Genomic DNA, 52,069 nt, shown 5'->3' on the forward strand with positions numbered 1-52,069 from the left:
AGACACTTCGTCCATGAAGTGCTTCGCTTTCCAAAACGTCCTGTTTTTCCAACCCGAATTTTCTGCATTACGCTTCGGGAAATTCTTAGTCTTCGTTCATATTATTTTTCTACTTTCTTTTACATAATCAGGCACTCTGCGAGCCTTCACTCGCTTTTATTTTTTCCAACTGTTTAATACCTGCTTCTAAAACCTTTTACCTTCGCTCATATTATTATATCTATTTTCTTATTATATTTTATTATATAAGTAGAATAAAAAGAAAACTGAATAAAAAGATGAACGAATGCTCGAAGATTGCCTGAAAAAAACTGCGAATGAAGAGGGACAAAAAAACAGGATGTTTTTTTGAGCGAAGCTTCCCCAGGGAAGGGGAATCTGAGCGACCCCGCGTATATGAGTAGTTTTTGAGGATTAGCAATCGAGTCGCATGAGAGAATCTTTTTATGAAGTTTTCTAAATAGATAGTTTTAAAGAATTTTTGTTTTTTTCAATGTTTTTCTGGTAGCAGTATGGTATAATAAAAGAAAAGTTATCTTTTATTATTCAGGGGGTGAGTAAATGGAGGAAAGTATTATTGCTACAATAACAAACATGGCTCCAGAAGCATTGAATTCATTATATACATATGCCGATTCATGGTATATAATTCTGGGAGTTTCTCTGCTTTCTATTTTATTTTATAAAAAGGTTTCAAAGTTGATTTTCTTTATTATTGGATTTTTGAGCAGTTATTTATTTATAATACCATTTATTATTGATTGGGAATATTCAAAACAATTTCTCGGATATATTAAGGGAAATGAAGGAATAGCTTATTTAATTTTTTCTATAATTATTGGATTATTAACATATGGTTTTTTTAAGTCTTCTGTTCAAATTGCCGGTTTTGTTTTGGGTGGAATGATAGGTTATGGATTATATGATTTTATCAGTACTTCTTTTCCCGGACTAATGGATAAATTGGATTTTTTAAAATCTGTAAAACCTGAATATATTCCTTGGGGATTTTCAATCATTTTTGGATTAATTGTTTCCATTTTATTATTTAAGAGTTTTGATAAAATAATTTCTTATTTAACCTTGATTATTTTTTCAGGTATAGCATCGTTTTTTAGTGTTTATTTTTTTGAAGAAATTCTAACTTTGAAAATAGGAACCAATGAAATATTAAAAAGAAATTCTAATTTAAGCCTTCAGGAAAGTTATTGGATTATAGGATTATTTGTGGTATATATTTTAATTGGAATTAAGTTCAATTCAAAAAAGATGAAGGAGTGAATTAAATGTATATTATTGGTATAGCAGGAGGGACCGGTTCAGGAAAGACAACAGTAGCATATAAAATGAGGGAAATTCTTGGAACCGAAAATTGCGAGATATTGCCTATGGATAATTATTATAGGGATTTAAGCCATGAGACTTTGGAGGAAAGAAAAAAGCATAATTATGATCATCCAAGTATGATAGAAAATGAATTAATGTTTGAACATTTAAATATGCTGAAAGAAAATAAAGTTATCGATTTACCTGAATATGATTTTTCTCAATTTACCCGTGTGGGATCTGTGAAGTTTGAACCAAAACCAATAATAATAGTTGAAGGTATTTTTGCCCTGTATTACGAAGAATTAAGAAAAATGTATGATCTTGCTATATATGTTGATACAGAAAACGATATAAGGTTTATTAGAAGGCTTGAAAGGGATATAAAAGAAAGAGGAAGAGATTTGGATTCTGTAATTAAGCAATATACAAATACAGTTAAACCAATGCATGATGCATATGTAGAACCCACTAAAAAGTATGCAGATATTATAATTCCCGAAGGTGGATTTAATGAAAAAGCAATTCAGGTTGTTGTAAATTATATATTTAGAAAAATGTTATAACTGTAAAAATAGCCCGAATTTTTTCGGGCTATTTTTTCTTTTTGGTAAGTGCAATACTTAGAGCTGTTGTTAGCTTTAAGATATTTTCGTTTAATCCTTCAATTCTATGTGATAAAACAGCTGCAATTTCTTTCATGATTTTGTATCCAATATCTGGATTCTCTTCTGCTAATTTTTCAAAATCTTCTTTTGACATCTCATATAACTCGCATTCTGTTAATGCCTTTATTGTTGCAGAACGTGGAGAACCAGTTACAAGAGACATTTCGCCAAAGAAATTAATTTTTTCGGCATCTAAAATGGCCATTGATTTTTCTCCCTCTTCCCAATGATTGGAACCGGTTCGAAGGGTTAATTGATGGGTTATTTGAACTTTTCCTTTTTTGAAAATATACATTGTATCTCCTTTTTCTCCTTCGGCGATTATAATTTCATCGGCTTTAAATTTTATAGGTTTTAGAATTTTTGCTACTTTTTTTATTTGGGAGTGGTTTAAATTTTTAAACAATTGTATTTTGCTTAAAAATTCTATATCAGCCATAATATCACCTACTTTATCACAAATACATGTGAATCATTTTCAGAAATAATATAATCGTCATTTGGATTGAGATTTAATTCATAATTTTCTTTCTTTTCTTCTTCTTCAAAGAAGTCTTCTTCTGCTTCTTCGAATTTCTGTCTTATGAAATTGTCAATAGAACTATCGGAATTTAAAAGATCATTAATGGTAAATTCTTTTTTGGTTGTTAATGTACCAATTACAAGCGCGTTTTCTTTCTGTTTGAAGTGTTCAAAAAGCTCTTTGAAAGTTTTTCCTATAAAAGAGCGTGGAATTGGCATTAATTTTACTCTCATATTTTCCAAAGAAACAATTTCCCTCATTAGCATATGATATGCTGGAGATATTAGTGCAGAAGATAATAGTACCGAATTAAATTCATTACTTAAAATTATATCATCTGCTCCTGCTCTTAGTATGTATTTTGCTTTTTCTTCTTTTATAACTTCAGCGAATATTTTAGCCTCACTATTTATAGTTCGTATAAGAAGGATGCTTATTAATGTCCTTTCATCACATTCTTCCAGGCTTCGTCCGCCATATGTGTCAGAAAGTATTATAATATATTTTGCATGGGCAATATTTGCTCTGTTTAAAACGTTTTCTTTTGTAAAATCTCCATGAATAAACTTTATATTTAAATCTGGAAATTTTGAACGAAAATCTTCATAATCCTCTTCTTCCGCCTGGTTTACCAATACAAGATTATAATCAGAGGCATTTATAAATTTTTTCATGGCTTCTACTGTTTTTTCAAGATGATTATTCCATCCCAATATTGCTATGTGATTCTTAAATTTCACGTAACCCAACCCCTTCCTTTCTCGAATACGTAGTTCAACAAGAATTGAAGCAATACTACCTGAAATAAGAGAGAATAAAGTTACACCGGTAATTATTGTAATCATTCCTATTGTTTTTCCTAAAGTAGTAGAAGGCACAATATCACCATATCCAACAGTGGCGATAGTAACAATTAACCACCAGAAAGCATCAAAAAGGCTATTAATTTCCGGGTTTTTACCAACTTCTGCAAAATATAAAACAAAACCTATAAGGATTATAAAAACAAATATTATACTTAATAATCTATTTCCAGGGTCTTTCCAGAGATTTCTAAAAAAGAATTTTACTTTTTTTAACATTAAAGCCACCTTCAATTATTATATTATTATATTTTGCCTATAGATATTATATCACACAATTATTTGAAGAAAGAATTTATATTTTCCAAAAAAAGAACAAAGATGCTATTTGAAAATTAATGTATCAGATGATATAATAATAAATTGTAAATTATTTAAACGAGGGGGTAAAACATGAAAATACAGGGAAAGATTATGGCATTTTTTGTAATATCGCTTTTGGTGGTATTATTGGCATTTTCGGGGATTAGTATTTTAAATTCACAAAAATCTTTAAAAGCGAGTTTTACAGATAAATTAATTATGGCGAGAAATTTAAAAATGGAATTTATAGGAAATTTACTTGAAGAAACAACTTCTGATCTTGAATATGTAAGAAATTTTGAAAAAATAAAGGATGGTTTCTTTAATGCTTCAAATCTTTTTGAAGATTTTATGAACGTAATGACATTGGATACAATAATGAAGACATTAAGAGAAATTTATATAGAAAAAAATCCATACAAAGACAAATCGCAATTATATGACTATTATTATGACGAAAAATTTGATAAAACAGGTTTTTCTGATGAAGTTATGAGCACTTTTTATGATTATAGTGTAATGCATTCAGATTTACAGAAGGATTTTAGAGATTTTATTAATATAAAAGGGTATAGCGATTTATTATTAATTTCTCCAAAAGGGTTAGTTTTGTATTCGGTAAGTAAAAATGAAGATTTTGCAACAGATTTAAATAAGGCAAATACGATTTTATCTGAATTATACAGGACTTTAAAAGAAAAGAATGACAATGAAGTGCATTTTTCAAAAATAGGAAATTATTTTGGTAAACCGGGATTTTTTGCAGGTATAAAGGTTGAAGATGAAGATTTTGGATTATATGGTTATTTAGTATTAAGAATTAATATTGAAAAAATAGATAAAATTTTACAGGATAATAGCGGTATGGGGGAAACAGGTGTAACTTATATTGTAGGAAACGATTATTTAATGAGAAATAATATTGCAGGGTTAAATACAATTCTCAGTCAAAAAGTTGAAACAGAACCTGTAAAAAAAGCATTAAATGGTGAATCTGGAGTTTTAATAACCAAAAATTTTGAAGGTAAAACAGTATTAAGTGCATATGCACCTTTTAAATTTAAAAATATTCATTGGGCTTTTGTATCTGAAGTTTCTGTATTGGAAGCATTAAGATCTGCTAATAACGTAAAAAATATTCTTATAATCACATCTTTTGTTATTTTGATTTTATCTATTGTTTTATCTGTAATATTTGCAAGGAGAATATCAAATCCATTGATGGAATTAAGTAAAAAAGTTGATAAATTTGCAGAGGGTGATTTTACAGTTAAGTTTGAAGCTAAAGGTAAAGATGAGGTTGCAATGATTACCAATTCTTTGAAGAACATGACGGAAAATCTTAGAAATACATTTATCTGGTTAAGAGAAGCAGGAGATAGAATTGAAAAATCATCAAATCATCTTGCAGATATTTCAGAAAAAACCAGTGCAGCAAATGAAGATATTTTAGATAAAGCAAGAACAATAGAAAATAATGCTGAAAATGCTGCTGCTACCACAGAAGAATTAACCTCTGGGGTTAATGAAGTATCAACAGCAGCACAGAATGTTTCTGAAACAGCGGTTGAAATTTCTCAAGAGGTAAATATAACAACTGAACTAACCCAAAATGGTGAAAAATCGATAATTGAAATTACAGAAATTATCAGTGAAGCAGTTGATAAATCTAAACAGACGGAAAAAACTGTTGCAGTATTAGCTCAAAAAGCGAAGAATATTGGAGAGATTGTAGATACCATAACCAATATAACAGAACAAACTAATTTATTGGCATTAAATGCAGCAATAGAGGCAGCAAGAGCAGGAGAAGCAGGAAAAGGTTTTGCTGTAGTTGCCGATGAAATTAGAAAACTTGCAGAAGAAAGTAAAAAAGCTACAGAACAAATAGCGGTGATATTAAATGAAATAAGAAACGGTGCAGCTGAGGCAAATAAGGCAACAGACGAAACAGTAAATGTAATTTTAAATGTTGAAAAGAGTGCAGAAGAGGTCAAAGAGAAGTTTGAAGAGATTCTCGAAAGAGTTGAAAGCATAAATATGAGAGTTGAAGGATTAACTGCCAGTGCAGAAGAACAAAGCGCTTCAACAGAAGAAATGGCAGCAGCAAGCGATAAAACTGCTCAGATGATTCTTGAAATTTCAAATGAAATTACTGAAATTACAAGAGAAATAGAATTAGAAAGCGAAGATATGGAAAGTGTAAGTGAAAAATCGGTGGAATTATCGAAATTAGTGGATGAATTAAATGAAAAATTAAATCAATTTAAGATATAAAAACAATCCCGGGCTTTCACGGTCCGGGATTGTTTTTATTGTAAAGAAAAATAAAAATATTTGAATATTTTAGCAAACTTTTTTGATTTATAATATGTTAAATATTGGATAAATCTACTATTTATGTTATAATTTAATAAAAGGGGTGATATAAATGAAGGTATGGGAAACAGAATTATTTGGAAGGAAGCTTGTAATCGAACATGGAAAGATGGCGAAACAGGCTCATGGATCTGTTTTGTTAAGATATGGGAAATCAGCGATACTTATTACAGCAACTGCCTCAAAAGAAGCAAAAGAAGGCGTTGATTTCTTGCCATTAACAGTAGAGTTCCAGGAAAAATTTTATGCAATAGGTAGAATTCCTGGCGGATTTGTAAAAAGAGAAGGAAGGCCAAGTGAAGAGGCTATATTGTCTTCAAGGCTTATAGATAGGCCTATAAGACCATTATTCCCAAAGGATTTTCATAATGATATTCAGGTAATTGTAACTGCATTATCAATGGATAATGATGATAGTATAGAAACATGGGGTATAACAGGCGCATCATTTGCATTAAATGTTTCACCAATTCCATTTGAAGGTATGGTTGCAGGTGTTAGACTTGGATATGTAGATGGTGAATTTATTGTATTCCCAACTCAGGAGGAGTTAAAAAGAAGCAGGATGGATATTGTTGTTGCAGGAACTAAAGAAGCAATAACAATGGTTGAAGGTGAAGCCTTAGAAGTATCAGAAGAAGAAATGGTAAAGGCTTTAATGTTTGCTCATGATGCAATAAAGCAAATTGTGGAATTTCAGGAAAAAGTAATTTCTGAATTTAATATAGAAAAATGGGAAGTTGTTCCACCGGAAATTCCAGAAGGTTTTGTTGAAGATTTTGAAAAATTAATAGATAATGAAGAATTAAAGAAAAGAATTCTTGTAAAAGGTAAAAAGGATAGAGATGAAGCTCTTGGAAGTTATGAAAAAGAATTGCTTGAAAGATTCCAGAGTGAATATGTTGAAAAATGGGACAATGAAACATATGAAGCAAATAAAAAATTCTTAAAAGAAGCATTTGATGATGCTATTAAAAAGTTAATGAGAAAGATGATTATAGAAGAAAATACCAGAGCCGATGGAAGGAAAATAGATGAAATCAGACCTATAACCTGTGAAGTTGGATTATTTGAAAAAACACATGGTTCAGCATTATTTACAAGAGGAGAAACACAGAGTTTAGGTGTTGTAACTCTTGGTCAGCCATTTGACGTTCAAATAATAGATACAGTTTTCGAAGAAGGCGAAAAAAGATTTATGCTTCACTATAATTTCCCACCTTATTCCACAGGTGAAGTAAAGGGTTTAAGGTTAAGCAGAAGGGAAATTGGACATGGACATCTTGCTGAAAGAGCTTTAAAGAATTTATTGCCTTCAGAAGAAGAATTCCCATATATTATACGTGTGGTTTCTGAAATTTTAGAATCAAACGGTTCTTCATCAATGGCTACAGTATGTTCAGGTTCATTGGCATTAATGGATGCAGGTGTTCCAATGCCAAAACATATTGCCGGTGTTGCAATGGGGCTTATCTTTGAAGACGATAAATTTGTTGTTTTAACAGATATTCTCGGAATGGAAGACCATCTTGGAGATATGGACTTTAAAGTTACAGGTACAAGAGATGGAATAACTGCGTTCCAGATGGATGTTAAGGTTGCAGGAGTTAATGAAGAAGTATTAACAGAAGCTTTAAATAGAGCTAAGAAAGCAAGATTGCATATTCTTGACATTATGTATAATACAATTCCTGAACCAAGAAAAGAGTTATCACCATATGCACCGCTTATTAAAACAACGACAATTCCACTTGATAAAATCTCAGAAGTAATAGGACCAGGTGGAAGAGTAATTAAAGGTATTGGAAAAGATTATGATGTAGAGGTTTCAATAGATGATGAAACAGGTCTTACAAAGGTTAGTGGTACTGATTTAAAGAAAATAGAAGAAGCAATTAATTATATCCAGAATATAATAAAAGAAGTAAAAGCCGGTGAAGCTTTTGATGGGAAAGTTGTAAGAATTGAAAATTACGGATTATTTGTTGAGATATTGCCGGGAAAACAGGGATTATTGCATATCTCAAACCTTGGAAAAGACGCCAAAGAAGCTATAAAAGGGTTTAAAATAGGTGATGTAATAAAGGTTGAAGTAATCAGTATAGATGACAGTGGAAAGATTCAGTTAAAAAAATTTGGAGAACCAACAGCTCCAAGAAGAAATAATAATAATCGAAGACATTATGAAAAAAAGCCGGAGGAAAAGAATGATTGAAAAAGTTGTTATAGATAATAGATTAGAAGTTTTGTTACTTCCCAGAGACACCATCAGGAGTGTCTCTGTTATTGCTGCAGTAAGAAATGGTTCATCACATGAAAGAGAAGAAGTAATGGGAATCTCTCATTTAATTGAACACTCCGTTTTTAGAGGTACAGAAAACCGAAATATGGTTGAAATAAAAAGGCCTATAGAAGAATTTGGTGGTTCAATAAATGCATTTACCGGAAAGAATCTTACAGCATATTATGCAAAAGTTCCATTAACAGCTTCTGAAATAGGACTGGAAATAATAATGGATATTATCTTTAATGCAAAATTTGATGAAAATGAGATAGAAAAAGAGAAAAGAATAGTTTTAGATGAAATTGCAATGTATGAAGACGAACCAGTTGATAATGTTTTTGAACAATTAAATAAAATAATGTTTTCAAATACATTTGCCAATCCGATATTGGGAACCAAAGAAAGCGTTTCAAAATTAAATGCTGAAATTTTAAAAGATTATTATAGTCGTGAATATACACCTGAAAATACAGTTTTAATGCTTGTTGGACCTGGGAAAGAACTTGAAAAGCTTGTTTTAAAAATAGGTTCATTATTACCTGAAAGAAAAGGAAAGAAAAACAAATTTAACAGTCCGGTTTTTAAGGAATCTGTGCAAAGAAAAGAAAAGGAAAAAGAAGAATTATCTCAAATATATGTTTCATATGCATTTAAAGCTCCATCAAAAATGTCAAAGGACTTTTATCCTTCTATGGTATTAAAAACATTTTTAGGAAGCGGAATGAGCTCGTTGTTATTTACCAGAATACGCGAAGAAGCAGGTCTTGCATACGAAATATCTGCAGATTATTCTGGTTATAATGAAACAGGTGTATTTAATATATTTGCAGCCACAGTACCGGAAAACTTTGAACGTTTAAACGGTATAATCTTTGATACTATCAATAATTTAAAAAATATGGAAGATATAGAAAAATGGATTGAATATGGTAAAAAAAGATTATCAGGAAGATATATGCTTGAAACAGAAAATAGCCTTAATTTTGGATTTTTGGCTCTGGATTATTATCTTGCATTTGATAAGATAATAGATATTGATAATATTGTTAATATAATTAATGCCCAAAGCAAAAAAGATATACTGGACAACGCAATAAAAATTTTTGAAAATGAACCGTATATATCGGTTGTTAAACCTAAAGGTTAAGATCTAAAACCTAAATTATTGGGGTTGAAAACTTGAGCAAAGTAAAAATTACGGATTTAAAACCCGGCATGATTGTAGGAGAAGATATATATAACTTAAAAAATAGATTAAGTTTAAAAAAGGGTCAGGAATTAGATGAAAAGACCATAAAGATGCTCATTTCCTCAGATATCACAGAAATAGAGATTTTATCCTCTGAATCGATTGGGACGGGATTTGTAGAAAAGGAATTTGAAGAGTTACCACCTATAATAGATGAAGAGGTTTATAATAGATGGATTGAATCCGTTGGGCATGTTTTTAGTCATTTTTCTAAAGAAGAGTTGTATATATCCTTAAACAATTTAACAGAAGAGATATATAAAAAATTTGATATAAAAAAAGAAAATATAGTATTGAATTTTCTAAATTCAATAGGAAATGAAAGTTTACTATATCATTCAATGAATACAGCAATTTTAGTATCATTAATTGCCAAAAAAGTGGAATTACCATATATTATGTATAAACAAACGGTGAAATTTGCACTAATTCATGATATTGGTTATGCAATGCTCGGCGATAGGGTAATTAACGATTTTGAAAGTGAAGAAACCAATGCCACATTACATACAATTGTTGCATTTAAAAAATTACAGGGTTTAAAAAACGTATTAAATCATGAAATATTGGATAGTATTTTATATCATCATGAACGCTTTGATGGTAAAGGAAAATTTCAGATGAAAGGTGAAAAAATTCCACCGCTTGTTAGAATTACCCAGGTTGCAGACGCATATACCTCATTAACAGAAATAGGATATACGCCATATGAAGCTTTATCATGGATTTTAAAAAGATCAGGTTTTTTATTCGATCCGTATTATGTTGGACAATTATACGAAGTTACGGGATATTATCCAACAGGAACACGTGTAAAATTGAATAATGGACAGGTAGGGATTGTGCTAAAACGAAATGAAATAGAAATTTTTCCATTGGTTCTTGTGGATAATGAAAAAATACAAACAGGTCCCGATACAAATCTCTACATCCAGGAGGTTATAAAATGAAAGTAATTTCTTTGAATAAAGCACAATTTGGAATGGTATTAGCTATGGATGTTAGAGATACAACGGGAAAAGTAATATTTAAGAAAAATACACCGCTTGACGAAAAGGTTATTGCTGTTTTAAAGAAAAGCGGTATATTTACCATTCCTGTGAAAAATCAAAAAAATACGATAACAGGTCTTCAAAAAGAAACCCAAAAATATGGAGTGGTAAGCAAAGAGCATCTTGATTTAGGATTTAAAAAGATAAAAAGTGTATTTAAAGTTCTGGAAGATTCTGGAAATATAGATATTGATACCGTAGTGGATATTGCCTCAACAATAAAAGAAGATATAGAAAAAAACTTTTCAGATAAACTATTTGTTCCATTAAAAAAATTGCAAACATTTGACGAATATTTATATTCGCACTCCTTGAATGTTATGATTATAAGTACATTGCTGGGTGTAGAAGCGGGTATTATAGGCGATGAATTGTTAAGCTTATCAATTTCAGCATTACTTCATGATATAGGAAAAACAAAGGTGCCTATTGAAATTATGAATGCTCCGAGAAAATTAACTCAGGAAGAAATGCAAATAATGAGAAATCATGTAAAGTTTGGTAAAGAATTATGTATTCAGAATAATATTAAAGATATAGGGATTGTTGCCGGGGTATATGAACACCATGAGCGTTTTGATGGTAAAGGATATTTAGAAGGAAAAACAAATGAAATGATAAGTGATTTTGGAAAGCTTATTTCCATAGCAGATGTATATGATGCGCTTACCAGCACAAGAAGTTATAAGGGGCCATGGACACCATATAAAACAATATCCTTTATATTAAGTAATGTTGAAAAACAATTTGATGGAAGATTTGCTCAGGGATTAATAAATGCTTTTGGAGTTTATCCTGTTGGAACGAGAGTAAAATTAAGTAACGGACAATTTGGTACTATAGTAGCTTCAAATCGTTCCAATAAAATCAGACCTTTAATAAAAATCGATAGAGGCGATACAATAGATCTTTCCGAAGAAAAAACTATAAGAATAGTTGAAGTTTTAGACTATATCTATATAGAATAAGGGGGATTTTAATGAAATTTTTACCGTTAAATAAAATAAAAAGCGGTATGATATTGGCAATGGATGTAAAAGACATTGATGGCAATATCATATTTAAAAAAGGTAAGGTTATAGATTCCAATGTTTTGAACACACTTCAAAAAAATAATATATTAAAAGTTCCAATAAACGAATTAAAAAGAAAATCTGCACAGTCAGTGCAGAATATAAAAGAAATGGCATATACCCATAGTTTTTTAAGTAAAGAGGTATTGGAAAGAAGTTTTTCACAGGTAAAAGATCTTTTTGCTGAACTGGAAAAAGGCGGAGATGTTGACATAGACAAGGCAACAGAGGTTGCTTCAACAGTAACCGATGAAATGCAAAAAAATTTTTCAGACAAAATATATATACCCTTGAAAAAATTAAAAACATATGATGAATATCTGTATTCTCATTCATTAAATGTTATGATTCTGGGATCTTTAATAGGATTTGAGGCCGGTATTAGAGGTGATGAATTAACAGAATTAGCTTTATCGGGATTATTGCATGATATTGGAAAAACAAAGGTGGATCTTGAAATATTAAACGCACCAAGAAAATTATCTGCAGAAGAGTTTGAAGTTATGAAAAAACATGTTATGTACACAAAAGAAATTTTAGAAAATAATAGATTTGTTAGCGATAAGATATTACGAGGTGCAATTGAGCATCATGAAAGATATGATGGAACAGGATATTTTTTCAAGAAAAAAGGAAAGGATATCTCGGAATTTGGAAGAATATTAGCCCTTGCAGATGTATATGATGCATTAACAAGTAAAAGGGTATATAAGGATCCATGGACGCCATACAAGACATTATCTTTTATATTATCACATGTAACCAAAAGTTTTGACCCTGAATATACTCAACATTTAATAAATGCATTTGGATTATTTCCAGCTGGAATGGTTGTTCAGTTAAGCAATAATAAAATAGGAATTGTAGTAGCATCTAATAAAGCCAATAAAATGAAACCAATAGTAAAAATAGATGATGAACTTGTTGATACTGCAGAAGACAAAACGTTGAGAATAGTAAAAATTTTAGGATATAAATATATAGATGAAGATTAATCAGAATATTCAGAAACCTTTAATAAAATATATTTATTATTATCAAACAAAGCAATAAACTTCTTACTTAAACCAATATTAATTTCATCATTTGAAAACCTTGCAAGTAAAGATCTTAATTTTCTTGGCTTTATTTCTACTAAATAATTATGGTTAAAATTAAGATCCAGATTCCATGTAAGCGTGGAATTTTTGTCTTTGCTTACAATATGTGATTTTTTCGAAAATACCATATAAACAGGTAAACCTTGTGGAATAGAAGTATAAATACGATTTAAAGATTTCTTCAACGAAGAAATCTTTATTTTTTTATTTTCAATAAAATTATCAGGCAATTTAAAATCAATAACCTCTTCTTTTACTTCACTGCATGTACTTATTATAAATCCCTGTCCCTTTAAAATAATATGATCTTTTCCTAAAAATATTTTTATTACTTCATTTGAAGAAATAAGTGAGAGTGATTTGATTATATGTCGCACAGTTGTAAAGGGAATAAGTCTATTAAAATGTATATTATTTTTTATAAAAAAAGATATAGCTGATATATTAAAATTTTCGGATAAAGCATATATTTCATTATTTTTTGTTGAAAAAAAATGAATAAATTCCCCTTCATAAGAATGAACGCTGGCGAAATCGAGCAATTCAAGAAATTTCTTTAAACGCATTTCAAATAAAAAAGTAATTTTATCTTCATTAATCTTAGGAATAGTAGAATTTTTATTACTATGTATATTTAATATCATTTCATCTAATTCTATTTTCAACCCTTCATCTAAAGCAAGCATTCTAACAAAAGGTGAAGAATTGCTTTTTAATCCTTTCAAGAGTCCTTTTAAATGTTGGATTGGGATTTCATATGTATTTTTAAAAGGAAAAAATTCCTTTGAAAAAAAGATATCGGCATTGGCACAACCATCAGTCATAGCCACACGTAAAACGTTATCGAAATAAAGATAAATATTTCTATGAATTGGCTCAACAGTACCGCAAAATTTATCAGCAAATTCAGTAATTTTTTTAAGTCTCTTTGTGGGTATCCAGCCTTCCATTAAAAATCCTCCATTTTTGTTAATTACTTTCGAAAATGAAAATTGTTCCTGCTAAAGCCATAAAAACATCCATTATAAAACTCAAAAAAGATGAATTTTTCAATTTATCTAATTCATCGGAATTATTATAAGTTTTTTGAAATAAAATGTTATTTTCATTATCTCTTAAAATTGCAGAGACTATATAGTGCCCTTTTACAACAGTATAATTAAATAAACTATAATCATAAAAATTGTAATTTATAGTTATATTATGAACGTATATATCCAGAGAATAAAATTTTTTCTTTTTTGATTCAGGTGTATTTCCATTAAAACTTTCTGATAATATATTTTTAAAAAGTATATTATCTATATTTGTATTTTTAAGAGAAGAAGATGATGGGTTAAACAATAAATAAAAATCAACTCCAATAGGAATAAAAAAAGAATAAAACAAAACATCATTATTTGACTTCATTAAATTAAAAAAAGTATATAATGCCGCGGTAAAAGCAGGAGCAGAATATTTTGCAATAGGGAGTGTAAATTGATTTACCTGTAATACATTATATCCAGAAGTATTATTCTTAAAATTAGCATAAGAGCGATTGTCCACAAATGTATTAATTTTAATATATGCATCATTTTCAACATAATCTTTAATATCGGATTTTATAGTCTGTGAAATTTTATAATAATAATTAGCCACATCCTTATCAAGATTAAAAGAAAGCCCAATTGCTGAAATAATCAATACGGTGAATAAGATTAAAGTTTTTTTCATAAAAATCCCCCCTTCAAAATTAAAAACTATATTGTTATATAAAATATTATATCATAAAGTTAGAACATAATTCTTGACACATAGATTTTAATTTGTTATAATTCACTCAGTGAATAAAAAGAGGTGAAAGCATGTTTGATTTTGAAGACTATACATTTTTTAATCCATCTCCTAATTTCAGGGAGTTAATGATTTTACAGATAATTTCGCAAAATGAAAAGGTATCTCAGGAAATGATAGCCAGAAGCGTAGGGATAGTTCCTTCAATGGTAAACCGATATTTAAAAGATTTTGAAGATAAGAAATATATAATAAAAACTGGCGGAAACAGAAGAAATATGAATTATGAAATTACGCACGATGGGGAAAAGAGGCTGCAATTTTTGACCGTTTCCTTTATAAACGAAGTTTCAAAAATATATTCTGAGACGAAGAAATCATTTAATAAAGTTCTTAATAAAATTGAAGATATGGGGTATAAGAATATATTATTATACGGTGCAGGAGTTGTTGGAGGAATAGTATTAAAGGTATTAACCGGAGAAAATATAAACGTAATAGGGTTTATAGATGATTCTATTTCAAAACAGGGGGATAAAATACATGGAATAAACATATATTCTCCAGAAGAAGTGAAAAATATGGATTATGACATGATTATAATAGCTTCATTTAGACATTCTGAGGATATTTTAAAAAATGCGAGAGAGAATGAATTATCAAATATATATATTTTTAATATTGATGAAACAGGTAATGTTTCATTGGAGAAAGGGGAGTAAAAAATGAAAATTCCATTATTTGATATGACAAGGCAATATGAAAAAATAAGGGAAGAAGTTTTGGAGACTCTTGATAATATTTTTAAAACAGGAAAGGTAATTTTAGGACCACATGTAAAAGCTCTTGAAGAAGAATTGGCAGAATATGCAGGGACAAAATATGCAATAGGTGTTGCAAATGGCTCTGATGCATTATTTTTATCTGTGAGGGCTTTAAATATTGGAGAAGGTGATTATGTAATTACTACACCATATACATTTTTTGCAACAGCAAGCTGTATAACAAGAAATGGAGCAAAGCCTATATTTGTTGATGTTGAAGAAAAGTATTACAACATGGATTTAAATAAGGTAGAAGAAATTTTGAAAAATCATCCAGAAAGGGAAAAAATAAAGGCAATAATACCCGTTCATCTTTTTGGTAAAACAATAGATCTTGAAAGACTTCAATATTTCAAAGAAAAATATGGAGTTTATATAATCGAAGACGGTGCACAGTCCATAGGTTCCATGTGGAAGGGCAAAAAAGGATTTTCTGTTGGAGATTTAAGCATTACATCATTCTTCCCTACCAAAAACCTTGGAGGTTATGGTGATGGAGGAATGGTATTTACCAATAATGAAGAGTTAGCAACAAGAGTAAGAAAATTAAGAGTACACGGTGCAGCAAAAAAATACTATCATGATGAAGTAGGATTTAATTCAAGGCTTGATGAAGTGCAGGCAGCAATATTGAGAATAAAATTAAAACATCTTGATGAGTACATAGAAAATAGAATAAAAATAGCTAAAAAATATGATGAGTTATTTAAAGCATATAAATTAGAAAAATATGTAGAGTATCCAGGAGTATTTGAAGATAAATCTCATGTCTATCATCAATATGTAATAACGCTTAAAAAAGGTAATAGAGACGAGTTAAGAGAATATTTAACAGAAAAAGGCATAGGAACATCTATTTATTATCCGAAGGGATTACATGAACAGAAATGTTTTGAATATCTTGGTTATAAAAAAGGAGATTTTCCAATAACAGAAAAAGCAACAGAAACTACATTGGCATTGCCTATATTCCCTGAACTCACAGAAAATGAGGTTGAATATATAGTAGAATCTATAAAAGAATATTTTAATAATTAAACTAATCCCGCTTGAAAAACAGCGGGATTTTATGATATAATATGATTGATGATAAAATCACAAAGATGGAGGGATGGGAATGTTTGGTTTTTCTCCAGGACTTACAGTGCTATTAATAGTTGCCTTTTTTTTATTGATATATAGAGGATGGAAATCATATCAGGATGGATATTTTGGTGAATTTTTATTTAGACTTTTAAGAACCTTTTTATTTGTATTAGCGGCGAATTTTATTATGTGGATGATGGATATATAGTATATAATTAGGCTCTTCAATTTGAAGAGCCTTTTTAATTAAATTATATTGACACATTCTTTTTTTTATGATATAATTCACTCAGTGAATGAAAATAAATTCAAAATTTTATATATTCGGAGGGATGAATATGAGTTTAATGGAAAAGATTCAAAACAAAACAGCAAAAATAGGGGTTATTGGACTTGGTTATGTTGGATTACCTTTAGCAGTAGAAAAGGCAAAGGCAGGTTATAACGTTATTGGCTTTGATGTTCAGGAAAAAAAAGTTGAAATGGTTAATAAAGGTATTAATTATATTGGTGATGTTGTAAATGAAGAACTTGAAGATCTTGTAAAAAAAGGAAAGATTACAGCTACAACAGATTTCGAAAAATTAGCTGAATGTGATGCAGTAATGATCTGTGTACCTACTCCTTTAAATAAATTTAAGCAGCCCGATTTGCAATATGTTGTTGCTTCTACAAAAGAGGTTGCAAAAAGATTGCATAAAGATATGCTGGTAACCCTTGAAAGTACAACATATCCTGGAACCACAGAGGAAGTAATGCTTCCTATATTAGAAGAAACAGGATTAAAGGTTGGTAAGGATTTCTATCTTGCTTTTTCACCAGAAAGGGTAGACCCAGGAAATTTAAGGTTTAAAACAAAGAATACACCAAAGGTAGTTGGTGGCGTAACACCAGAATGTACAAAACATGCTAAAGCGTTATATGAAAATGTTCTTGAAGCAGAGGTATTTGCTGTTTCAACACCAAAAGAAGCAGAAATGGCAAAGATTTTAGAAAATACATTTAGAATTGTAAATATTGCGCTTATTAATGAAATGGCTGTAGTTGCAAAAAAACTTGGAATTAATATCTGGGAAGTTATTGATGCAGCAGCTACAAAACCATTTGGTTTTATGCCTTTTTATCCTGGGCCAGGTGTAGGTGGTCATTGTATTCCAATAGATCCATTTTATTTAACATATAAAGCAAGAGCTGTTGATTATCATACAAGATTAATAGAAATGGCTGGAGAAATAAATGATGCAATGCCTGAATATGTTGTTTCAAGACTTCAGGATATTTTAAACGATAGAAAGAGATGTTTAAATGGAGCAAAGGTATTATTGCTTGGTGTTGCTTATAAAAACGATATAGATGATTTAAGGGAATCACCTGCATTAAAGGTTATAGAACACCTTGAAAAGAAACATGCAGATATTATTATTCATGATCCGTATATTCCAGAATTTACACATGAAGGAAAAACATATAAGAGTGTGGAATTAACAAGAGAGCTTCTTGAAAGTATAGATGCTGTGGTATTAACTACTGCACATTCTAATGTAGATTATGAATTTGTGCTTGAACATGCTCCATTCTTATTTGATACAAAGAATAAAACAAAGAATATAGAAAAGAATAAGGATAAGGTGATATTATTATGATTCGACTGGCATTAATTGGTTGTGGTAGAATTGCTACTAAAAAACATACAGAAGCTATAATAAAGAATAGCGAATTATTTGAGCTTGTAGCTGTTGTTGATCCTGTAAAGGAAAAGGCAGAAAATATTGCTAATATAATAGAAGAAGCGGGATTAAAAAGGCCAGAAGTATATACTGATTATAATGAAGTTTTAAAAAGAGAAGATATAGATATGGTATCCATAGCTACAGAAAGTGGATATCATTATCAGATTTCTATAGATGCAATGTGCAATGGAAAACATGTGCTTGTTGAAAAACCTATGGCATTATCCACAAAAGAAATGGACCATATGATAGAACTTTCAAAAGAAAAGGATTTAAAATTAGGTGTGTGTTTTCAGAACAGATTTAATCCACCTATTCAGGAGTTAAGAAAAAAACTTGAAAATGGTGATTTTGGAAAATTGTTGCATGGACAGATTTCCATAAGATGGAACAGGAATAAATCATATTATGAACAGGCACCATGGAGAGGAACGTGGGAGCTTGATGGTGGAACATTAATGAATCAATGTACTCACGGAATAGACCTATTACAATGGACATTTGGTGAAATAGAAGAGATTTCTGGTAGAATTGAAAACTTTAATCATCCATATATTGAAGCAGAAGATTTTGGAAGTGCAATTATAAAGTTTAAAAATGGTGCTGTGGGAATTGTAGAAGGAACAGCAAATGTTTATCCAAAGAATCTTGAAGAAACATTATCTGTGTTTGGTGAAAATGGAACGGTTGTAATAGGTGGTCTGGCAGTAAATAAAATAGAAACCTGGAGATTTGAAGGCGAAGAATCACATCCATTTCAAAATTTGCCTGATCCTGATACTGTTTATGGTGCAGGTCATGTGCCGCTTTATAAGGACTTTTATGAAGCTATAATAAATGATAGAAAACCATATATTTCTGGAGAAGATGGAAAAAAAGCTGTTGAAATTGTACTTGCAATTTATAAATCTTCTAAGGAAGGAAAACCAGTAAAATTTCCATTTGAATTTTCAACACTTGAGATGAAGGAATATTTTAAGTAATAATAAAATAAAAATGTCGGGCTGAAAATCAGCCCGACTTATTATTATTTATTATTCTTCAAATTCTATTAATCCCAATGTTCCGTCTTTTCTTTTGTAAATAACATTAACTTCTTCTGACTCTGAATTTCTAAATACAAAAAATTCGTGTCCCAATAATTCTAACTGTAATATCGCTTCTTCTAATGAGAACATACTCATATCAAATCTTTTTCTTTTTTCAATTTTGCTGAAAAGTTCATCTTCATCATCTAATTCTACAGGTTTAACATCTTTTAATGGGTTTGGAGCATCGTGATTTTGTAATTTTCCTTTTACTTTCTTTAATTTTCTTTCAAAAGCGTCAGAAACTTTATCTATAACCTCGTAAAGGTCTGTCCCCCTTTCTTCTACTTTGAAAATACTGCCTTTAAATTTAAGATGTGAAGTAACCTCAACCTTATAAGTTTCTCTGTCTTTTTCTACCCTAATTTCTGTTCCCATTAACAAATCATCGTGTTTTTTGAACATTCTGTCGATTTTTTCCATTCTCTTTTCTAAATAATCTTCAAGAGCTTTAGTGAGCTCAATGTTTTTTGTGAATAATTTGTAATCCATAAGAACACCTCCTTTGGAAGATCCCTAACCACATCTCCTACTATAATAATAGCACTTTTTTTAAAAAAAGTCAAATTCTCTTAATAAATAGTTTTCTTTAAAGTAACTAAAGGGGAGTGTCTATGTCAAAAACGGGCATAGGTATATTAATTTCTATTTTTTCTACTAATTCTGGTTGTTTATATATTATCTGTTTTATACCGGCATCGCCTGATAAATCTAAAACATTTTTATATAATTGTTTATCAATTAATGTTGGAAATCCTTTTTGTCCCTGATAATACGGAGCAACAATAGGTTTTTTAGTATTTTGATATAAAATTTTTTTAACTGTTTCTTTTGTGATTAGAGGCATATCTCCAAGAAATATTAGAGTTTTGTCATAATTATTGTTTAAAGCATATTGTATTGCTGTTTTTACTGAAGAGGAAATTCCTTTTTTATATTCGTGATTATAAATGATTTTGAAATTAGAATAGTCTTTGAAATGATTTTCTATTTCATTCCAATTTTCATTTACAACAAGCAATTTATCGAAAGCATATTGATTTAACAAATCTATGGTCCATTGCAAAAGTGGTTTGCCATTGTAATTATATATAAGTTTATTGCCTTTAAATCTCTTTGATAAACCTGCAGCAAGTATAACTCCCAATATTTTCATTTTAAAAAACCTCCAATTTGATGTATAATTATGTTAACATTATATCACAGATTAAGGGGGTTGTTTATGAAAAGGTTTTCAGTTTTAATACTTTTTGTCTTAATGATTACATTTTTATTTGCCGGTGAAATTACTGTATGGTTTGAATATGAAGGTTTTGATCAATTTGAAGATATTGTAAAATCATTTGAAAAAGAGAATCCTGGAATCACTGTGAAGGTGATAAGACAGCAAAAAATATCCTCGAAATTATTTACAGTTTTTAGAGGAGATGGAGATATTCCTGATATTGTTTTAGTAAAAAATGATGAGATAGGGAAGTTAACAGATGCAGGATTATTAGAAAATATAGATGCATTAAAAGATAGATATGAAAAATCATTTATAAAAGGCTCATTTGATGCATTTAAAATAGAAAAACATATTGTTAAAGATGGGAAATCTATTTCTAAGGAAGTACATTATTATGGCATACCATTTTATTTTGATACACAGGTATTATTTTATCATTATAAAACCTTTTATGATTCAGGGTTTCCTTTAGAATATGGACATACATTTGAAGATTTATTGTTTGCAAGTTATGCAGTGGAAGAAAAAACAAAGGGAAAAACACTTGGGCTTGCATGGGGCGCCAATTCTCCTTATTGGTTCCCACCTTTCCAATGGGCATTTGGAAAAGAAAATTTAATGGAAAATGGAAGAATAATAATAGATGATGATAATACCTATAATGCAATTTCTTTTATATTTACAACAGTTGCAGGAGGTAGTGCTCATCTCATAGAAAGGCAGGGGCTTGTTTCTGGATTTAAAAAAGGCAAAATAGCAGCCATGTTTTTTGGAACCTTTATGATTCCTGATTTTATTAAATCCGGTATAGAGTTTAAAATATTACCATTACCATATATAAAAGAAGCAGGAAATTATATGACACCTGTTCTGGATTACAAAGGTTTTAGCGTTATAAAAGGGAAATTAAATAATGATGTTGAGAAATTTCTTGAGTATATTTCAAAGAAAGAATCTCAGATTACATTTTGTAAGGACTTATACAAATTTCCTTCTTCCAAAAGTGCTTTTGATGAATTGAAAGAAAAGGATGAATATTTTAAGGTTGCCTATATGTCTGCGGAAAGAGGAAAGGTTTTGCCAAATTCCGCATATTTTAAATCAAAATACTGGCAGGGAATACGAACGATGATGACATTAATTCTTAAGCAAAAAGATGAAATGGATGATTCTATTATAGAAAAAACACAGAGGTTTATGGATGAAAAATAAAAGTAAGTATATTCTTTTATTACCAGCGGTATTTTTAATAACCTTTATTTTAATAATACCAATGTTTTCGATCTTGAAAACATCATTATATACCTCACCGTTTGGTGAGAATGGGGGTTTTGTTGGTATTAAGAATTATATAGAGGTTTTAAAAGACTCTGGAATGTCTATAGCTGTAAAGATTAGTTTCATATGGTCTGCTATTATTTCTTCAATAGTGATGATAATAGGTATTTTAATAGCATATTTGATAGAGGAAAAATTTAGAAATAAAAAATTGGTTTTCTTTTTAACGATGCTTCCATGGATAGTACCGTCTTATATAGGTGTATTGATATGGAGAGCTTTAATATATGGATATGGAACAGATTCTATTATAAAAAATATTTTTCATATTAATACAAATATATTTACAGATGTATTATCTGGATTTGGATGGGGGGTTTTTGTAAGTATCTGGCTTGAATTACCGATAGTAATAATGGTTTTAATTTCTGCATATCAGGAAGTTCCAAAGGAATTATATTTTGCAGCAGAGATAGATGGTGCCAACTCATTGAATACTCTTATTAATATTACTATTCCATATATAAAGCCAACGATTATTGCATGGTTTCTGATAATATTTGCTGCGCATTTTAAGGACTTTACTGTTCCATTTCTTTTAACAGCAGGAGGACCACCATTATTGGACGGAATAGGTAGTCATAGTATTGTTGGTATTACAACAACTATGGGAATATTCAATTATTTTGTTTCAAATACGTATTATGATTTTGGAATAATATCAGCTTATAGCGTTATTTCAGCGTTTTTTGTAATGCTTATAGCTTTTATCTTTCTTACCAGAAGAACTATATCTTTAAATAAATTTATAACCTTTGTTATAGCCATAAAGGTTCTTACCTATATGTTTAATCATAATATAGTATTATTGCTATCTGCGGCAATGTATCTTTTGTTGCTAAAAAACAGAAATTTATTTGGAGTAATAGTATTTGTAGATTTTGCAATAATGATGCTAAGCATAAATCATTATGGATTCTGGAAAGGATTTGATTTTGTTCCTATAATAGGATTAATGTGGCTGATTTTTAAAGAAAAAACGCCTGTATTGCCACAAATTAGATTTAACATGACAAATTATATGAGATATATTGTATTGGGAATATTAATTTTAAGTATATTATTACCATTATGGAGCATAATAAATATATCTCTTTCCGGAAATAACGATATAACAATGAACCTTTTACCGAAAAATGCAACATTTGAAAATTACAAAAGGATATTCACAGAAGCAAATATAGATTTAAACTTAAAAAATACATTTATTTTATCCACACTAACAGCAATATTAGTACCATTAACTGCGTATCCTTTAGCATTGTTTATATCAAAAAATAGAATGGGATGGATATTGCCTATACTTATATTTATGGATTTTCTTGGAGGAGTGCATTCTATTATAGCTTTATTTATGGTCTTTAAGAAATTAAAATTATTGAATTCATTATTTGGGCTTTCATTGGTGTATACAACACATACATTGCCAATGGCCACATTCCTCATAAAAGGATATCTCGATAAGATTCCAAAGGAAATAGAAGAAACAGCCATAATGGATACATCAAGAATAAAATCATATTTTTATATATTATTTCCATTGTCTATTCCATCAATACTGGTGTCTTCATTGATAGGGTTTATGAAAAGCTGGAATGGGTTTATACCATCATTGATGTTATTAACAAAAGACAATTTATATCCAATATCTGTTAAACTATATTCCTTTATAGGAGAACCGGGAACTTCATATCCGCGTTGGGATTTATTTGCTGCATCATCGGTGCTTAATATGATATTCCTTGCAATAATATTTATAGCCATTAGAAAACCATTAATGAATGGGGTGTTGAAAGAAAGATATTAATTGAAATATAGGGGGGAAAATAGATGAAAATAAAGGATATTATTCCTGTGGCATTGGGAGAGGAAATGCCAGATGTATTGATAAAAAATGCGAAATTGGTAAATGTATTTACGGGGGAAATAGAGGAAACTAACATTGCATTATTTAGAAAAAGAATAGCAGGTATAGGGGATTATAATGAGGGTAAGGAAATAATAGATCTTAAAGGAAAATATATACTTCCAGGGTTTATTAATGCTCATTTGCACATTGAAAGTTCAATGTTAGCCCCAAGACAATTTGCTAAAGCAGTATTGTTAAGAGGAACAACAACGGTAATAGCAGATCCGCATGAAATATCAAATGTATTAGGATTAGATGGTCTTGAATATATGATAAAATCCACAGAAGGAATTCCTTTAAATGTTTATATAGCAATACCTTCTGCTGTTCCGGCGACCAATATGGAAACAACAGGAGCCAGATTAGGACCAGAAGATATGGTGGGATTTGTGGATACATATCCCAATAGAATAATTGCCCTTGGTGAGGTTATGAACTTTCCTGGTGTGCTAAATAGAGATCCTGAATTATTGACAAAGATAGAAATCTTAAGACATAAATATAAAAAGATAGATGGGCATGCACCAGGAGTAACAGGAAAAGCATTAAATGCGTATATAGATGCATTTATTAGATCTGATCATGAGTGTTCTACAGAGCCAGAAGCTTTGGAAAAGATAAGTAAAGGCATGCATGTGTTTATAAGAGAAGGAACAGCAGCAAAGAATCTCGATGATTTGATTGGTGCTGTAAATATTATGAATCACCACAATTTTTCCTTCTGTACAGACGATAGGGAACCGTTGGATATTTTACATGAAGGCGATATAGATTATCTTGTAAGAAGAAGTATTCAAAAGGGTGTAGATCCTATAATAGCAATAAGAATGGCAACAATAAATACAGCAAGATATTTTAATCTTAGAAGCATGGGTGCAATAGCACCGGGATATAAGGCTGATATGATAGTTGTTGATGATTTAGAAAACCTCAATATTAGAATGGTTATAAAGGATTCTAAAGTGGTTGTGAAAGATGGAGAATTAGTAGATGAAATGAAAGGGCTATATGATGACCTTCCAAAACGTTTTGGAAAGGTTATATTGCCAGAATTTTCAGTGGAAGATTTGAAAGTAAAACCTGAAAGCAATAAAATGAGAGTAATAGAAGTGTTTGAAGGTTCGCTTTTAACCAAAGAGTTAATAGTAGAACCAAAGGTAGAAAATGGTGTAGTAGTTTCTGATATTGAAAGAGATATAATTAAGATAGCTATTTTTGAAAGACATACAGGTTCAGGATTTTCAAAAGGGTTTGTTAAAGGATTCAAATTAAAAAGCGGTGCAGTTGGAACCAGTGTAGGTCATGATTCTCATAATATTGGAATAATTGGTACGAACGATGAGGATATGTATATTGCAGCTAAAGAGATAGAAAGAATGAATGGTGGTATGGTTGTTGTAAAAGATGGAAAGGTATTATCTCGTGTTCCGTTGCCAATAGCAGGTCTTATGGCAGATAAAGAATTGTTTGAAGTTGTTGAGGAATTGGAATATCAGGAAGAGCAATTAAAGAAACTTGGAGGAATAAAAGAGGTGTTTATGACATTATCCTTTATACAATTAGCAGTTATTCCAGAATTAAAAATTACTGATAGAGGTCTTGTAGATGTGAATAAACAGAAGTTCGTGGAATTATTTGTTTAAATTGAATTTTACCGTGAATAGTCTTTATGATATAATTTAATTAAATTTAGAATCCGAAAGGGAGGGATATATATGAAAAAGTTATTGGTTATTTTAATGGTTGTATTGCTTGGTATTACCTTATTTGGTAAGGTAAAGGTTGCGTTGTTAATTAATGGTACTCTTGGAGACAAATCATTCTTTGACTCAGCAGCAAGAGGAGTAAAATGGGCAGAAGAAAAATTAGGTGTAGAAGCAAAGATTATTGAAATGAGTTATAATCCAACAGAATGGGAACCTACATTGGAAGATATTTCTGATCTTGGAGAATATGATTTAATTATTGTTGGAACATGGCAAATGGTTGAATTATTACAGAGAATAGCTCCAATGTATCCTGATCAAAAATATATAATTTATGATGATGCAGTAGATTATTCACAGGGAAATCTTGATAATGTATATTCCATCACATATAAACAGAACGAAGGTTCATTTTTAGCTGGTGCAATGGCTGCAATGGTTTCAAAATCAGATAAATTTAAATATTCATTACCAGATAAAAAGATAATAGGTTTTCTTGGCGGTATGGATATACCTGTTATTAATGACTTTTTAGTAGGTTATATTGAAGGTGCAAAATATATTGATCCAGATATGAAAGTATTAATTTCATATGTAGGTGTATGGAATGATCCGGCAAAAGGTAAAGAATTTACATTGTCCATGTACAGGCAGGGGGCAGATGTTGTATTTGCAGTAGCAGGTGAAACAGGAAATGGCGTTTTGGCAGCAGCAAAGGATATGGACAGATGGGCAATTGGAGTTGACTCAGATATGCAATTATTATATGAAGAAAAAGATATGGATATAGTAAAACATACAATAACATCAATGCTTAAAAACGTAGATTATTCTTTATATAAATCAATAGAAATGTTCATAGAAGGGAAATTACCTTTCGGAAAGGCTGAAGCATGGGGATTAAAGGAAAAAGGTGTAGGACTTGCCGATAACAAGTATTTCCAGCAGGTTATGTCTGTAGATCCATGGATATTAATAAAATTAAAGGATATTGAACTTGGAATTATCAGAGGAGATATAAAGGTTCCAACTGCATATGGAATGAGCAATGAAGAGTTAAACAAAATTAGAAATTCTGTAAGACCATAATAACATAAAAGACATATAATAAATTATAATCTGGGGCTACGCGTAGCCCCACTTTTATTAAATTTTTAATTTCATTTAGGAAAGGTGAGAGGTATGAGTGAATATGTCCTTGAAATGAGAAATATATGGAAGGTATATCCCAATGGAGTTACTGCAAATAAAGGAGTAGATTTAAAGGTTAAAAAAGGCGAAATTCACGCATTGCTTGGTGAAAATGGAGCAGGAAAAAGTACATTAATGAAGATATTATTTGGTTTTGAAAGAGCCACAGAAGGCGAAATATATTATAATGGTGAAAAATTGGAGAATCATACCGCAGATAAAGCCATTGAATTGGGAATTGGTATGGTTCATCAGCATTTTATGCTTGTTCCTTCTTTGACAGTTGTGGAAAATGTAGTTCTTGGAATGGAACCCACAAAAGGTTTTTCAATAGATTTAAAAAAAGCTACAGAATTTGTTGAAAAGGAAATGAACAAATATGGATTACCTGTACCTTTGCATGAAAAGGTAAAGGATATCAGTGTAGGTATGAAACAAAGGGTTGAAATTATAAAAACTCTCGTTCGTGGAGCAGATTTAATTATTCTTGACGAGCCAACAGCTGTATTAACTCCACAGGAAACTGTGGAATTATTTAAAGCGTTGAAGAATCTTACTGCTGCCGGGAAAACTGTAATTTTCATTACTCATAAATTAAATGAAGTTAAGGAAATTGCTGATAGAATTACTGTTTTAAGAAGAGGTAAAACAGTAGGAGAGGCAGAAGTAAAGAATATAACCGAAAAAGATATGTCAAGAATGATGGTTGGTAGAGATGTGGATTTGAATATAGAAAAGAAACCTGCACAACCAGGAAATGTTGTTTTAGAAGTGAAAAATCTTCACTTTACAAGAAATGACGGAGTAAAGATGTTAAAAGGTGTATCTCTCGCTTTGCGTGAAGGTGAAATTCTTGGTATAGCCGGTGTAGAAGGAAACGGTCAAACAGAATTAGTTGATATAATCACCGGTATGGAAAAACCTGAAGATGGAGAAATCTTCGTCTTCGGAAAAAATATGAAAGATAGCGATAATCCACATGAATTTAGAAAAGCTGGTATGAGTTTTATACCTGCAGACAGAATGATTTGGGGAGCTTCAAAAGAGGATACAATAGAGGAAAATCTTATAAGCGACAGATTCTATAAAGAACCATTTTCCAAACGAGGAGTATTATCGTATAAAGCAATAACAGAAAATGCAAAAAAAATGATAAAGGAGTTTGATATTAGAACAGACGGCCCTAAAACTGCTGTAAAAATGCTTTCAGGAGGAAATATCCAGAAAGTTGTTGTAGCAAGGGAATTTACTGCAAATTCAAAGATTATTATAGCTGATCAACCTACAAGGGGTATTGATATAGCAGCTGCAGACTTTATAAGAAGACGACTTGTAAAAGAAAGAGATAACGGTGTGGGTGTTCTTCTTGTTTCCGCAGATTTAACAGAATTACTTGAAACTTCGGATAGAATAGTGGTTATGTATCATGGTGAAATAGTGGCAAAATTTGATGATGTATCACAACTTACAGAAACAATACTTGGTGAGTATATGCTTGGTATAAAAAAGATGTCAGCAGAAGAAATGGGTGATAAATCATGAAGGGTATGAAAAGATATGAAGTTTATAGAACTATTATAGCAATACTCATAGCTCTTGCTTTAGGGTATGTATTAATACTTCTTTCTGCTATACCAAAAGGAGACATGGCATTTTCAGAGAAATTAAAGGTTGCTATTACAGATGCAAATGATGCATTTGTAAAGTTTTTGACACTTCCTGTTGCAAGGCAGAGAAGAGGACACTGGCAATTTAATCTTAGAGGTTTCATTCAATGGATTAATGAAAGTGTTCCTATAATGATTACAGGTCTTGCTGTTTCGTTGATATTTACAGCGAAACAATTTAATATAGGTGCTGAGGGACAATTATTCCTTGGTGCTGCCATAGCAAGTTTTGCAGCAATATACTTTCCGGCGATACCAATTCTACATCCTATTGTTGTTATTCTTGTTGCTTCATTGGTAGGAGCTGGGTGGTCAGCAATACCTGGTTATTTAAAGGCAAAGTGGAATGCATCTGAAATAGTAACTTCATTAATGCTTAATTATGTTGCATTATATATGGGATTATTTATAATCAAAGTATTTTTAAGAGATCCCAATGCAGGTCAATTGGTATCTTATAAATTTAAAGAAACAGCTATGTTATACCTTTTAAATTCAAGATATAGATGGCATATAGGTATATTAATAGCTCTTGCAATGAGTTTACTTTTCTGGTTTATTATGAAAAAAACAACATGGGGTTATAAGGTAAGATTAATCGGTAACAATAAGAACTTTGCATATTATTCAGGAATAGACACACAAAAGACATTGTTCCAGGCTCATGTTGTAAGTGGTGCAATTGCAGGAACAGCAGGTATTATTGAGTTAATTGGATATCACGGTAGATTTTTATGGTTGTTTTCTCCAGGATATGGATGGGACGGTATAATTATTGCCACATTGGCAAGAAATAACCCGTTATATGTACCACTAGCCGCTTTATTCCTTTCTTATATCAGGGTAGGAGCAAAAACAATGGGAAGATATACAAATATACCACCGGAAATGGTATCGATTTTACAGGCAACTATAATCTTACTTGTAACTGCTGAAGCATTCCTTTCAGGAATGAGACAAAAAGCTATAGAAAAAGAAGCAAAAAAATCAGAAAATGCCATTGCGAATGGTGGTGAAACAGCATGAATGGAGTTTTAAGTTCTATATTATCGTGGGATTTTTTATCAGCTGGAATCAGGGTAACAACGCCGATATTATTGGCAGCTCTTGGTGCATTAGTAGCTGAGCTTGCAGGAACGCCTAATATAGCTCTTGAAGGTACAATGCTATTTTCTGCTTTTGTTGGAGTAATAATCAGCGGATTTACACAGAATATATGGTTATCTATAATAGGTGCATTAATAACAGGTTGGGTAATGTCATCAATACTTGCGTATTTTTCTTTAAAATTAAAAACAGATATAATAATGGCAGCAATTGCTTTAAATATTTTTGCAAGTGGTGGAACTGTGTATGCACTGTATTTATTAACAGGCGATAAGGGTTCATCAGCTTCTGTTAAATCGCTTGTTTTACCAAATATAGATATACCTATAATAAAGGATATACCTATTTTGGGAAATATTTTAAGTGGGCATCATGTACTTACGTATGTTGCGGTATTAATGATATTCCTTGTTCAGTATATGTTGTATAAAACACCTCTTGGTTTGAGGATTAGATCAGTTGGTGAATCACCTGATGCTGCACGTTCTGTTGGGATTTCTGTATTTAAAACACAATATACAGCCCTTGTAATTAGTGGTTTATTAGCAAGTTTAGCAGGTGTGTTTTTATCCATGGGTTATGTTTCATGGTTTGCAAGGGATATGACAGCAGGTAGAGGGTTTATAGCCCTTGCTGCTCAGGCGTTAGGTGGAACTTCTGCATATGGTGTAGCGTTAGGTTCATTATTGTTTGGTTTTTCAGAAGCTCTTTCATTCTCTTTGCAATTCTTAAATATTCCATATGAAGTAACGCAATCAATGCCATTTTTAATTACTGTTGGCGCATTGGCGTTTTATGCATGGAATAAGGTTAGAGAAAGTAAGGAAAAAATCTTTTAATTTAATTAAAGATTAAAGGAGGTTTTCGGGGTGAGTAAAAAACTTTCTTTGTTAGGATTATTTACCGCATTTTTAATTGTTACTGCGTGGATAAAAATTCCAACGCCATTTGGTGTGCCGTTTACCCTGCAGGTATTTGGAATTATACTTTCTATTTATTTCTTAAAAAAAGATGCATGGAAGGTTGTTTTGATTTATGTAATGCTTGGTATGCTTGGGCTTCCTGTATTTGCAGGATTTAATGCTGGGATAGCAACAATCTTAGGTCCAACTGGTGGATATATAATAGGATTCTTATTGGCTACTGTTGTTGCATTTTTGCCTTTTGAAGGGATATTAAGAGGAATTTTAGCCTTGATAATAATTTATGTATCAGGCGTATTAGGATTAATGATGAGGTTGGATATAAATTTAATTAAAGCAATTCAAATAGGTGTTTTACCATTTATTGTTTTTGATGTTATCAAGGTTGTACTTGGATATTATACATATGTACTTACAAAAAAATATAATATAGAAATTGTAAAATAATCTTTGTATAATAGCCTCTTCTATTAAAGAAGAGGCTATTTTTAATTTGTAATACTTTTTTCTTTTTATTTAAATCTTTTCGAAAGATTTTCATTATATTAGAGGAATAAGATATAAATGTTTTTTGCCTTTTATTAAAGAAAGGGGGATAAAATGACTATAAACGGTATTTTAGTTCTGGTAATAGTTGGATTGGCGTATCTGTATATTATTTTTGGAAAAAAGAACAAACCTGTGGTAGTTTTTAGTCTGGCTTTATTGATTTCTGGATTAAGATTGGTAGAAGGGTTAGATGCAGAAAACTTCAGTCATGTTGTGGATATTGATACATTGGGATTATTAACAGGTATGATGATGATAGTAGCTTTTTTAAGTAAGTCTGGTTTTTTTGAGTTTTTTTCTATTAAGATTATAAAGCTTGGGGGAAAACGATTCTTTTTAACAATTACAATGTTGATGATAATAGTAGCGTTAACATCAGCATTTTTAGATAATGTAGTTACTATTCTTGTTATGGCGCCTATGATTTTTTTAATAGCAGATATGCTTGAAATTAGTCCTATACCATTGATAATGCTAACTATTTTAATGGATAATATTGGAGGAGCTGCAACATTAATAGGTAGTCCTTTAAACCTTGTTATAGGTTCAATTAGTGGATATTCATTTAATGATTTTATTGTAAAAATGGGTCCTGTATCTATTCTGGCTTTCATAGGAGTATTGTTTTATTTTAAAAAGCATTTGAGAGTAGACGAAAAAACATTAAAAAATATAGCTAAATTAAATGAAATCGATGAAAGAAAAGCTATTACTGACAAAAAAATGATGATTTATTCATTAATAGATTTTATAATAGTAATTATATTATTTATTTTGCATTCTACTTTGCATTTAGAATTAGCTGTTATAGCACTTTTGGGTGGTTCTATTTTAGTATTTAAATTTGCAAATGGATATGAAGATGTTGCAAAGGATATAGATTGGGATATGCTATTCTTTTTTGCAGGTTTGTATATGACTTCATATGCATTGGAAGAAATAGGATTTACGGAAAAGATTGCGAATATGTTTATTCCACTTGAATCCAATCAATTACTGCTTATAGGTGTTTTTTATTTAATAGCTGTTATTACAATTCCAATTTTAAATAATGTACCATCGGCATTAATTCTGGCACCTGTTATAAGAATACTTGTAAATCAGGGTATTACACCTGTGTTATGGTGGGCTTTTGCAATAGGAGCAAATTTTGCTACCAGTTTAACCCCATTGGGAGCTGTTCAAAACCTGGTTGCAGTTAATTATCTTGAAAAGAATTTAGGAAGAAAGTTTGGATTTATTGAATATATGCGATGGAAGATAATACCAGTTTTAATATCTCTGGTAATTGGATTAATATATGTAGGATATTTATTATATATGTAAAACTGAGGCCATTAGAGGCCTCAGTTCAATTTATTAATGGCGTATTCAATTTGCTTACAGGCTCTTTCTACAATTTCTCTGGATGTTGCGATATTCATTCTCATAAAACCTTCTCCACCAGGACCAAAGGTATCGCCAGAATTAAAACCTACCTTCGCTTTTCTTTCCAGGAATCTTTTTAAATCATCCTGTTTCATATTTAATTCTCTGAAATCCAGCCAAACCAGGAAGGTGCCATCAGAATCAATCACTTTTACCTGTGGAATATTTTTTTCAAAGTATGACTTTACAAATTTATAATTTTCTTCTATATATTCCATAACTTCATTTAACCAATCTTTTCCGTGTTTATATGCAGCTTCTGCTGCGACGAGACTTGAGATATTTTGTAAATATAAACCAGCTTTTTGAATCCATGCTTCAAATGTGTTTCTTAATTTTTCATTTTTTATAATTGCAAAAGAATAATGAAAACCAGCAATATTAAATGTTTTGCTTGGAGCCATTAAAGTTATAGTTCTTTCTGCAATTTCATCAGAAAGTGAAGCAATTGGTATATGTTTTGAATTTTTAAATACAAGATCAGCATGAATTTCATCGGAAACTATTAATACGTCATGTTTTATACATAATTCTCCAATTTTTTCCAATTCTTCTTTTGTCCATACTCTACCAACGGGGTTATGAGGACTGCATAAAATAAACATTTTTGAGTTTTTAAGTTTTTCTTCTAAATCTTCAAAGTCTATTTCATATTTATTATTTTTCAATACTAATTCATTTATTAAAAGATTTCTGTTATTATTTTTTACAGAACTCATAAAAGGTGGATATACAGGTGTTTGAATTAATATATTATCTTTTGGTTTGGTGAATAACATTATTGAAAAGTTTAAAGAGGGTATTACGCCATGTTCTGATAAAATCCAATCTTTTTTTACTTTCCAGGAATGTTTATATTCAAGCCAGTTTATAATATTTTCTTTTAAACTTTTTGGTTCATAAGTATAACCAAAAACGCCATGATCTATTCTTTTTTGTAAAGCTTTTATTACTTCTTCAGGTGCTTTAAAATCCATGTCCGCTACCCACATGGGTATTACTTCATTATCAAAGAATAAATCTGTTTTCCAATCTTTCCAATCCCATTTAATAGAGTTTGTGTTTTTTCTTTCAACAAATTCCATTTTCTTCCCCCCATTTTTTTATAAATTAAAAGATTTTACCGGGCTTTCTGCCCGGTAAAATAAAAGTATTAAAATTCATTTATTACACTAAATTCTATTTTATCTTTAAATTCGTCATTAAATGAATCATAATATTTTGTATATAACATAAATAAATTGTTTGATACAGGATAACCTACAGAAATTTCGGCTGATGTATTTTTATCTAACCAATTATTAATATCTTCTAATGATTCCATAGGTCTATAGTATTTTCCAATAATAATTAGAGGAAATTCTTCAGAAGGTATTTGTGCATATAATGAGCCGGTAATTTCAGGATTTTGAACCTCAAAAGTTTTTGTTAAATCATAATGTAATCTTCCATTTGCATTTATAATATTTCCAAGATGAATATCAATTTCATTAATTCCACCAAATCTAATGGTATCATAATTTAAAATGTCGTAAGCTGTATCAGGATTTTCAAGGTTATTTTCATATTCAACATTTACAAATCCCAATTTATAATAAGGCATCTGTATAACTACAGGAAGTGATTTTAATGTTATTATACCTAAATTTAAAATTCCTCCTGCACCAGCGCCATAACCATTAACTGTTGTTGAGTCAATTGTAGAAGAGATATAACCAGCTTCCCCACCAATTTTTAAAATACCTTCTCCGAGATATGCACTTACACTACCGAGGACATCATCTCTTAAAGGTTTTATATCTTCTTTTTCCATGGTTTTACCGCCAAAAAATTCAAGGTTTATAAAGCCAACATGTGTTTTTAATATTCCATAGTATAAATAACCGCTCTGACTATAATTTACAGGAATAATTGAATCCAATGAATAAGGCATATGAACTTCTGCTTTTATATCTTCACTTATAAAACCTAAGTCTAAAGCATTTTTGAAGTTATTAGTATAATTATACATTAATATACCCAATCCTGCAGTTTTAGGATATGAAATTCCATATCTGAAATATAAAGGTCCAATTCTTAATTTTAATAAATTTATTGTTAATCCTGATAAAATATTATCTGTTTCTTCCATATTTGGAGTTCCATAATATAATGAACCACCAATTTCTTTTTGATATGCATTAAGACCCAACCCAAGCCCAAAAGAATCATTTTCGAAAACACCATTAATAGAATATAAAAGATAATCCTGTCCGTTTTCAGATACTGTGTTGAAATATGGTTGAACATAAAATTCCCCAAAGGATAAAGTTGCTAAAATGCCGATCAATATAATAGATATAAGTTTTTTCATGATATCTACCTCCTCTGTTTTTTTAGATTTTTTGCTGCAACTTCAGGAGATATTGAGTTTATAAAGAAACCTGATCCCCATTCAAATCCTGCAGCATGTGTTAGGCGTGGAATTAATTCAAGATGCCAGTGATAAAAGTTATTATTTAAATTATCAAAGGGAGAGGTGTGTATCATATAATTATATGGAATGTCTCCCAATAAAGAATAAAGATTATAAACAGTATGCTGCAAGATTTCAGCAAAGCTTTTAACTTTTTCAGGGAACTTTCTTAAAATTCCAAAATCAGATGAATGTTCTTTGGGAATTATCCATGTTTCATATGGAAATCGTGGGGCAAAAGGTTCAAATGCAATAAAGTGTTCGTTTTCTTCGATTATTCTGATATTATCTATTTTTTCCTGTTCAATTATAGAACAAAAAATACATTTTTTCTTTAAAGAGTAAAAATTTTTTGCACCTTTTAATTCTTCTTCTATGTATATAGGAATTATAGGAGTTGCAATTAATTGGGAATGTGGATGTTCTAAAGATGCTCCGGCATCGCTTCCATAATTTTTAAATATCTGTATGTATTTTATTTTTTTATCTTTTTTTATTTCGTTGAACCGTATTAAATATGCCCATATAATTTCTTCAACTTCTTTTTCGGACATATTATATATTTTATGATGGTGTTTTTGTGATTCAATTATTACTTCATGATAACCATATCCATCTAATGAATAATATATGCCATTTTTTTTGAATTTTGGTGATATATCAGGTATTACAGCAGGGAATTTATTTGGAACTACTCTTATCCACCAGTTTTCATCATTGGGTTTTGAATTTTCAGGTTTAAATGCCAGTATTTCTGGTGGAGTTAAATGTTCATTTCCCTTATCAAAAGGGCAAAATATTTCTTCGGATATTTCTTTTCTTTCAATTTTTTGAATAGGGCGATTTGAACGTTCTGAAGATATTATCACCCATCTGTTTGTTATAGGATCTTTTCTATATTCTGGCATAAAACCTCCCTGCCCTAGACTTTTTTAGCCAAAGCTCTTTTATACAAATGTATGTATTCTTCAGCAGATTTATCCCATGAAAAGTTACTATTCATAGCGTTTAAAACAACATTTTTCCAACATTCAGGTTTTCTATAATATATATTAAGTGCTTTTAAAATTGCAACCAATAAATCTGAAGAATGGTAATTATAAAATCCAAAACCGTTGCCTATATTTTTTTCACAATTAAATTCTTTTACTGTATCAGCCAGACCACCTGTATATCTTACAATGGGTATTGTACCATATCTCATGGAGTACATCTGTCCAAGGCCACATGGTTCATATCTTGAAGGCATTAAAAACATATCGCTTCCAGCGTATATTAATTGAGCTAATTTAATATCAAATCGTATATTTATTGACAATCTATTATTATATTTGTTCTGAAATTCCTTTAATTGTTTTTCAAAACGTTCTTCTCCTGTTCCAAGAATTATTACCTGAACATCTAAAAGAGTTAAATAATCGAGTATGTCGGCGATTAAATCTATGCCTTTTTGTTCTACTATACGGCCTATAAAACTTATTACAGGAATATTTTTATTTTCTGGTAATCCCAATTCCTTTTGAAGTGATAATTTATTTTTGTATTTATTTTCAAGATTTTCTTTACTGAAATTATATGGAATATTTTTATCTGTTTCAGGGTTTATTTTTTCATAATCAACACCATTTATTATTCCGTACAAATCATTATTTCTAACCTTTAATACACCATCTAATTTATACCCGTATTCTTCTGTTTGTATTTCTTCTGCATATGTTTTACTTACTGTATTAATTATATCGCTGAAAAGTATTCCACCCTTTAAAAAATTAATTTGACCAAAAAATTCAAGTGCATCGATATTGTATAAATAGCCCGGTAAACCTGCAATACTTAATATATCAGGTGGAAAGATTCCCTGATAGCCTAAATTATGAATAGTAAAAACAGTGGCTATTTTTGATAATACATCATCATCGCGGTAATTGGTTTTTAAATAAACAGGAATTAACGCTGTTTGCCAATCATTCAAATGAAGTAGATTTGTTTCTGGCAAATAATTTTTTATAAATGAAATTACTGCGTCAGAAAAATACGTTGTTTGATGTTCTTTATGAGGATATTCATATACGTCATCTGTTGAAAATAATTCTTCATTTTTTATCAGATATACAGGAATATCTGTATCTGGAAGAAAGGATTTAAATACAGAAAATGAATATTTAAAGGAATGACTGAAAGGATAAAGATTTTCCGCAACCTTTTCTAAATGGTACCCTTTGCTTTTTATATTTTTTTCTGCAACTTTATGAAATGGCATAATAATATTAAGTTGGTCTGTATATTTCTTAATATATTTTGGCAATGTTCCCGCAACATCAGCAAGTCCGCCAACCTTCGCGAAAGGATCAACCTCATATGAAACAAAAGAAATATTCATATATCCCACCCCTTATATAATAATAAAAAGATTATTTAACCTTATATGGTGTATCATGAGTGAATATTACGTAATCAGACTTTTCCGTCCATTCTTTTACTATTTCTGCAACTTTATCTGTTCTCAAATTTCTCATAATATCATAAAAATCTATTTTTGTCATACATATATCTCCAGGCAAAAAGAGATTTCCGAAATTTTCACTTTCTATAAATAAAGATACATGTTCTTTTGAGTGGTAAGGAGTATAAATTACGGTAATGGCATTAAAAAGTTTTTCGCCACCTTTAAAAGTTTCCACGCGACCTTCCCAGGAATCAACCATTTGTTGATAAGCCTGACCAATTAAAGGACCGAATTTTCGATAATTTTTTCCTTTATAATTTTCATGAATTCTTATTGTTGCATTAGGGAAAAATATTGAATTATATGCATGATCAAGATGAACATGTGTAAGTACTATATCAGTAATTTCTTCTGGAGGAATATCTAAATTTTCTTCTATATCCTGGATTGTATGGATATGGCCGGGGTCTATTAAAACCTTTCTATTTTCATCTTCGAGTAAAAATACAGAAGAAAATGTTCCATGTACCCTTCCAGTAATAGTTAACAAGCCACCATCGAGTATAATCCTGAATTTCATATTTTCCCTCCTTTAAATATTAAGCCTCTTCGTAAATTCCATCATATTCTATATCATTATCATCAAGTATATTAGAAACAGCATTAACATCCTTTAGAGATAGTTTTACAGAAATCATACGTCTGGTTTTATTTATTTTACATGTAGTCATGGAAAGTATATTTAAATTATTATTGCTGAAAGTTTCAACTATTTTTTTTAATTGTCCAGGTTTATCGTCGAGAGTAAGTATAACTTTTGTTCCAGCTTCATTTAATGCTGTAATATTCACCATTGCACTGATTATCTCATCAAATCCAAATAATCCCACAGGATTCATATCATAATCTACAACGGGTAAAACTTTGAATTTAGTTTCCATCATTGTAAGAAGTACGTCTTCAACTAAGTCATCTTCATATAAAAAATCTTCAATAGGATCAAAAACATTAATTAGAAATTCATCGCTATCATATTCTCTTAAAATAGCAATATCTTCCTTTCTAATTGAAGAAAAAAGAGTCCCGTTTTTTCTTAAAATAAGTATTATATCAATATCTTTTTCGAAAAAAAGTTTTATTGCATCATCAATGGTATCATCAATATTTAATGTTTTAAAATCATTCCTCATCCATAATTTGACATACATTCTTATATCCTCCTTAATACTCTTTTATTATAATTATACACCAAAATATATGTTTTTTATGTTATAATGATATTGCCGACTTTTATACAGTAATTTTAAGGAGGAAATTAAAAATGAGTGAAAAAGAAAAAATAGCTATTGTTGCTGATTCTGGTTGCGGTATTCCAAAAGACATTGTTGAGAAATACGATATAAAAATCATTCCTTTAAGAACTATCATCGATGGTAAGGAATATAATGAAGGTGAATTTTCTCAGGAATTTTTATACGAAAGAATGGATAATGGGGATGTGAAAACTTCTCTTCCGAATCCTGATATTATAAGGAATACATTTGAAGAATTAATAAGAAACGGTAAAAAAAGAATAATTACATTTAATCTATCAGGGAGTATGAGTGGAACGTTTAATATATTTAGATTAGTTTCAAATGAAATTATGCAAAAATACGAAGATGTGGAGATAGTAAATATTGATACATTAAACATTTCTATTGGTGGAGGTTTGGTTGCATATAGAGCGGCGCAAATGATATTTGAGGAAGGAAAATCATTTGAAGAAGTTGCAAAGTGGGCTGATGAGTATAGATTTAAGTCAAAGATATTCTTCGTTATTCCAACATTGAAATATCTTGCCAAAGGCGGAAGAATAGGTAAGGTTTCAGCCAAAATAGGTGAAATGTTAAACATAAAACCCATTATTTCCAATAGTGATGAAGGAATATATTATACTGTTACAAAGGTTCGCGGATTAAAACGTTCATATGATAAAGTTTATCAGGAATTTTTAAAATTTGTAGATGGAAGAAAACATATGGCGGCAGTTTATATAAGTGGAACATCAAAAGAATTGGAAAAATTACAAAAAGATTTTGTAAAAAAGATTGAATCTTTGGAAAATAATATAGAAGTTCTTGTTGGTAAAGTTTCAAGCACTATTGGTGTTCATTCTGGACCGGATATGTTTGGAATAGCTGCATTAGTTCTTGAATAATTTGAAAGGGGTTTAATGTGAATAGGCCTTTATACGAAGAATTAAGACCAAAAAATCTGGAAGAGATAGAGGGAAATGATGAATTAAAAAAGATTTTAAAAAGATGGATAAAAACAAATAAATTAAAGTCGTTTGTTATATATGGACCACCGGGGTGCGGGAAAACCACGGTGGTTTCTGCGTTTTTAAATGAACTGGATAAAAATAAATACGAAATCCATAAAATTTCTGGAGCATTAGAAGGAGCAAAAACATTAAAAAATATAATTAATACAAAAAATCCCCTTTTCCAGAAACAAATTGTATTATTTGTTGATGAAATTCATCGCTTAAATAAGGCAGAACAGGATGTATTATTATTGCATGTGGAAAATGGAGACGTGGTTTTAATAGGCTCTACAACAGAAAATCCTTCTTTTTCCTTAAATCCTGCTTTGCGTTCGAGGGTATTGTTATTTGAAATAAAACCGTTAGATACAGGAGAAATAAAAAATATTTTGGAAAAAATAAAGAAGAAATATAATATGACCTATTCGGAACAATTGCCAGAAATTCTTAAAGAGATATTTGGTCATGATATAAGACAAATGATAAATATATTAGAAGCTTTAATTGACATAGGAGAAAAAAATATAACCCCTGAAACGTTAAGTAAAATAAACTCTTCGTACAGGGGATTTTCAAAAGAAAATAAATATGATGCTATTTCAGCTTTTATAAAGAGCATTCGTGGAAGTGATCCTGATGCGGCGGTTTTTTATCTTGCATATATGCTCGAAAATGGAGAGGACCCTGTATATATAGCAAGAAGATTAATGATTCTTGCAGGTGAGGATATAGGACTTGCGGATCCGATGGCATTAAATATAGCAGTTTCAGCATTTATTGCTACAAAAGAAATTGGCTATCCTGAATGTTTATATCCTTTAACAGAAGCAACGTTATATTTATCATCAGCGCCAAAATCCAATACTGTAATGAAGACATATTTTAATGCTAAAAATGCAATAAATGAAAAATTTGAAATTCCTTTGAAATTGAGAAATCCAGTAACTAAATTTATGAAAAATAAAGGGTATGGCAAAGAATATAAATATCCTCATGATTTTGGCGGTTTTATAAAAGATACGTATCTTCCTGATAAATTGGAAAATAAACAATTCTTTAATCCCAGAGAAATTGGTTTTGAAGGGAAAATAGCTCAAAGATTAAAAAAGTTATGGAAAGGTATTAAAGACTATTAATCTTTATTATCGTTAAAAATTTCATTTATAATTTCGATTTTATAGTTATCTGTTACTTTAAAAATTATTTTTTTGTTGTATAATATTATGCTGATTATGTCACCAGGTTTTACTTCGTACGAAGGTTTTAATGTTTTTTCATTTTTTAATATTTTACCAGCTTTTGCCAATTCATTGGCTACAGTTCTTCTTTTGATAATTCTATTTACCTTTAAAAATTTATCCAATCTCATAAAAACACCCCCAAAAATATATTAATTGAAAAAATTCCTTGACATAAAAGACTAAAATAATTATAATATATTTAGCGTGTAAAAATAATTAAAATATTTTAAAATATATATTATGAGGTGATAGAGTTGTCAGAGCCAGTTCTTATAGTCGAAAACTTAAAAACATATTTCGACATAGCTGAAGGAACAGTTAAAGCAGTAAACGGCGTATCCTTTACTTTAAATCCCAACGAATCATTAGGAGTTGTTGGGGAAACAGGTTCAGGAAAAAGTGTTACAATGAAGACCATTATGGGACTTATAAAAAAACCAGGCTATATTCCAGAAGGTAGAATTTTATTCTTAACTGATGAATTCAGTAAAGACGGTAAAAAAGAGTATGTTGATTTAACCAAACTTACCCCACAGCAATTTACACGCATTAGAGGAAGACATATTGCTATGATCTTCCAGGATCCAATGACATCCTTAAATCCGATGTATACTGTTGCTGATCAAATGATCGAAACTATTATGTATCATCAGAATGTTTCTGAATTAGAGGCAAGAAAAAGAGCTGTAGAATTATTAAGAAAAGTTGGAATTCCAAATGCAGACAAAAGAATAGATGATTATCCATTTCAATTCTCTGGAGGGCAAAGACAGAGAATCGTTATTGCTATAGGTTTATCATGTAATCCCGAATTATTGATTGCAGATGAACCTACAACAGCACTTGATGTTACAATTCAGGCTCAAATACTTGAGTTAATGAAAGATCTTCAAAATGAATTTAACACAGCAATGATATATATTACACATGACTTATCTGTTGTAGCTGAAATAGCAGATAAGGTTATGGTTATGTATGGTGGTAACCAGATGGAGGTTGCCGATGTAAATACAATCTTTGAAAAGCCAACACATCCATATACAAATATGTTGCTTAATTGTATTCCAAGACACGACGCAAAAAAAGATGAATTGGAACCAATTCCTGGGCAACCGCCAATAATGCTCGATCCTCCAGATTTGTGTCCATTCTTGCCAAGATGTCCAATGGCAACGGAAAAATGTAGAAAAGCAAAACCAGATTTAAACGAACTTGAACCAGGACATTTTGTAAGATGTTGGAATCCTGTATTGGACGCAAAAATGGGAGGAGATAAATAATGCTTTTAAGAGTTAATAATTTAAAAAAATATTTCCCTATAAAACACGGATTTATTGTTGAAAAAACTGTAGGATATGTAAAAGCAGTTGATGATGTTTCATTTACTCTTGATAAAAATGAAACATATGGTCTTGTTGGAGAATCTGGTTGTGGTAAGACAACTATCGGTAAAACAATTTTAAGATTATATAATCAAACAGATGGTGAAATCTTTATTGATGACGAAGATACAAGTTATTTCTTCATGAAAAGATCAGAAGCAAGAAAGTATCTTCAAAAACATTATATAGATGTATTACATGAAGGAATAAAGGAAAAATCAGAATCAGAATTCTTAAAATCAATTCCAGATTATAAAAGAAAGTATTTTGAATACATTATAAAAAATGGTGAAGCAAGATTTATAAATTACATGCTTTCAGATTTAAAGCAAAAAAGAATGCATTTTAGAAGAAAGGTACAGATTGTTTTCCAGGATCCAACATCCTCATTGAACCCAAGAATGGCTGTTGGACAGATACTTGCTGAACCGCTTTTATTCCATGGTATTGCAAAAAACAAAAATGAAGCGTATGATATAGTTAGAGAAATACTTGTAAACGTTGGATTAAAAAAATACCATGTTGATAGATATCCACATCAGTTCTCTGGAGGACAAAGACAGAGAATTGCTGTTGCAAGGGCAGCTATTTTAAAACCAGATTTAATCATTCTTGACGAGCCAACTTCAGCTCTTGACGTTTCTGTTCAGGCACAGATAATCAAATTATTAAAAGATTTACAGAAGGAATTAGAAGCTGGATATCTCTTCATTTCACACGACTTAGGTGTTGTAAGATTCATTTCAAATTATGTTGGTATTATGTATCTTGGAAGAATGGTTGAATATGGTGATTCTGATGAAATATTTGACCATTATAAACATCCATATACAGAAGCTTTATTAAATGCAGCTCCTGTACCGGATCCTAAAAAGAGAAGAGACAGAAAACAATTTATTATACAGGGACAGGTTCCATCTCCAATTAATAGACCAAGCGGATGTTTCTTCTCACCAAGATGTAAATATGCATTTGAACCATGTTCAAAGAAATATCCACCTTATTATAAAGTAGGTAATAATCATTTTGTAAGTTGTTATAAGTATGAAGCAAAATCATGAAAATCAAGGGAGGGAGTAGCATGAAGAAGTTATTAGTATTGTTGTTTGTTCTTGTTACAGCATTAGCTGTGTTTGCAGATGAAGTAGATTGGGCTATTGAAGATGTTGCTGGAAAACCAGGGGGAACACTTTTCTTAAGTACAACATCAGGTCCAAAAACTATGAACCCAGCATGGGCACAGGAAACATCTTCAACAGAAATTATTGGATGGGTATTAGACACATTGGTACATTCTTCAAACAAAGGTTTGCCAGAATTACCAGGTTTAGCAAAGGAATTTTCAGCTGAAGTTACAGCAGACGGAAAAACAGTATATACTTACGTATTGAGAAAAGGTTTAAAATGGTCAGATGGCGAACCATTAACAATTGACGATGTTATCTGGTCATTTGAAAAAATTTGGTTCGATCCAAACATGACAGCAAACGGAAATGGTGGATACCTTGATGCTAATGATGAATTACCAACTATTAAAAAAGTTGATGACTACACAGTAAAATTCATTTACAACTCAAAATTCAGAAGAGGTCATCAATCAATAGGATGGGCAGAAATCTTACCAAAACACGTATTAGAACCATATTACAAAGCAGGTAAATTCTCAGAAGCATGGTCATTAAAAGAAATAGATAAAGTTGTAGGTTCTGGTCCATTTGTATTAAAAGAATACAAAGAAGGCGTTAGAGTTGTATTAGAAAAGAACCCATATTACTATAGAAAAGATAAAAATGGTGTACAATTACCATATTTAGATAAAATCATTTATATTGTTGTTAAAGACTTAAACACAGCAAGACTTAAGTTCGAAGCTGGAGAAACAGATATCTATTCACCAACAGCAGAAGAATTCCCAGAAATCAGGGCAATGGCTGACGAAAAAGGTTGGATAGTAAGACAGGGTGGACCAAACTTAGGTTCAAACTTTGTAACATTCAACTTCAATGCAAAAGATCCAGTTAAGAGAAAATGGTTCAGAAATGACCACTTCAGAAAAGCTATTGCATACGCAATTGATAAACAAACATTAATCGATGTTCTTTACAATGGATTAGGTGCTGCATTATACGGTCCTGTATCACCATCATCAGGATACTATAATCCAGAAGTTGAAGAATTAGGATACAGATACTCATTAGCAAGAGCTAAGAGAGAACTTAAAAAAGGCGGATTTGTATTAAAAGGCGGAAAATTATACGATGCAGATGGAAATCCAGTTAAATTTGAATTAACAACAAACGCAGGTAACAACGTTCGTGAAGAAATTGGAAACATCTTAGCAGAAAACTTAAAGAAATTAGGAATTGAAGTTAACTTTGCACCAATGCAATTCAATGCACTTGTTGGTAAATTGGTATCAACAGGAGATTGGGAAGCAATTATTATTGGTTTAACAGGTTCTGTAGATCCAGCATCAGGATGGAACGTATGGAAATTAGATGGTGGATTACATTTCTGGAACTACTCACCAGAAGTAAAACCAGATATGTTTGACGAAGAATTAAAAGCAGATTACTGGGTACCAGATTACGAAAAGAGAATTGACGAAATTATGAGAGCTCAGGTTGGAGCAGTTGATGAAAAAGAACTTAGAGACTTATTCAACGAATTCCAGATGTTAGTAGCAGAACATCAGATTTTAGTATACACAGTTGCACAGAACTACTTAGTAGCATACAAGAACACAGTTCATATCTACAATCCAGAACCAAATCCAGCAGCTGGTGTATTATGGTCAGCATGGAACATCTGGAAAGATCAATAATACATAATTTTATGTTTAATTAATTTATTATTATCTTTTTAATTTCAATTGGGAGTGGGGGAATGTGGAGATTTCTCCACTCCCTTTTAAATTCATTCCATAAGGAGGTCAGTTTTAATGTTAAAGTATATTTTAAGGAGGCTTATATTAGCCATTCCTGTACTTCTTGGAGTTTCCATTTTTTCTTTTATGATTATTTCACTTGCTCCAGGTGACTTTTTGGATTCTTATAGAATGAATCCGGCAGTTAACCCTGAACAGGTAAAGAACCTTGAAAGAAAATTTGGTCTTGATAAATCCCCTGTTGTACAATACCTATTATGGTTGAAGAATATTCTTCAAGGTGAATGGGGAGATTCATTTACCTATCAGGTTCCTGTTTGGGATTTAATCTGGAGAAGAGCAGGAGCAACATTATTACTCAGTATCACTACATTCATTTTTACCTGGGGGATAGGTATCCCGCTGGGTATATATGCGGCGTTACACCAGTATAGTATTGGTGACCAGATTATAGGGGTTATAGGTTTCATAGGATTATCTATACCTAACTTCTTCTTTGCATTATTGTTCCTCTATTTTGCAGCAAAGACAGGTGGAAAGATATTCCCTGTTGGTGGATATATCTCATTAGATTACGATACATTCCCAGCATGGAAGAAATTTTTAGACCATGTATGGCACGTATTAGGACCTATGATTACTCTTGGTACTTCAGGTTTAGCTGGTACAATGAGGGTTATGAGAGGTCAGTTGCTTGATGAATTAAAACAGGATTATGTTGAATTTGCAAGAGCAAAAGGTATGCCAGAAAAGGTTGTTATTTATAAACATGCTTTGAGAAATGCTATAAATCCAATAGTTACATCATTGGGTTTTGCAATTTCCGGTCTTTTAGGTGGAGCTGTTTTAACAGAAAACGTATTTGGATGGCCAGGTATGGGGCAATTAATTATTGAAGCTCTCATGCAACAGGATATGTTTGTTATTATGGCTGATATTATGTTAGCTTCTGTATTGTTGGTTATAGGTAACTTAATTGCTGATATCTTACTCGCTGCTGTTGACCCAAGAGTAAGATTAAGATTAGGATAACGGAGGGAAGATAATGGCTGAAAATAAAGAAATAAAAAACAATCAGGAAAATCAGGACGTTTTTGAGAAACAATTTTTGTCCACCCCTCAGTTAATATGGAGAGCTTTAAAAAGACATAAATTTGGTATGGTTTCAATGTGGATTTTGATTATATTCTATATTTTTGCATTGTTTGCAGATTTCTTATCTCCAATGGATTATAGGGTACAGCATATACAATATAAGTTTGCTCCTCCAATGAAGGTATTCTGGAAGGATGTAACAGGAAAATCTACAGGACCTCATGTATATTTATATAAGAGGGTAAAGGATCCAGTTACATTTCAGAGTACATATAATCCAGCAACATATTTTGATAGATTTGTTGCATATGATGATTTAAATTTTGATACAGAAAAGGAAACAGAATTAAGCCTTCAGGAATATAATCCAGATTTCGAATCAACAGTAACAAATTATCTTTTCGTTTTAAAATATGAAACATATGCTGTTGATAAAAATGGAAAAGAATACAAAATTGATTCTCAAATAAAAGAAGAACCTTTAGTAACCTTTGAAGAATTAGGAATTGCAGGAAAAACTGTTGAAGCAGATGAAAATGGATATATTTCTACAGATCAAATTCCGTTATTAAAAGGAGATAAGGTTCTTTTAAGTGAAGAAAACAGTAATCTCAGTAAGGTATTTTATTTTGAAGAAAACCCAAAAACAAAAAGAAATCTTGATAGATATAATTTAAAGAAAGAAGATATTACAGAATTTAAAAAATATGTTTTACTTGATACAATCTCAGTTGAAACAGAAGAAGATTTTTATGAATATTATCCAGAAAACTTAGAAAAAGTAAAATTAAAAACATTTAACATTAAATTCTTTACACATGGTTGGGAATATAAATGGCTTGGTTTAATTCCAATGGATCTTCATTTATTTGGAGTTGAAAAAAGTAAATTACCATATTTTGCAGAAGATTATGCAACAAAAGATGGAATTATTTATCTCTGGGGTGCAGATAAATTTGGAAGAGATATGATTAGTAGATTGGTATTTGGAAGTAGGGTTTCATTAACAATAGGTCTTTTAGGTATTGCTATTACATTTACTATAGGGTTATTCCTTGGTGGTGTTGCAGGTTACTTTGGTGGATGGATTGATGAAGTGTTAATGAGATTTACAGAAATACTTATGTCAATTCCAAGTTTCTATTTGCTTGTTTCATTGAGTGCAATATTGCCATCAGAACTTTCACCAGCTATAAAGTATATTCTTATTATAGTAATACTTTCATTTATAGGTTGGCCAGGAATGACAAGGGTTATCAGAGGTATGACTCTTGGTTTAAAAGAAACAGAATTTATTCAGGCAGCTGTAGCATTGGGATATCCATCAGGTAGAATTATCTGGAAACATTTATTGCCAAATACTGCTACATATGTTATAGTTTCAGCTACATTATCCATACCAGGTTATATTCTTGGTGAAGCAGGTCTTAGTTTCCTTGGTTTGGGTATCAGGGAACCCTCTGCAAGTTGGGGATTAATGTTAGCTCAGGCACAAAATATTACAGCATTAACTAATTATCCATGGTTGTTATTGCCAGGTTTATTTATCTTTATAACAGTTCTTGCATTTAACCTCTTTGGTGATGCTATAAGAGACGCACTTGATCCAAGAGCATTAGGACATTAATATTTAGTTATATAAATATCAGCCCTCTCATTTTTGAGAGGGCTGATTTGTTTAATATTTTAATATTAAAAATCTATTTCTACAGGTATTAATGTTGCATATTTTTCTTTTGAAGCATCATATGAAGATAATACTTTATGCTGATCATAACCTTCTGGAACGATAATATCAAGAACAAATGGTCCAAAATCACCAGCATCTGATGGATATCCTCCAAGTGTCCATTGTCCTGATTCAGGAGTTACTGCTCTGAAGTGATCTGCACCATATCCATCCTGAGAACCAACCATAAAGTATGCAAATATTTTATTTGAATCCATTTTTAAATATTTTTTCATTACTATAACTGAAATAATTTTTTCTCCAGGATCACATTCTACCTGAACACCTTCTGGAAATTCCTGATCATTTGAATCAGCAAGCAATTGTCCATATGAAGGCCAACCGGCAATTTTTATGAAATAATCCCATGGATGTGCAGTATCAAATTGAACCCTTGCACCTTCTTTATAAGTAGAAACTTTTCCACCATCTTTGGTATCGAGATAAATATTTATAAGCTGATGTGAAAAACCTTTTGGAGCTCCCCATGGATTTGTAATTTCACCAAATTTGAATTTAAATACAATTGAATCATCTGCATCATAAACCTTTACCCATTCAATATCCCATAATCCTTTAAATGGTTCAAAAGCACCGTCTTTTGGATATGTATATCCTCCAGGACCATCTTCGTCTCCTATAGGATCTTTAAATTCTTTTACTAATTTTCCACCAATTTCTTTTGGAATCATTACATGTACAGGACCACTATTTGGTGCGAAATCAACATCTTTTGAATTGCCTTTTTCAGTATATGCCATAACAACTGCAAGATTAAATTCATCACCGCTTTTTACACCAATTAAATCGTAAGGAATTTTAAATTCAACAATGTTTCCTTTTACTGCGATTAGATCCTTTTTCTTTCCACCAATCATCCATCTTTCTGTTCCGCTTGCATTATAATAATATAAATCTGATAATTTAGGATATTTTTGTAAATTGAAAGAAAATCTCTTTGCCAGTGCGAAACCGAGATCGGTTACTTTTTCTCCTACTCCGGAATATGCAGTCCTTGTATTTAATTTTTGTGCTCCTGGTTTATCTGTGTAGATTTCTAATTTATAAGGTTTACCTTTTAAATCTTCAATGGATTTTTTCAATTCTACAGCTACATATAAATTAGCATTATCTCTTCCCACATAAATTCCTGAAATTAAATCTCCTTCTTTATACATTACGCCAGAATCATCATCAAGGTAATATGCGGATTTTTCCATTTCATTATCGGATATTTCGCCATCGAGAACAATTTCAACTTTTCCAATATTACCTTTACTTGCTGTTGAAGGGCGTTTGTTTGCTATATATAAATATCCAGGGATTTTTTCTTCAGGAACTCCTGCAAGTTTATATATTTGAATTAAAAGTTTCTTAAATTGCATATCAAATAATACTTCATTTGGTCCGGCATCCTGATCGCTTCCATACCACCAGAACCAGTCACTACCTTCTGCAGCGTATAATGTATTTAATGCCTTTTTGAAATCTTCTTTAGATATATTATCTTTATTACTCATTAAAACTTCTCTTGCTTTTGCCAGTCTATCCCATGCTTCATTTTCTTCCTTTTCTCCGTACCAGGTATCTAAGCTTCCACCAACCCATGAGCCCTTTGGCAACTGATTTAATTCATTATTTACTCCGTAATTTTCAATATATTCTTCAGGTGTAACGAGTTCTATATATGGATCATTTGATAATGCTTCATAGAATAATTTTCTGAAATCATTACCGTTATTTGGATAATGTTCCCAGGCGTTTTCACCATCAAGAGCTACAGTTACAACCATATCACCTTCATCATTCATCTTTTGAATATTATGTAAAGCACTCAGAAAATCTTTTACAGCTCCTTCTTTAGACATATTAGAATATTTAAACCCTATTCTGTCTGAAAGGTCTGTATCTCTAAAGAATACCACTACACTTTTTCCGTTTACTGTTACTTTATATGGTTTATATAATTGATGTGGATCGCCGGTATTTATTCCAGCTTTTTGAAGTATTTGTTTATCTGTAACTATCCATTTTACATTATTATCTGCAAACATTGGAACAAGTGGAGTGCTCACAGCCTGTTCAGAAGGCCACATACCTTCAGGTCTTTTTCCAAAAATTTCTTCGAAATAACTTAAACCTTTTTCTATTTGAGCTTTTGCGTCTTCTGGCCAACCCATATCTATTAATAATGGCAAAATTGGGTGATAATAAGGTGTTGTGGTTAATTCAATTTTTCCTTCTTCCCATAATTTTTTGTATTTTTCAACTATACTATTCATTAATTCATAATGTTTTGAAATTACGTAATCAAGATCATCCTTTGTATAATTTCTATCTTTTTCCATAAGTGCTTTTAATCTTTTGTCAGCATTTATATATTCTATATTTATCCAGTATAAGTTCCACATTACTTTTAAATCAAGCCAATCCTGAGAATTGAATTCTTCATTTTTATCTCTTTTTTCCCTTAATTCAACATATCTTGGATGTGTATCTACAAATTGAGGATTTATATCAAAAAAGTGCCACTTTACAAAATCCTTTTCTTCATCTGTAAGATTATCTTTTAATGATAATTTAAGATATTTATCTTCTCCGCCGTTTTTTACATAATCCATTAATTGCATTAATAATACAGGTGTGATATTAAAGGTTACTCTTCCAGAGGTAAGGTATTTATCTACAAGATCAGCCATATATGGATAATCGTTTACGGCATGAGCTCTAACCCATGGCATTTCAGCATCCTTTTCGCCAGGTATTTTATAGGCAGGTTGATGATGATGCCAGATAATAACTACTTTTAAAGGTTCCTTATCTTCATTTCCTTTTGGAACTGAATTTAAAAATGCTTCTACGCTTTTTTCATTAATTTCATTAATTTCTGGTGCATTGGAATTATCAGAAGCTGTAGCTTGAGGAGGTAAATCTCTCCAGGAAGCAACAGAATCCTTTTGTTCCTGTTCAATATCTTTTACTATAACAACTCTATTTGGAATTTCCTCTCCATTTTCATCCTTTTCAACAGTATCCCAGTTTCCTCTTGTATATTTATATTCAAGTCTTTTTCCAACTTCTGTTTCTAATTCAAATGTTGCTTTTAATCCATTTCTTTTCATTGCCAGCTTTCCAGGATCCCAATTATTAAAATTACCAACTATATAGATAACATCATTTTCTGGAGTGTTTGGAGGCAGGGTTACCTCAAATTTTACAACGGCTTTTTCACCAGGCTGAGCAGCAGTTTTTATTTCAGCAGGAATATCTGCCCAGCTTTCAACAGTATCTTCAACAATTTTGTTAGAATCAGCAATAACTTTTCTATTTGCTATTTCATTTCCGTCTTTATCCTTTTCAACTGTTCCCCAATTTCCCCGTGTATATTTATACTCAATCTCTGTATCTTTATTAACAGTGATAGTAACAGTTCCTGTATTGCCATCTCTGTTTAATACATAAGCGTCATCGCCGGGATTCCAATCATTAAAGGAACCTACAATATAAACCTTTTCATCAGCAGGTGTGTTTGAAGGTAAAGCTACTTTAAAGGTTAATGTAACTTCTGAGGTGTTGCTTTCTACTTTTGCATTTGATTCAACAGATGTTTCTGGTGGTGTAATTGCTGTGGTAGTAGATTGCTGTTGAGCTCCACAACCAACAAATAATACCAATGATAAAATACTTAATAAGATCATGAGCACATAGCCATGACGAAGATGTGTCTTTTTCATAGACTCTTTAACCCCCTTTTAAAATTTGTGATATACGGTATTTTAATATATATATCTTCACTCAAAGATAATTATACACCAAAATATAATATTTTTTCAAGTTTTTAACTGTTTTTGAATAAATAAAAAAACCTCTTTGATTTCACAAAGAGGTTTTTTTCAGTTTGACATAATAAAATGAATATAAACATTTCATGATTTTATAAACTTTATTCCTCCAATAACTCAAGAACATATAAATATCCCTGCGTATCGCCATCGATGATATACTTTCCAATTTTATATGGAGCACCGCCTAATCTTGAAGTCCCATTTTCATATTCATATTCCCAGAGAATATCACCTGTTTTGGCATCAATACAAAATATGCTAGGACCCCATGGATGTGCATAAATTTTTCCGTTTTTGTAATCTAAATAATA

43 protein-coding genes and 1 pseudogene are annotated in these 52,069 nt (G+C 30.8%); 29 read left to right on the top strand and 15 right to left on the bottom strand.

The genetic code is table 11. The features are described from left to right. Positions 1-561: 561 nt before the first annotated feature. Together XO10_RS07170 and udk are read left to right on the top strand one after the other, a co-directional pair. The gene (locus XO10_RS07170; protein ID WP_075780655.1) at positions 562-1,281 is read left to right on the top strand and encodes a hypothetical protein; all 720 of its coding nucleotides are present in this window, start codon (positions 562-564) and stop codon (positions 1,279-1,281) included. A 5-nt stretch (positions 1,282-1,286) separates the two neighbouring features. Next, positions 1,287-1,892, top strand: a complete 606-nt coding sequence (gene udk, locus XO10_RS07175; RefSeq protein ID WP_014296915.1) for a uridine kinase — start codon at positions 1,287-1,289, stop codon at positions 1,890-1,892. A 28-nt stretch (positions 1,893-1,920) separates the two neighbouring features. Here udk and XO10_RS07180 read toward each other — a convergent pair whose 3' ends face one another. Together XO10_RS07180 and XO10_RS07185 are read right to left on the bottom strand one after the other, a co-directional pair. Beyond that, positions 1,921-2,433, bottom strand: coding sequence for a cyclic nucleotide-binding domain-containing protein (locus tag XO10_RS07180; protein WP_014296916.1), 513 nt, complete (start codon positions 2,431-2,433; stop codon positions 1,921-1,923). An 8-nt stretch (positions 2,434-2,441) separates the two neighbouring features. Further along, the gene (locus XO10_RS07185; RefSeq protein WP_014296917.1) at positions 2,442-3,599 is read right to left on the bottom strand and encodes a TrkA family potassium uptake protein; all 1,158 of its coding nucleotides are present in this window, start codon (positions 3,597-3,599) and stop codon (positions 2,442-2,444) included. 174 nt (positions 3,600-3,773) lie between these two features. Between XO10_RS07185 and XO10_RS07190 the strand changes: the two genes are divergently transcribed. The 6 genes from XO10_RS07190 to XO10_RS07215 all read left to right on the top strand — a co-directional run bounded on the left by XO10_RS07190 (position 3,774) and on the right by XO10_RS07215 (position 12,715). Next, positions 3,774-5,960 carry a methyl-accepting chemotaxis protein gene (locus XO10_RS07190; protein WP_075780656.1) on the top strand — a complete coding sequence of 729 codons (2,187 nt, stop codon included), beginning with the start codon at positions 3,774-3,776 and terminating at the stop codon, positions 5,958-5,960. Between the two features lie 154 nt (positions 5,961-6,114). Further along, a complete protein-coding gene (gene pnp / locus XO10_RS07195; RefSeq protein WP_175421337.1) occupies positions 6,115-8,277 on the top strand; it encodes a polyribonucleotide nucleotidyltransferase in 2,163 nt (720 codons plus the stop codon). After that, on the top strand, positions 8,270-9,493 hold the full coding sequence (locus XO10_RS07200; protein WP_175421338.1) for a pitrilysin family protein: 1,224 nt from the start codon (positions 8,270-8,272) through the stop codon (positions 9,491-9,493). Before pnp ends, XO10_RS07200 begins: the two co-directional genes overlap by 8 nt. 32 nt (positions 9,494-9,525) lie before the next feature. Continuing rightward, positions 9,526-10,545 (top strand): HD-GYP domain-containing protein, encoded by a 1,020-nt coding sequence (locus tag XO10_RS07205; protein WP_175421339.1) that lies wholly within the window; start codon positions 9,526-9,528, stop codon positions 10,543-10,545. Beyond that, entirely contained in the window at positions 10,542-11,615 is a 1,074-nt protein-coding gene (locus XO10_RS07210) for an HD-GYP domain-containing protein (RefSeq protein ID WP_014296922.1), read from the top strand. Before XO10_RS07205 ends, XO10_RS07210 begins: the two co-directional genes overlap by 4 nt. A gap of 11 nt (positions 11,616-11,626) precedes the next feature. Further along, a complete protein-coding gene (locus XO10_RS07215) occupies positions 11,627-12,715 on the top strand; it encodes an HD-GYP domain-containing protein (RefSeq protein ID WP_014296923.1) in 1,089 nt (362 codons plus the stop codon). On the opposite strand, the gene XO10_RS07220 is transcribed toward XO10_RS07215, so the two are convergent. Both XO10_RS07220 and XO10_RS07225 read right to left on the bottom strand, forming a co-directional pair. Then, positions 12,712-13,770 (bottom strand): hypothetical protein, encoded by a 1,059-nt coding sequence (locus XO10_RS07220; RefSeq protein ID WP_014296924.1) that lies wholly within the window; start codon positions 13,768-13,770, stop codon positions 12,712-12,714. The two genes, XO10_RS07215 and XO10_RS07220, sit on opposite strands and share 4 nt — an antisense overlap. 19 nt (positions 13,771-13,789) lie before the next feature. Further along, entirely contained in the window at positions 13,790-14,536 is a 747-nt protein-coding gene (locus XO10_RS07225) for a hypothetical protein (protein ID WP_175421340.1), read from the bottom strand. A gap of 131 nt (positions 14,537-14,667) precedes the next feature. On the opposite strand from XO10_RS07225, the gene XO10_RS07230 reads away from it, so the two are divergent. From XO10_RS07230 to XO10_RS07250, 5 genes are all read left to right on the top strand, one after another. After that, entirely contained in the window at positions 14,668-15,318 is a 651-nt protein-coding gene (locus XO10_RS07230) for a MarR family winged helix-turn-helix transcriptional regulator (protein WP_175421341.1), read from the top strand. A 3-nt stretch (positions 15,319-15,321) separates the two neighbouring features. Continuing rightward, positions 15,322-16,458 (top strand): DegT/DnrJ/EryC1/StrS aminotransferase family protein, encoded by a 1,137-nt coding sequence (locus tag XO10_RS07235; protein WP_014296927.1) that lies wholly within the window; start codon positions 15,322-15,324, stop codon positions 16,456-16,458. A 79-nt stretch (positions 16,459-16,537) separates the two neighbouring features. Continuing rightward, positions 16,538-16,714, top strand: coding sequence for a hypothetical protein (locus XO10_RS07240; protein WP_014296928.1), 177 nt, complete (start codon positions 16,538-16,540; stop codon positions 16,712-16,714). 130 nt (positions 16,715-16,844) lie between these two features. Beyond that, positions 16,845-18,149, top strand: a complete 1,305-nt coding sequence (locus XO10_RS07245) for a nucleotide sugar dehydrogenase (protein ID WP_175421342.1) — start codon at positions 16,845-16,847, stop codon at positions 18,147-18,149. Further along, positions 18,146-19,219: a Gfo/Idh/MocA family protein gene (locus XO10_RS07250; protein WP_175418417.1), complete on the top strand. Its 1,074-nt coding sequence runs from the start codon at positions 18,146-18,148 to the stop codon at positions 19,217-19,219. Before XO10_RS07245 ends, XO10_RS07250 begins: the two co-directional genes overlap by 4 nt. A 51-nt stretch (positions 19,220-19,270) precedes the next feature. On the opposite strand, the gene raiA is transcribed toward XO10_RS07250, so the two are convergent. After that, positions 19,271-19,816, bottom strand: coding sequence for a ribosome-associated translation inhibitor RaiA (gene raiA, locus XO10_RS07255; protein ID WP_014296931.1), 546 nt, complete (start codon positions 19,814-19,816; stop codon positions 19,271-19,273). Positions 19,817-19,922: 106 nt separating this feature from the next. Next, positions 19,923-20,480, bottom strand: coding sequence for an NTP transferase domain-containing protein (locus tag XO10_RS07260; protein ID WP_175421343.1), 558 nt, complete (start codon positions 20,478-20,480; stop codon positions 19,923-19,925). Between the two features lie 66 nt (positions 20,481-20,546). Here XO10_RS07260 and XO10_RS07265 point away from each other — a divergent pair, with 66 nt between their 5' ends. The 9 genes from XO10_RS07265 (at position 20,547) to XO10_RS07305 (ending at position 32,268) form a co-directional block, all read left to right on the top strand. Continuing rightward, positions 20,547-21,764, top strand: coding sequence for an extracellular solute-binding protein (locus XO10_RS07265; protein ID WP_175421344.1), 1,218 nt, complete (start codon positions 20,547-20,549; stop codon positions 21,762-21,764). Then, positions 21,754-23,697: an ABC transporter permease subunit gene (locus tag XO10_RS07270; protein WP_175418420.1), complete on the top strand. Its 1,944-nt coding sequence runs from the start codon at positions 21,754-21,756 to the stop codon at positions 23,695-23,697. Before XO10_RS07265 ends, XO10_RS07270 begins: the two co-directional genes overlap by 11 nt. A 23-nt stretch (positions 23,698-23,720) precedes the next feature. Continuing rightward, positions 23,721-25,442 (top strand): adenine deaminase, encoded by a 1,722-nt coding sequence (gene ade / locus XO10_RS07275; protein ID WP_014296935.1) that lies wholly within the window; start codon positions 23,721-23,723, stop codon positions 25,440-25,442. Between the two features lie 72 nt (positions 25,443-25,514). After that, entirely contained in the window at positions 25,515-26,594 is a 1,080-nt protein-coding gene (locus XO10_RS07280; RefSeq protein WP_014296936.1) for a BMP family ABC transporter substrate-binding protein, read from the top strand. 93 nt (positions 26,595-26,687) lie between these two features. Beyond that, positions 26,688-28,238 (top strand): ABC transporter ATP-binding protein, encoded by a 1,551-nt coding sequence (locus XO10_RS07285; RefSeq protein ID WP_014296937.1) that lies wholly within the window; start codon positions 26,688-26,690, stop codon positions 28,236-28,238. 5 nt (positions 28,239-28,243) lie between these two features. Continuing rightward, complete coding sequence (locus XO10_RS07290; RefSeq protein ID WP_198029609.1) at positions 28,244-29,389, top strand: ABC transporter permease; 1,146 nt, start codon at positions 28,244-28,246, stop codon at positions 29,387-29,389. Further along, on the top strand, positions 29,386-30,309 hold the full coding sequence (locus XO10_RS07295) for an ABC transporter permease (protein WP_014296939.1): 924 nt from the start codon (positions 29,386-29,388) through the stop codon (positions 30,307-30,309). Before XO10_RS07290 ends, XO10_RS07295 begins: the two co-directional genes overlap by 4 nt. Positions 30,310-30,339: 30 nt before the next feature. Continuing rightward, the gene (locus tag XO10_RS07300; protein ID WP_175421345.1) at positions 30,340-30,840 is read left to right on the top strand and encodes a biotin transporter BioY; all 501 of its coding nucleotides are present in this window, start codon (positions 30,340-30,342) and stop codon (positions 30,838-30,840) included. A 153-nt stretch (positions 30,841-30,993) separates the two neighbouring features. Further along, positions 30,994-32,268: an SLC13 family permease gene (locus XO10_RS07305; RefSeq protein WP_014296941.1), complete on the top strand. Its 1,275-nt coding sequence runs from the start codon at positions 30,994-30,996 to the stop codon at positions 32,266-32,268. Between the two features lie 20 nt (positions 32,269-32,288). Here the strand turns inward: XO10_RS07305 and XO10_RS07310 are convergent, their stop codons facing one another. The 6 genes from XO10_RS07310 to XO10_RS07335 all read right to left on the bottom strand — a co-directional run bounded on the left by XO10_RS07310 (position 32,289) and on the right by XO10_RS07335 (position 38,479). Next, a complete protein-coding gene (locus XO10_RS07310) occupies positions 32,289-33,455 on the bottom strand; it encodes a MalY/PatB family protein (protein ID WP_014296942.1) in 1,167 nt (388 codons plus the stop codon). A 68-nt stretch (positions 33,456-33,523) separates the two neighbouring features. After that, positions 33,524-34,723 carry a hypothetical protein gene (locus XO10_RS07315; protein WP_075780661.1) on the bottom strand — a complete coding sequence of 400 codons (1,200 nt, stop codon included), beginning with the start codon at positions 34,721-34,723 and terminating at the stop codon, positions 33,524-33,526. Positions 34,724-34,728: 5 nt separating this feature from the next. After that, positions 34,729-35,733, bottom strand: a complete 1,005-nt coding sequence (gene galT, locus XO10_RS07320; protein WP_014296944.1) for a galactose-1-phosphate uridylyltransferase — start codon at positions 35,731-35,733, stop codon at positions 34,729-34,731. A 14-nt stretch (positions 35,734-35,747) separates the two neighbouring features. Further along, the gene (locus XO10_RS07325; protein WP_075780662.1) at positions 35,748-37,205 is read right to left on the bottom strand and encodes a glycogen synthase; all 1,458 of its coding nucleotides are present in this window, start codon (positions 37,203-37,205) and stop codon (positions 35,748-35,750) included. Between the two features lie 31 nt (positions 37,206-37,236). Further along, positions 37,237-37,851, bottom strand: a complete 615-nt coding sequence (locus XO10_RS07330; RefSeq protein WP_075780663.1) for an MBL fold metallo-hydrolase — start codon at positions 37,849-37,851, stop codon at positions 37,237-37,239. Positions 37,852-37,870: 19 nt separating this feature from the next. After that, positions 37,871-38,479 carry a CBS domain-containing protein gene (locus XO10_RS07335; protein ID WP_014296947.1) on the bottom strand — a complete coding sequence of 203 codons (609 nt, stop codon included), beginning with the start codon at positions 38,477-38,479 and terminating at the stop codon, positions 37,871-37,873. 113 nt (positions 38,480-38,592) lie between these two features. Here XO10_RS07335 and XO10_RS07340 point away from each other — a divergent pair, with 113 nt between their 5' ends. Then, on the top strand, positions 38,593-39,471 hold the full coding sequence (locus tag XO10_RS07340) for a DegV family protein (protein ID WP_075780664.1): 879 nt from the start codon (positions 38,593-38,595) through the stop codon (positions 39,469-39,471). Between the two features lie 17 nt (positions 39,472-39,488). After that, positions 39,489-40,715, top strand: coding sequence for a replication-associated recombination protein A (locus tag XO10_RS10800; RefSeq protein ID WP_014296949.1), 1,227 nt, complete (start codon positions 39,489-39,491; stop codon positions 40,713-40,715). Here XO10_RS10800 and XO10_RS07350 read toward each other — a convergent pair. Then, a complete protein-coding gene (locus tag XO10_RS07350; protein WP_014296950.1) occupies positions 40,712-40,948 on the bottom strand; it encodes a S4 domain-containing protein in 237 nt (78 codons plus the stop codon). The genes XO10_RS10800 and XO10_RS07350 overlap by 4 nt on opposite strands. Before the next feature lie 126 nt (positions 40,949-41,074). Between XO10_RS07350 and XO10_RS07355 the strand changes: the two genes are divergently transcribed. The 5 genes from XO10_RS07355 (at position 41,075) to XO10_RS07375 (ending at position 47,811) form a co-directional block, all read left to right on the top strand. Further along, positions 41,075-42,100 carry an ABC transporter ATP-binding protein gene (locus XO10_RS07355; RefSeq protein WP_014296951.1) on the top strand — a complete coding sequence of 342 codons (1,026 nt, stop codon included), beginning with the start codon at positions 41,075-41,077 and terminating at the stop codon, positions 42,098-42,100. After that, positions 42,100-43,263 carry an ABC transporter ATP-binding protein gene (locus tag XO10_RS07360; protein WP_014296952.1) on the top strand — a complete coding sequence of 388 codons (1,164 nt, stop codon included), beginning with the start codon at positions 42,100-42,102 and terminating at the stop codon, positions 43,261-43,263. Before XO10_RS07355 ends, XO10_RS07360 begins: the two co-directional genes overlap by 1 nt. A gap of 20 nt (positions 43,264-43,283) precedes the next feature. After that, the gene (locus XO10_RS07365; protein WP_014296953.1) at positions 43,284-45,026 is read left to right on the top strand and encodes an ABC transporter substrate-binding protein; all 1,743 of its coding nucleotides are present in this window, start codon (positions 43,284-43,286) and stop codon (positions 45,024-45,026) included. A 117-nt stretch (positions 45,027-45,143) separates the two neighbouring features. After that, positions 45,144-46,121 carry an ABC transporter permease gene (locus XO10_RS07370; RefSeq protein WP_014296954.1) on the top strand — a complete coding sequence of 326 codons (978 nt, stop codon included), beginning with the start codon at positions 45,144-45,146 and terminating at the stop codon, positions 46,119-46,121. Positions 46,122-46,134: 13 nt separating this feature from the next. Further along, on the top strand, positions 46,135-47,811 hold the full coding sequence (locus tag XO10_RS07375; protein WP_014296955.1) for an ABC transporter permease: 1,677 nt from the start codon (positions 46,135-46,137) through the stop codon (positions 47,809-47,811). Positions 47,812-47,876: 65 nt separating this feature from the next. On the opposite strand, the gene XO10_RS07380 is transcribed toward XO10_RS07375, so the two are convergent. Beyond that, positions 47,877-51,647 (bottom strand): glucodextranase DOMON-like domain-containing protein, encoded by a 3,771-nt coding sequence (locus XO10_RS07380; RefSeq protein ID WP_175421346.1) that lies wholly within the window; start codon positions 51,645-51,647, stop codon positions 47,877-47,879. Between the two features lie 209 nt (positions 51,648-51,856). Continuing rightward, positions 51,857-52,069: pseudogene (locus tag XO10_RS07385) on the bottom strand (PQQ-binding-like beta-propeller repeat protein); the annotation flags it as partial.

The organism is Marinitoga sp. 1135 (genome assembly GCF_013363245.1).
Taxonomy (GTDB): domain Bacteria; phylum Thermotogota; class Thermotogae; order Petrotogales; family Petrotogaceae; genus Marinitoga; species Marinitoga piezophila.

What these genes read in the sequence shown, in the direction of transcription:
- XO10_RS07350 (WP_014296950.1), bottom strand. Translation starts at nt 40,948, where the DNA reads ATGAGATTGGATAAATTTTTAAAGGTAAATAGAATTATCAAAAGAAGA.
- XO10_RS07370 (WP_014296954.1), top strand. Translation starts at nt 45,144, where the DNA reads ATGTTAAAGTATATTTTAAGGAGGCTTATATTAGCCATTCCTGTACTT.
- XO10_RS07240 (WP_014296928.1), top strand. Translation starts at nt 16,538, where the DNA reads ATGTTTGGTTTTTCTCCAGGACTTACAGTGCTATTAATAGTTGCCTTT.
- XO10_RS07260 (WP_175421343.1), bottom strand. Translation starts at nt 20,480, where the DNA reads ATGAAAATATTGGGAGTTATACTTGCTGCAGGTTTATCAAAGAGATTT.
- XO10_RS07185 (WP_014296917.1), bottom strand. Translation starts at nt 3,599, where the DNA reads ATGTTAAAAAAAGTAAAATTCTTTTTTAGAAATCTCTGGAAAGACCCT.
- XO10_RS07230 (WP_175421341.1), top strand. Translation starts at nt 14,668, where the DNA reads ATGTTTGATTTTGAAGACTATACATTTTTTAATCCATCTCCTAATTTC.
- XO10_RS07290 (WP_198029609.1), top strand. Translation starts at nt 28,244, where the DNA reads ATGAAAAGATATGAAGTTTATAGAACTATTATAGCAATACTCATAGCT.
- XO10_RS07265 (WP_175421344.1), top strand. Translation starts at nt 20,547, where the DNA reads ATGAAAAGGTTTTCAGTTTTAATACTTTTTGTCTTAATGATTACATTT.
- XO10_RS07225 (WP_175421340.1), bottom strand. Translation starts at nt 14,536, where the DNA reads ATGAAAAAAACTTTAATCTTATTCACCGTATTGATTATTTCAGCAATT.
- udk (WP_014296915.1), top strand. Translation starts at nt 1,287, where the DNA reads ATGTATATTATTGGTATAGCAGGAGGGACCGGTTCAGGAAAGACAACA.
- raiA (WP_014296931.1), bottom strand. Translation starts at nt 19,816, where the DNA reads ATGGATTACAAATTATTCACAAAAAACATTGAGCTCACTAAAGCTCTT.
- XO10_RS07280 (WP_014296936.1), top strand. Translation starts at nt 25,515, where the DNA reads ATGAAAAAGTTATTGGTTATTTTAATGGTTGTATTGCTTGGTATTACC.
- XO10_RS07200 (WP_175421338.1), top strand. Translation starts at nt 8,270, where the DNA reads ATGATTGAAAAAGTTGTTATAGATAATAGATTAGAAGTTTTGTTACTT.
- XO10_RS07190 (WP_075780656.1), top strand. Translation starts at nt 3,774, where the DNA reads ATGAAAATACAGGGAAAGATTATGGCATTTTTTGTAATATCGCTTTTG.
- XO10_RS07180 (WP_014296916.1), bottom strand. Translation starts at nt 2,433, where the DNA reads ATGGCTGATATAGAATTTTTAAGCAAAATACAATTGTTTAAAAATTTA.
- XO10_RS07170 (WP_075780655.1), top strand. Translation starts at nt 562, where the DNA reads ATGGAGGAAAGTATTATTGCTACAATAACAAACATGGCTCCAGAAGCA.
- galT (WP_014296944.1), bottom strand. Translation starts at nt 35,733, where the DNA reads ATGCCAGAATATAGAAAAGATCCTATAACAAACAGATGGGTGATAATA.
- XO10_RS07245 (WP_175421342.1), top strand. Translation starts at nt 16,845, where the DNA reads ATGAGTTTAATGGAAAAGATTCAAAACAAAACAGCAAAAATAGGGGTT.
- XO10_RS07295 (WP_014296939.1), top strand. Translation starts at nt 29,386, where the DNA reads ATGAATGGAGTTTTAAGTTCTATATTATCGTGGGATTTTTTATCAGCT.
- XO10_RS07270 (WP_175418420.1), top strand. Translation starts at nt 21,754, where the DNA reads ATGAAAAATAAAAGTAAGTATATTCTTTTATTACCAGCGGTATTTTTA.
- XO10_RS07215 (WP_014296923.1), top strand. Translation starts at nt 11,627, where the DNA reads ATGAAATTTTTACCGTTAAATAAAATAAAAAGCGGTATGATATTGGCA.
- pnp (WP_175421337.1), top strand. Translation starts at nt 6,115, where the DNA reads ATGAAGGTATGGGAAACAGAATTATTTGGAAGGAAGCTTGTAATCGAA.
- XO10_RS07325 (WP_075780662.1), bottom strand. Translation starts at nt 37,205, where the DNA reads ATGAATATTTCTTTTGTTTCATATGAGGTTGATCCTTTCGCGAAGGTT.
- XO10_RS07310 (WP_014296942.1), bottom strand. Translation starts at nt 33,455, where the DNA reads ATGGAATTTGTTGAAAGAAAAAACACAAACTCTATTAAATGGGATTGG.
- XO10_RS07235 (WP_014296927.1), top strand. Translation starts at nt 15,322, where the DNA reads ATGAAAATTCCATTATTTGATATGACAAGGCAATATGAAAAAATAAGG.
- ade (WP_014296935.1), top strand. Translation starts at nt 23,721, where the DNA reads ATGAAAATAAAGGATATTATTCCTGTGGCATTGGGAGAGGAAATGCCA.
- XO10_RS07220 (WP_014296924.1), bottom strand. Translation starts at nt 13,770, where the DNA reads ATGGAAGGCTGGATACCCACAAAGAGACTTAAAAAAATTACTGAATTT.
- XO10_RS07340 (WP_075780664.1), top strand. Translation starts at nt 38,593, where the DNA reads ATGAGTGAAAAAGAAAAAATAGCTATTGTTGCTGATTCTGGTTGCGGT.
- XO10_RS07210 (WP_014296922.1), top strand. Translation starts at nt 10,542, where the DNA reads ATGAAAGTAATTTCTTTGAATAAAGCACAATTTGGAATGGTATTAGCT.
- XO10_RS07375 (WP_014296955.1), top strand. Translation starts at nt 46,135, where the DNA reads ATGGCTGAAAATAAAGAAATAAAAAACAATCAGGAAAATCAGGACGTT.
- XO10_RS07335 (WP_014296947.1), bottom strand. Translation starts at nt 38,479, where the DNA reads ATGTATGTCAAATTATGGATGAGGAATGATTTTAAAACATTAAATATT.
- XO10_RS07330 (WP_075780663.1), bottom strand. Translation starts at nt 37,851, where the DNA reads ATGAAATTCAGGATTATACTCGATGGTGGCTTGTTAACTATTACTGGA.
- XO10_RS07250 (WP_175418417.1), top strand. Translation starts at nt 18,146, where the DNA reads ATGATTCGACTGGCATTAATTGGTTGTGGTAGAATTGCTACTAAAAAA.
- XO10_RS07380 (WP_175421346.1), bottom strand. Translation starts at nt 51,647, where the DNA reads ATGAAAAAGACACATCTTCGTCATGGCTATGTGCTCATGATCTTATTA.
- XO10_RS07285 (WP_014296937.1), top strand. Translation starts at nt 26,688, where the DNA reads ATGAGTGAATATGTCCTTGAAATGAGAAATATATGGAAGGTATATCCC.
- XO10_RS07315 (WP_075780661.1), bottom strand. Translation starts at nt 34,723, where the DNA reads ATGAAAAAACTTATATCTATTATATTGATCGGCATTTTAGCAACTTTA.
- XO10_RS07305 (WP_014296941.1), top strand. Translation starts at nt 30,994, where the DNA reads ATGACTATAAACGGTATTTTAGTTCTGGTAATAGTTGGATTGGCGTAT.
- XO10_RS07360 (WP_014296952.1), top strand. Translation starts at nt 42,100, where the DNA reads ATGCTTTTAAGAGTTAATAATTTAAAAAAATATTTCCCTATAAAACAC.
- XO10_RS07365 (WP_014296953.1), top strand. Translation starts at nt 43,284, where the DNA reads ATGAAGAAGTTATTAGTATTGTTGTTTGTTCTTGTTACAGCATTAGCT.